The following is a 57,671-nucleotide window of genomic DNA, read 5'->3' as shown; positions in this document are numbered from 1 at the left end:
GAGCGGTAATCTACCCGCTTATTCTTTACAGGCCATTATGATTCAGCAAAGTCAGATTCCCGCCCATTGGCAGGCAGACTTCCATCGCTACCATGCAGACACAATTGGATGCAGAGTGGAGTCGGGCCGACGCCGCGCTCTACCGGGCCAAGCACGAAGGGCGCAACCGCTCGGTGCTGGCAGAAACCTCACAGTAAGTTGATCACAATGATTCCACGCCCACTTCTACGTCTTTGGTCCACATTCTGCGGTTCGGGACTCCTGCTTGGTACGCTGCTGTTCGCCGTCTCTCTCACCCCCAGTCTGGTGCCCCGCCCTTTTGCGTTGCAGGTGGTGCTATCCGGCGTCGCGCTCGCGGCCGGTTATGGCGTCGGGGTTTGCGGGCGCTGGCTGTGGGACTTTATGGAGTTACCGCACCTGCCCCGTCGGCCTCGTCGCTACCTGAAGCTGGCGTGGACGCTAATCAGCCTCGGCATTGCCGTGGTCTTTTTGGCCAGGGCGGCGACCTGGCAGAACTCAATCCGGGATTTGATGGCGATGGAGCCTGCCGGTGGCACGCGACCAATCATGCTTGGGCTGCTGGCGCTGTTGCTGTTCGTGTTCATTATTGCGGTAGCACGCTGTTTCCGATTTATTGCCCGGCGCCTGACGCGCGGCCTGAATCGCTTTGTGCCCCGGCGTATATCCATCGTCATGGGCTCCACCGGCGCATTGATACTGTTCTGGCTTGTGGTCGAAGGCATGGCGACCCGACTGATCCTGAATACCTTTGAAACCTCCTTTCAGCAACTCGATGCACTGGTGGAGTCCGAACAAGATCCTCCGCAATCACCCACGCTCGCGGGCAGCCCGGATTCATTGATCGACTGGCAGGACCTGGGCCGTCAGGGGCGGCGTTTTGTCAGCGGCGTTCCGACACCCGCAGAGCTTGAGGAATTCTTTGGTGAAGAGAGCGCCGAACCCGTGCGGGTTTATGTTGGGCTCAATGCCGCGGAAACGATTGCCGAACGGGCCGATCTGGCGCTGCAGGAACTGATCCGCGCCGGCGGCTTTGAACGGGAAGTACTGGTTGTTGCCACGCCCACTGGCACCGGCTGGATCGACCCGGGCTCGATCAACAGTGTGGAATACCTGCACCGTGGCGACGTCGCCAGCGTGGCCGTTCAATACTCTTATCTGCCCAGCTGGCTGACACTGATGACGCGACCCGAGTACGGCGCGGAAACCGCCCGGCGGCTGTTTGAGGCTGTGTACGGGCACTGGAGCGGCCTGGATGAAGCGGAGCGTCCGCGCCTGTACTTGCAGGGGCTAAGTCTGGGCGCGCTCAATTCCGAGCGTTCGGTGGATATCTGGGATATCGTCGCCGATCCGATCCACGGCGCCCTATGGAGTGGCCCGCCCTTTCGCAGTGCTACCTGGCGCTGGATCACCGACAACCGTACGCCCGACTCACCGGCGTGGTTGCCGGCGTTTCGCGATGGTTCGGTAATTCGTTTCACCAATCAGGACAGTACCTTGGCCCCCGTTCAACGGGGCTGGGGGCCCTTGCGCATTGTGTACCTGCAGTACGCCAGTGACCCGATCACTTTTTTCGAGCCCCAGTCCTTTTACCGCGAGCCCGAATGGATGGCAGAGCCCCGCGGCCCGGATGTTTCCGAGCACCTGCGCTGGTACCCGATCATCACCTTTATGCAACTGGCCGCCGATATCGCCGGAGCCGAGAGTGCCCCCATCGGCTACGGGCACACCTATGCCACCGAACACTATATTGATGGCTGGCGCGCGGTGAGTAATCCGCAGGGATGGGATGATGCTGCCATCCGTCGGCTGAAAGCGGCCATTGGTGATTTAGGCGACTAATCACGCTTGCCTTCGCCGTCCGCTAGATGACATGCTATAGACGAGAACGACGCCTCATTTCGATACAAAAAGGATTGCACCATGTCGATTGAACTCATCACCTATGACCCGGACCGTCACTACCAACTCGTCGCCAACTGGATGCGCCAGCCCGAGGTCGCACGCTGGTGGGGCAACCCCCAGGACAACCTGTTCATGTTACGCGGACAGCCCAAAGATCAGTGCGCCCTGATCTGTAATGAGGGCACACCGGTAGGCTACCTCAGTTGGCAGCAGCCGAGCGAGTCGGAGCTACGTGATGCGGGCCTGGAGGATTTGCCCCTCGACATGGTCGATGTGGACATTATGATTGGCGATACGTCCACCCTCGGCAAAGGCGTCGGCCCAAAGGCGCTCGCTCAGCTATTTCGTCACCTGGCCGAACAGGGTGTGCCGCGCGCGGGCATCGTCGGCGCGGTGGACAACCTGAGAGCCATGCGTGCCTACGCCAAAGCAGGTTTGGTGCCGTTCAGGGATTTTTATGCCGCAGGCAAGCGTTACCGGTACTTCACCAAAGTGCTGAACGCCAAAGAACGGGTCACCAGTGCATAAGACCCCGTTAACGAATGTCCAAACTGCCTATAAACCCTAGATCAGCACTTACGATTTCTGACTTACCGCCCCGGAGTACGCTAGCCATGAACAACTAAGCCTGACTTTCTATTGAGCTCGTTTCAATTAACAGGGTTAGTGGCTGTAGCGACAACCGGAGGCGTCATGACCATCAGTGCGCAATCAATCTCTTTACAATGGAGCGACGGCAGTGTCGCTTTTCCCAGCCTCAGCTATACCTTATCACCGGGGTTTCACGCATTGGTTGGCCCCAACGGCTGCGGAAAGTCCAGTCTCGCGCGGGTGCTGGCGAGTCAGGCGGCGCAACCCGAATTGCTGCCCAGCAGCGGCCACGTTCATCGAACCGGCAGCCTTGGCTATGTCGGCCAAAGCGAGCAAGCACCAACAGGCACACTGGCCACGTACTTGAGTGCTGAACCCCGACTGGCAGCTCTGCAGCGCATCGCCGAGGGTAGCGTAGCGGCTGCTGACTTTGATGAGGTAGGTGATCGATGGCATTTTGCCGATGACCTTCGCCAACAGCTCCAGGACGTAGACCTGTGGTTGCCCGCCATGGGGTTCGACATGCCCCTAGCCAACTTGAGCGGTGGTGAGTTTATGCGCCTGCAGTTGCTCAAGGTCTTTGGCAAATGCCCGGATAACCTCATCCTCGATGAGCCGAGCAACCACCTGGATGCGGAAGGCCGCGCGTGGCTGCTGAAACAGTGTGAAGCCTTTTGTGCTCTGCCTGATCGCTGCCTGCTGGTGATCAGCCATGACCGGCAACTGTTACAGCATGTGGATAGCGTCAGCGAGCTTACCGCGCTCGGGTTGGGACATTACCGTGGCAACTACAGCGACTATGCGGAGCAGGCCGACATAAAACGGACAGCCGCTGAACGGCAGCTGCACGATGCCATCAAGCAGAAGAAGCACATTCAACAGAAGCTGCAGAAAACCCGCGAGAAAGCGGAAAAGCGCGGAGCGAAAGGCAAGGCTGACCGGGCCAAAGGCGGCCAGGCCAAAGTGATGCTCGACTTTTCCAAAGAGCGCTCCCAGCAGACCTCAAAGGCGCTGAAGACACAGGTAGAGCGCCAGACGGCGCAGGCCAAAGAAGAACTCACGGAGGCTCAACAGCGCGTCGCAGCAAGACAAGACATTCATATCCGTTTTTCAGACAGCGCCGCTACCCGGAAAAAACGTTTGTTGCATACTGAACATCTGGTGTTGCCCTTTGGCAATAATGAGCCTTGCACGTTCACGCTGAGACCGGGCGACAAACTTCATGTGCGCGGGGCCAACGGCAGCGGAAAATCGACCTTACTGAAAGTACTCGCTCAGCAGATCAGCCCTGCCAGCGGCACGCTGACACTGAATACCCGCGCGCACTTTCTCGATCAACGGTTCTCGTTGGTAAATCCAGACCTGAGTGTGCTGGAAAATCTCACGGCGTACGCAGACGCACTGTCAGTCACTGAAGCTCGCACGGCACTGGTCCAATCCGGGTTGACGAGAGAGGCCGCGGAGCGCCCGGCCAGTACCCTGAGCGGCGGAGAGACAATGAAGCTGGCAATGCTGATGGTTACCCTGCAACCTGAACCCGAACTGCTACTGTTCGATGAACCGGACAACCACCTGGACATTCTGTCTAAACAGCAGTTGGCGCAAGCCATCAAGGCCTATCCTGGCGCGCTGGTTGTGGTCAGCCACGACCACTACTTTGTGGAAGATGCAGGGATTCATAAGGCGCTGATCTTGGGGTAGACTTATACCCTACTAAAGTAATGCCGCTCCAAGGAGGGATTATGCGTCAACCCGGTCAAAACCTGCTCATTGCCGCCGCTTTTTTTACCGCTCTGGCAGCCCTTGCACACATCGGCTGCATCGTCTTCGGAGCAGAGTGGTACCGTTTCTTCGGCGCCGGCGAGGAGATGGCCCGGATGGCTGAGGCAGGCCACTGGTATCCGGCTGCGGTCACCGCTGCCATTGTTGCCCTCCTGTTGATCTGGTCACTCTATGCGCTCTCGGGCGCGGGTGTCATCCGACGTTTACCGTTTCTACGCCTCGCCCTGTGCTTGATCGCCGCTATCTTTCTTGTCCGAGGGGTGGCGTTTGTCGGACTTATGCCAGCCTTCCCGGAAAACAGCCTGACCTTCTGGCTGGTGAGCTCAAGTATCTGTTTGGTGCTGGGCGCACTCTACGCTTTTGGAACCTATCACAAATGGACTGCCTTGAGTGGCAATTCTGCCCCCACCCCGAAAAACCTAAACTGAGAAACCACTATGAAAACCGTCTTTAGCTCACTCGCCCTTTTCCTGCTTCTGGCAACCCCCGCAGCCCTCGCTGTTTGCGATAAAACAGAGCCTGAGTTTTTCCAAGCAATAGCGGTATACAAAGAGAACGGTAGCCAAGCGTTTATTCAACGTATCCTGAAAGGTGGCCCACTAGAGAACGATCAACGCGCTCTTTCACAATCTCAGTCACTCAATCAAATAGAGAATTTCTTTGGAAAATTTGAATCGGGAAGTGTTTTGAGCACCAAGCTCATCGGAAACCGTACTTGCTACCTCATCGGGGTACTTGAGTATCAAAATGGGCCAGCCTTCTTTGTGGCGACCTACTATCAAGCATCCAACGGAATCGCAGCAACCTCGATGTTCTTCCAGACTGAGCCTGAGAAATTATTGCCCATGAACTTTTTGATTGACTGACACAATAGCGCACGATGAGAACAGTCGACATTCTTGCTGTTGGCCTGCGAGCGAACTCATCGCCGCGCAGTAGCTCTAAGTGACGCGAATATCAGTTCCCCAAGGATGAGCTTATGAAAATTTTTTTCAGTCGGTTGGCAGTCCTCACTATGCTGGTGGCCTTAAGCGGTTGTTCAGTGTTCGGAAACTGGCTAGCCGTTGAAGCGTTGCAAGAAGCATCCGACAGCAGAATCGCTTACGGTTCCAGTTGCTTACATATGAGCACGACCTGTAGCGCCAGCCGATACCGTGAATGGCCAACGTCAGATGGCCGTACCGGCTGTTCCTGCGACAACTGATCAGGCCACTGCGACATTCTGCCACATCCCCCCAAACGCGGATTGTGCTAGCATCGTGCGGTCATGTACCCAAACCCTGTTAAAGCCCAGTCAAGGATTCGCGGTGATGTCTTCCACAGATTGCAGCCCTGGGGGCTTCAGGCTCCTTGGCAGTATTGTCGCGAGCCTGCTACTGGCCGCTTGCACACACCCCTACCAACCCACAGAAACGGCAGGCGACACTGTCGACTGCGACCAACCGGATCAGATGCTGACCGTGCATTGCGGCCGCACCCCCAGCACCGCTTTCTCCCCCGACGGCGAGCCGTGGGCCGTCTATGTGGTGGGTGAGCATGTGACTATCAGCCGCTCAAAGAATGAGGGCGTATCCTTCGAGGCACCGGTTCAGGTCAATGCCATCCCCGAGCCCATTTACACCAACGGCGAAAACCGCCCGAAAATTGCCTTTGGGCCGGCGGGCGAAGTCTATCTGTCCTGGAGCATGGTCACCGAGGGCCGGTTTAACGGCGACGTGCGCTTTACCCGCTCCCTCGACGGCGGCGACCAGTTTGAGCCGCCTCGCACCCTCAACGATGACGGCCTGATCACCAGCCACCGTTTCGATGCGCTTCATGTCAATGACGAGGGCAAGCTGTTTCTCACCTGGCTGGACAAGCGCGACGAGGTGGCCGCACGCACGGCGGGCAAGGATTACCCCGGCGCAGCCTTGTATTACACGGTCTCCACCGACCGGGGCGACAGCTTTGCCCGCAACCGCAAGGTCGCCGATCACAGCTGCGAATGCTGCCGGATAGCCACCGCACCGGCCCCCGGCGGCGAGGTGGCGGTGTTCTGGCGCCACATTTTCGGAGAGGAACTGGAAATCCGCGACCACGGTTTTGCGATACTCGGGCGCGAAGGCGTCACGCTAGGCACACAGCGGGCCACACGGGACCATTGGGTGCTGGACGGCTGCCCGCACCACGGCCCGGCTCTGGCGTCGGCGGACGACGACGGCTATCACCTCGCCTGGTTTACCGCCGGCGACGTCGGTAGCGGCATTTTCTACGCGCACTATGACCCGGACACCGGGAACAAGCACCAACGGCGGCAGGTGGCCGGCGCGGGTGCAAGCCACCCGGCTATCGCCCGGGCAGAGGGTCGATTGCACCTGGTGTGGAAGCAATTTGACGGTGAGCGCACGCAGATCAGACGGATCATCTCCACCGACGGAGGTGCCAGCTGGCAGCCGGAACAGGTGTTGGCATCGACGGCGGGCGGCTCGGACCACCCCTTGCTGGTCACCCACGAGGATAACGTCTGGCTGAGCTGGCATACCCAGGATGAAGGACTACGGCTGGTGGCACTATGATTTCACTCAGACGCGGTTTTTGGGTACTGGCGCTCATGATCTCGGCCATGCCCGCGTGGGCGACCGAGCCCCAGCCCTTTACCGCCGATACACTGAAACAGATTGAAGAGACACATGCAGGCAAGCCCTTTCTCCTGGTGATGTGGGAAGTGTCCTGCCCACCCTGTCGGCGGGAATTGGCCGTCCTCGGCCGTTTAAAAGCCGCCTATCCGGCGCTGCGTATCGCGCTGATCGCCACCGATGAGTTCCGCCACCGCGCCGAGGTGGCCGAGATACTGGCGGATAAAGGCCTGTCCGGGGCCGACGCCTGGCTCTTTGCGGATGCCAACATCGAGCGACTTCGCTACACTGTAGATCCGGAGTGGTTCGGGGAGTTGCCCCGCAATTACTTTTACGCCGCCGATGGCAGCCGGGTTGGCGTCAGCGGCATGGTGCGGGAAAGCGCCTTGACGGCTTGGGTCGAGGAGCATGCCGATCAGTTCTAAAAGGAGGCCGCGCCATGCGCGCACATATTCTGCAGCACGTCCCGTTTGAAGGCCCGGGCAGTATTGGCCACTGGCTGAAAGCCCGCCAGGCCGAGGTCACCACCACCCGCCTGTTTGAGTCCACCGCCTTTCCCGCCGTAGCCGAGATTGATCTGCTGGTCATCATGGGCGGCCCCATGAGCATCAATGACGAAGACACCCTCCCCTGGCTGGCACCAGAAAAGCGCTTTATCGGCGAAGCCATCGCGGCCGGACTACCGGTCATCGGCATCTGCCTGGGCGCGCAGTTGATGGCGGCCAGTCAGGGCGCCCGCGTCTACCCCGGGCCGGAAAAGGAGATCGGCTGGTTTCCGGTGGAGGCGATTGAACACTGCGCCGATGCCTTTGTCTTTCCCCCGACCTTTATGGCCTTTCACTGGCACGGTGAAACCTTTGAGCTGCCCACCCATGCCGTGCACCTGGCCCGTAGCGCCGGGTGCACAAACCAGGCGTTCCAGATTGGAGAGCGCGCCATCGGCTTGCAGTTTCACCTGGAAACCACGCCCGAGAGTGCCGCCGACATTATCGACCACAGCCGCCACGAACTGGTGGCCGAGCGCTATATCCAGTCAGAAGCAGAGCTGCTGAGCGCCGACGCCGGCGACTACGCCGGGCTCAACCGGCTGATGGTGCAGGTGCTGAATTACCTGGTCCGAGACTGCTGATGCCGCAATTGCCCTACTCCCAAGCCTGTGAGAACAACAAGCACCCGATTCTCGACGTGTTGCATCGGGCCTTTAGCGATCGCCGTCGTGTGCTGGAAATCGGCGCCGGTACCGGCCAGCACGCCGCGCACTTCGCACGGGCGCTGCCACACCTGGAATGGCACACCAGCGACCTGCCCGAAAACCACAGCGGCATCAACGCCTGGATCGATGCCTATCCCGCTCCCAATCTGCACCGCCCGGTTACCCTCGACCTGCGCACCAGCGCTTGGCCCGGCCCGTTTGATGGCGTCTACTCGGCCAACACAGCGCACATTGTGAGCTGGCCTCTGGTGCAGCGACTATTGGCCCTCGCCGGCAACGGCCTGCCCGAGAACGGGATCCTCGCGCTCTATGGACCCTTCAATTATCAGGGTCGCCACACCAGCGACAGCAACCGCGAGTTTGACGCAATGCTGCGCGCGCGCGACCCGGAGAGCGGCATCCGTGACTTCGAAGCGGTATGTGCGGAGGCCCAAAGGCACAAGCTGCGATTGGACGAAGACAACGCGCTGCCCGCCAACAATCGCTTACTGATATTTCGAAAACCGGTCTATACTGGCTAAAACCACCTCGGCAAGGAGCACCCTTGTGCACAGAATAGCCATAATAGCGATAACCTGCTTGACCCTCTGCGCGTGCACCACCACGCAACAGCGACTTCCGGATATTGATTACGATGTGGCCTTGGGGGCCCCGGAAAATACCGAAGATTTCGCTCTCACGGAGAGAACCACCTTCGAAGAGCCACTGCTCGGCACGCTCTTGACCTACAAAAATCGCTATTTCCCTACGGATCAAATTTCCTTGTACGTCTACCCCATCCCTCACTTTCAGTGGGATAATCAAGAGCAGATGCTCGAAGGCGAAATGCAGGAAACGCTGGACGAAATCGACCACGCCATTGACCTGGGGCACTATCAATCGCGCACCGACGCGTCCACCGAGCCTTTTAGTGTCGTTCACGACGGTGCTCACTACGAGGGTCTGAAAGCGTCGTTCGAAATGGTCTTACAGGGCGGATTGGAGATCCATTCCAACACCTATCTCTTTATCGAAAAAGACAAGTACATCAAATTCCGCACCAGCTTTGTCACTGAGGAAACCGTGCCCACCGACGGCGACCAAGCCGTCCGGCAAATTCTTCCACGGCTCGATATTCCTGGCGAATCCGAATACATGCACGAACTGCGCGCAGCTTACAGGGAATACACAACGCAGTTGTTTATGGAAGCCCTGCTGCAGATGGTTGAAGAGATGCCTGAGGAATAGTCAGGACGCGGATCGCATTGGACAAAAAATCGAATGAGAACCGCGCCCCTTTAGGACTGAACAATTAACTGACGGCGCTTTCCTCCATCAGCGCATCATCCAGGCGATTGGCCCGTCTGGCCGCCTCGCGCCCTTCGCAGCGCTCAACGTAGGCGGTAAACGCCGGGCGCGGGTCGATGTTTTTCATCATCATTTCCCAGCCCAGGTAGCTCGACATGACCAGGTCGGCCGTGGTGAAACTGTCGCCACACAGGTAGGGCTGCGCCGTCAGTGTTTTCTCGAGCGTATTGATCGCGTCCTCGATGTGACCGCAGCCAATAGCGACAGCACACTCGTCATCAATCGGCCATTTATAGGCCTTGGCACTGGTTGCCATTTCAAACGGCCCCGCCGCAAAAAACAGCCAACGGTAATAACTTGCACGCGCCGGGCTATCGAGCGCGGGGGCCAGGCCGCTGTCCGGGAACTGTTCCGCCAGATAGGTGCAGATCGCCACGGTTTCCGTAATCACAGCGCCCTTATGGGTCAGGGTGGGTACTTTACCCATCGGGTTGAGCTTGAGGTATTCCGGTGACTTGATGCTGCCGCCAAATTCCATTACTTCCACCGAATAGGGCTGGCCCACCTCTTCCAGCATCCAGCGAACTACGCGGCCACGGGATTGCGGATTGGTGTACAGGGTCATGGTATTCATCGTCTTTGCTCCTTGATTATCATCATTCACAGATTGAATTCCGGGCGCGCGCTCCAGCCACTCCAACGCCACGCCACCGACTTTACGCCCTAAATAGGCTGGAACCCGTCCTAGTTATGGTTCATCATTGCCTGGTGTCGAATAGGGAGAAAAGAACACCCATGTCAGGTCCCACTACCCGCGTGCTGGCACTGCTGGAGCTGCTCCAGGCTCGAGGCCGACTCTCTGGCGCCGAAATCGCCGAACAACTCGACGTGGATCGACGCACCGTGCGTCGCTACATATCGGTACTCGAAGAGTTGGGCATTCCCGTGACCACCGAGCAAGGCCGTTACGGGGGCTATATGCTGGTCCCCGGGTTCAAGCTGCCCCCACTGATGTTTACTGAGGCAGAAGCGCAGGTCATTACCCTGGCGCTGCTCGCCATGCGTGAACATGACCTCCTTGAAGATGACGTCGCCCTGGCGAGCGTACAGGCCAAACTTGAGCGTGTGATGCCGACGCACCTTAAAGCGCAGGTTCAGGCCATCGGCACCACGACACAATTGATTCGCCCCAACCAGGCGTCGAACCATCGGCAATTGCTCGACCTGACACAAGCGACTCAGGCCCGTCAGAACGTCAGCATGACCTATCAATCACCTCAGGGCGATCGCATGCAACGTCAGCTCAACCCCTACGGTCTGGTGTTTCGCGCGGGCTACTGGTATGTGAGTGGCTACTGTCACCTGCGCCAGGCCTTGCGTTCCTTTCGGCTCGACCGGCTATCCGGTATCACCCTTTTGGACAGGGTGTTTGAGCGACCCGCCAATTTTAATGCTGCCCGCCATTTGCAAGACAGTTTGAGCTGCGCCCGGCGCCGTTACCCGGTCAGCGTACTCCTGCACACAGACATTGGAAAAGTGACGGCGTGTATGAGCGATATGGAGGCGATGCTCGATCGCCAGGATAACGGCACCCTGCTGACCACCAGCACCGACAGTTATTGTTGGTTCGCGTGGTGGCTGACACAGCTGCCGTTCGAGTTCACCATTCAGTCACCCGATGCCCTGAAAGACGCACTGAAGGAACATATTCAGCGGCTGCTCAGGGCCCTGTAACGGATTGCGCGCCACAATCTGTCAGAATCCTTAACACCCTCCAACAAAAGCATTTCTGCCTGGCACGCTTTCCCTTTATAAAACAACCGCTTCCGCAGTGCCGGGAATAGGTCTTGCTTTACGCATTGTCCCGCCAGCAGGTATTCGGCCGCACTCAGTCACCAAGGAGAAAGTCATGTATGGGTATCGCTCACTCGCTGCACTCACGTTTTTCTGTATCGCGTTTCTTGCCGCCTGTGGTGGCAGCTCATCGGGTGGCGGCCAGCCAACTCTCGACGAAATCTCTTATCACCTGGTAGCAACAACTCTGGATTTTGGGGCCTATGCTCCACCGGCACCGGAGAACGAGGGCGATCCTCAGGCGATGTCATTGATGGTGGTGCCTGACCAGCAGGTGGACTGCACAGGAGGGGGAACGGCATTTTTCAGCTACGAGCTCAGTGAAATTGACCCCAACGACACGGATATGTCGGCGGAGTACAACCAGTGTGTGTACGACTACGGCGCGCTAACCAATCGAACACATGGACATTACACACAAGTTCGACAAGCCCCCCGGACGGGCTATGACAGCACGTACCGCTACACCATGGATCAGTTTGAATCGCGTTTCACCCGCGGCGACAACTATTTCTCTCAAGTGATGCACGGCACCCAAGTCGGCTCATTTTCCGGCAACCTGCGCCACCACTACGAAGCCGATCTGAGCGTTGATTATGATTACCGGTGTAACGATCTTGCGGAAAACTACAGGACCCAGTTCACCACGGTAACCACCCTCGAGATGGAGGGTGGCGGCATGACTTATGAAAGCAACGGCACCATCAACTACAGCGGCCACCGGGAGATCGACGGCCAATTCACGGTTGAGACATTGGAACCGCTGTATATGGAAGTTATCAATCAGCAGCCGGTCAGCGGCCGTATGCGCCTAAGTGATCAGGCGGGCAACTCGACCACGATAGAATACGTGGAGGGTGGTGTCTATATCAACGGTAATTTCTACACCATAGCGGAGTTGGAGGCGCTGTATACCAGCAGCGTTCATACTGCCTACATGTGCGTCTATTTCGGCGTTATTCCCGGGGATGGCGGCAGCAATGGTGGTGGACTGGGTGACGATGAAGGTATCAATGTGCTGATCAATGGTGAACCGCCGCTTGCGAATGCGATGACGGTGTCAACGGCGCATTACCACGAGCAAAACAACCACCTATCTCTTCTGCGTCAGGACATGACGTCCTCAACAGAGGTACAGCTTATTTCACTATCACTATCCGGCATCACAGGACCCGGCACCTACGAACTCACTCCGTTCGGTAGTGGGTTCGGCGACGGGACATTCTCTTTCAATTATGCCTCCTACGCCAAATCCATTGACGGACAGGCGGCAATATGGAGCACCTACATCGAGGGCGGCGGCGGTTCTATCACGATCGACACCTTGACCGACAATCGCGTTAGCGGCTCGTTTCAGTTGGTCGCAATGCCCGACAACAGCGGGGGCTCGACCGCCGAGGCGACGGGTACGGTGACTATGGAGGGGAGTTTCGACCTCGCGGTGCAGCGTCTCGACTGAGTGATACGTACGTTCAGTTTTGGTGCCTCAGTGTCGGATTACGGCCTGCGGCCTAATCCGACCTACTCAAACAATGGCTCCTCTTCTCATGTAGGTCGGGTTAGCCCACAGGGCGTAACCCGACGCGATACCCTAAGGGCTAGAAATCGAACCTCATGCCCACCCCAAAGTAGCGGCCTTCATCGCGGACATCCTGCTCATAGTGCCGGGTTTCGTCAATCTGCACATAGTTGCGGAACGGCTCCGCCAGAAGGTTGCCAACGTCAGCATAGACATTGATATGTTTGTTGACCTGGTAGCCGAAGTGCAGGGCCAGCCGGTCGCGGGAGCGGGTTTTGTTCCCCGTAAATCCGCCGCCCTCCATTGTCTGCCCGTACCAGTTGATCCAGGGTGAACGGTAGTTATAGGACAGGCGCGTGGTAAAGGCACCGTCTTCATAGAAGACCGCCGCGTTGTACGTCCACTCAGACAGGCCTATCAGTTCAACGTACTCACCAAAGTTGCCCTCACCATCAGGCTCCCGGTTTTTGCCGTCCATGTAGGTGGTATTCGCCATGACCCCGATGTTGCTCCAGGCTCCCGGCAAAAAGTCCAAAAAGGTCTGTACATTGAGTTCATACCCGGTGATCGACCCCTCCCCGGCATTCTCGGGCCGACTGAGTTGGACAGTGCCATACTCAGGATCCTCGATGCGGCGGGTGTAATGATTGGTGAAGCCGAACAGATCCCGATAGAAAGCGGCCAGACTCACGTACCCGGAGTCTGAGAAATAATACTCGATACTCAGGTCGTAGTTGTCCGAGGTGAGCGGTTCGAGATCCGGGTTCCCCGCCGAGCCAAAAGCATCAATTTCCGACTCAGGTGCGTTCGGGTTTTCCGGGCCGGTACTTACGACCTGATCAATCCGCATGGCCGGATTGAGGGCCGCAAACTCGGGGCGTGTTCGGGTTTGCGTAAAACCGGCTCTGACCTGAACTTTATCGGTCAACTTGGCGCGCAAGCTGAAATTCGGCAAGACGTCAACATAACTGGCCTCTCGCTCTCTCGGCTCGTAGCGCGTCTCCCCCTCAAAGGTCACCGCCGAGACGCCGGCATAGGTGCCCTCGGTCTGAACCACCCGAACGCCGAGTAGACCATCGAAATCCACGCCTCCCAGCTCGAAGAAGTAGCGCCCCTGCAGATAAGCGGCATAGGACTGCTCTTCCGCCAAAAATGCTGTGTTCGGATCGACCGCAACGGGGTCGTTAGCCCAGCGTTCACGGTCCCGCGCCTGCCATTCATAGTCGAGTTCATCCAATGCTGCTCGTGACAGATCACGCAACGCCTGACGGTTGCGAATCACACTGGCTCTGGACGGCGCCAGGTAGGAGCGAAAAGCCTGGGCATCGCCCCGGAAGGGGTTGGTGGTCGAAACGATGTCAACCGGCAGGTCGGCCAGCGGTGTGGCCAGGTCCAGGGTCCATGCATAGCGCCCGCCGTCCTCGAGAGTCGCATCCCGGTCCGTGATTCTGAACCCCATATCCAGTCGCTGCAGGATCGGCCAGTCAGTGTGATAGCGGGTGTCGAATCGCCACTCAAAACCCTCACCCGATGTCATAAAGCTTCTTTCCCAGTAACCTCGCCACCGGTAGTTGTCCTGCTCCAGCATATCCACGCCACTAATGCCAAACGCGGCGCCACCGCCGGTATTGAAGTCTGCATTGATTTCCGGTGGCTGGTTCAAGGCGAAATCCAGGCTCCACTCATCCATGTTATAGCGGCTTTTGGTGTAGGAAAGGTCGGTATTGAGCTCCCAACGCCCTCGCTGCCAGTTGACGCCCAAAGCTGCATGGTAGGTGTTGGTATAGTCATTTCGGGTGGAGCGGAAACCTTCAGGAGGAATGCCGCCGTTCTTCACGACACTTTTGACTTGCGTATCGTCGGTGCCCTCAACCATGACGATGTCGGTAAGCACCGGGTCGCCATGCTCATGATGCCATCCGGTCAGGTTGGCATTGATATGGTCGGTAAACAATTCGCCCCTGTAGCCCTGGTAAATGCCGTCAAAGTAAACCTCCAGCTCGTCATTGGGGCGCCACTGAAGGGCGATGTTGCCGGAGGGCCGATAGCGCTTTCCGCCATCGTTATGCAGACCGACAATGTCGGGCAGGATAAAACCGCCTTCACTGTACTGTTCTTGCTCAATATCCCAGTGAGGCTGTGCTTCGACATAGTGGGTCCCGGCGAAGCGCACGCCGTTGTAGAAGCTGTACTGCGTCCGCGACACGTTACCCAGAAAGCCAAACTCGCCGGCACCGGTTGCCCACCGATTGGAATACAGGAAGTTGCCGCTTGGATTGAATTCTTCGTTCTGGTCGTTGTAGGCGCCGTGGACGCCACCGGCAACCTTCTGGCCGTCGAAGTCAAAGGGGCGACGGGTGCGAACATTGACCAATCCGGCCAGGCCCGGCTCGACAATATTGGCGGTGCCTGACTTGTAAACATCAATCCCGGCCAAGGCAGCGGCGGGAAAATCCTGGAGTTGTACGCGACGCAGTTCAGCGGTAAAGATTTCGCGCCCATTGTAGGTTGTGGTGACGTCGGGGAGCCCTCTGACCAGCACACCCGTTACTTCGTCGCCGGCACGGGTTACCTGAACCCCTGCCAGTCGGGCCACACTTTCGGCAGCGGTACGGTCGGGCAACTTACCGATGTCCTCCGCCACCACGGCATCGATAATCGCCTCGGACTCTGCTTTCAGGTCTTGGGCGCGGCTGAGACTTTGACGGATCCCGGTGACAACCACCTCCTCCACCGCCAGCTCGGGCGCATCGGGCGCTTGTCCGTAGACGTGGGGGGATACTGCAGCCAGCGCTAAAGCCAGCGGAGTCAGGGACAGATGAAAAGGTCTTTTGTCCTTCATAAAAAACTCCAACACGATCTTATGTTTTATTATTTGCCCGGGCAGCACGCAGGCCGCTAGCGACGCACTCAGCGGTCGCCGGAAGTGATGTAAGCGATAACTCCGGGTTCGAAGAAAGTTCCCTTGGGCCCTCTGCCACACGGGTTTGAGCGAAAAGACCAAGAGGGTGGCAAGATTAAATCAATCAAAACAGTATTACAATAACATTATAATACAAATATAAAGATATCTTTACAGCTTGCTTGGGGGCCGGAATATTTTTGCCGGGTTACGGCTGCATCTAACCCGGCCTGCTGGGCCCAGCAGTGGGCACTCGCGCAGGCCTCCATCGCGACAGTGCAGGGCTCCAATGTTTCCAGTTGATCAAGCAACTGCTTGCGGCGCAACTTGCGCCGCACTGGAAAAAACGCTACTGTCGCCCCTGCTGTGAATTCATATTCACGCTCATCGTTTCTTAGCCATAAGGAGGCGCTTAGTGGCGAAGACAGAGTGGGACAAAATGATCAGCGGTGAGCTTTACGATCCCTTTGACAAGGTGCTTGCGCAAGCGCGAAAGCGGGCGCGGGATCTGTGCCAGGATCTGAATGCGACCCGGGAGAGCGAAGGTAAAAGCCGCCGCAAGATTCTCAGGGAGTTGATGGGTAAAGGCGGCAACACTGTCTGGATGCAGCCGCCGTTTTATTGTGACTACGGCTGCAATATTTTTCTGGGTAAGCGGGTATTTTTCAATTTTAATTGTGTGGTCCTGGATGTGGCGCCGGTCACCATTGGCGACCATACCCTGTTTGGCCCGGCGGTGCAGATTTACACCGCGACCCACCCCTTTGACCCCGAACTGCGCCGTGAGCAAGAGTATGCAAAACCCATCACCATTGGTTCGGATGTGTGGGTGGGCGGTGGAGCGATTATTTGCCCCGGGGTCACCATCGGGTCCCGGTCAGTGATTGGCGCCGGGAGTGTGGTAACGAGGGATATTCCTGAAGGGGTGTTTGCGGCAGGCAATCCGTGCCGGGTCATTCGCGAGATCACCGACGACGATAAGGCGAATCGGTAGGTTGTAAGTTCGGCATAGATTTATTGAAGTGCGGTGCCTCAGGTGTCGGATTACGCGCTACGCGCTAATCCGACCTACTGGAAACAGAGTGCCGTTGGTCGAGTAGGTCGGATTAGCCGCAGGCGTAATCCGACAAAAATACACCCAACCCCTATCAGAGCGTCACTGTTTGAGTAGGTCGGATTAGCCCCAAAGGGGCGTAATCCGACACTGTGGCACATTGCTGTTACTCGGCGCGCAATAAGCGTACGCCATAAAACCCGCCGGCGATGGAACCGGGTTTGGCCTGAAAGCGCACGGTCAGCCTTCCTTCAGGTGCGGTTTCGACCCATTCGCTCGGAATCGGATAATCCACGGTATAGAAGCTGTCGCCGTAGCCTTCCTCTAGCGCCACTTCCGCCAACAACTCGCCGTTGATCAGAATCTCAAATTCGCGTCCGGCGTCCAGACCATAATAGGTAATACGCAGCACGCGAGCTTCGCGCTCGGGATCATTCAACTCATAGCTGAACCAGCCCTCCGCGTGGCGCCAATGGCGCCCCTGATGCACACCCGCTTCCGTGCGCTCGCCGCGGAAGTAGTGATCGGCTTCCGGCTGCTGTTCACCCGGAGCGACCTGGTCGACGGTGCGCGCATCCAGGGCCCGGCGCTGGGCTTCATCCCGTGCGCGGGCCTCGCGCAGTTCCGCCAGGCGATTGGGTGTAGAAAAGGGCCAGTACACCACGTAGCGGGAATCGTGCAGGCGAAAGAAGGGTATCAACTCCAAATTGTCGCGCCCGACATTATCAATCAGCCCCGGTGCCCGAAAGGTCAGCGATTGACCGGGGACTGGCTCCATCTGATCGAGAAAATCCGGATTTTCGGCCACAAATGCCGGCCACTGCTCAGTCGGACACATTTCACCGCTGGCAATGTGACCCATGCGCGAGTCATCCGCGACCAGATTCAAGCGCTCACCGGGAAACGGCTGGGTTTTTGCGGCCAGCACCAACGGACCGTAGAGCACGGCATAATAGTCGCTCTGATCCGGCATCTGCTCTTTGTGCAAATGCATGGGCGCCAGGAGCTCGACCGTGTCGCCCTGCTGCCACTGGCGCTCAAGGGTCACGTACTCACCCGGTGGGGTATCGACAGCCTGTGCGTCGCCATTGATGGTCACCTGTAACTGCCCGGCTTCTACCCACGCCGGGTAGCGCACCTTGAGCGCACGCTCGCTATCGGCGTCAAAGCGAATACGCACGGATTCATCATCGGGAAATACGGTGTCCATGGTCAGGGCGACACCCTGCGCCTGCGCATTCAGGCGCGACGGGATAAACAGGTTGACGTAAACCGCGTCATCGCTGTAGCCGTAAATCAGCTCGCCGTATTTCACATGATTTTCAATGCCGGAACCAACACAGCACCACATGGCCTTTTGCGAGTGTGAATAGGTACGGTAGTGACTCGGGCGCATGGAGGTGAAGTACACCAACCCTCCGTGCTCCGGATGCTGGCTGGAAAGTATATGGTTGTAAAGCGCGCGCTCGTAGTAGGTCATATAGCGATAGTCACCCGTGCTCTCAAACAGATAACGGGCGAGCTTGAGCATATTGTAGGTGTTGCACGTCTCCGGCCCTTCCGGGTCAGTGATCATAGCTGTGAAGTCATCCTTCGGATGAAAGTGTTCCCGTACACTGTTGCCACCAATAGCGACCGTGCGATGGTTGATCACGGTGTCGAAAAAGAACGCTGAGGCCCGATCCCAATCCTCATCACCCGCAACATCCGCGACCCGCTTGTAACCCACCACTTTGGGAATTTGGGTGTTGGCGTGAAGACCGGTGAGCTGGTCGCGCTCTTCCAATAACGGGTCGAGAATCAGGTGCTGAGAAAACTGTCGAGCGAGCTTGAGGTGCTCGGGATTGCCGGTGATCGCGGCCAAATCGGCAAACACTTCGTTCATGCCCCCGTGCTCCGTGCGCAGCATGGTCTGAATCTCATCGTCGCTCAGGTCTGCCACCAGGGCCTGAGTCCAATCGGTGAGCTTGAGCAACATGTCCAGTGCCCGGTCCTGACCGGCATAACGATAGGCGTCGAGCAGGCCTGCATAGACCTTGTGCAGGTTGTACCAGGGCACCCACTTGCCGTTGAGGGAGAACAGGTCCGCATCGATATTGCCCGCGGCGACCTGCTCCCAGGTCGCTTCACCGCCAGGTACACCGCCGATATAACCGTTGCCATTGGCCTTCTGTGCGGCGTCCAGTTGGTCGAGGGCATAGTTGAGCCGGCGCAGGGCCTCTTCATCACCGGTGGAGGCATATAGCAATGAGAGCGCGGTGAGGTAGTGACCGCCAATATGCCCGTCCAGACCATCCCCTTCCCAGTTGCCGTAAGTCGGTGCCTTGGTGGGCAGCCCGGCTTCGCGCAGGTAGGGGGACATGAGTTTGTCGGCATCCAGGGACATGATGTAGTCCCGCCCGCGTTGTTCAGCGTGTTTGAAGGGGCTGTCGAGCAGGCGCACGGTAGACAGGTGGAAGCTGTTGACCTGTGGCTTGGTGGCAGCCTGGGGCTCGGGTTTTGACGTCTGGGTACAGGCCGTGCCGACGCAGAGGGCGATGGCGGCGATCAGGAGTTTTTTCATGAGGTTACCGTTTTGGGTCCGGTTTATTGATTGTTTTTCGGTTCTGGCATCCGAGTGTTGGTTTTGGGGGTGGCGGTTTTTTAAGGATTTCAGGTTTTAGGGTTTTGTCGAGATTGGGTGCCTCAGGTGTCGGATTACGCGCTTCGCGCTAATCCGACCTACGCGATACACCGTACCATTGCTCAAGTAGGTCGGATTAGCGCGAAGCGCGTAATCCGACAATCCAGCACCCAACCCAAACATCGCACCACTGCTCAAGTAGGTCGGATTAGCCGCTAGGCGTAATCCGACAATCCAGCACCCAACCCGAACATCGCACCACCGCTCGAGTAGGTCGGATTAGCGCGAAGCGCGTAATCCGACACTGAGGCAGCGGACTTTACTACCGCCAAAGGCTCAGCCTTCAATTACCGATGGCTTACCGAACACCGGGAAACCCTGATCGTCCCAACGGATCGGTTTGATAAACGTGTGGCGATCCGGGTTCCACAGGGGGTCGCCCTCGATCTCGGTGTAGGTACGGGCGTGGTACACCAGCATATCGGTCTTGCCGTCTTCCGCTACGGTAAAGCTGCTGTGGCCCGGGCCGTAAATGCCGTGCTCGTAGCAGGTCTGGAACACCGGTTCTTTGGCTTTGTGCCAGCTCTTGGGATCGAGCAGGTCGGCATCTTCGTCGGCCCAGAGCAGGCCCATGCAGTAGTTCTCGTCAGTGGCACTGGCCGAGTAGGTGATAAAGATTTTGCCATTGCGGTTCAGCACCGCCGGACCTTCGTTGACCCAGAAACCGCGAATTTCCCACTCATATTCGGGGATCGTCAGGCGCACCGGCTCACCCTCAATCTCAGTGGGCGTTTTCATCGGAGCGATATACAGGTTGGAGTTGCCTTTAATACCCTCCTCCTTCTGCGCCCACACGTAATAAAGCACGCCCTTGTGGGTAAAGGTGGTGGCATCCAGGCAGAAGGTATCCATACCTGTATCAATCTGCCCGGCGAATTCCCACTTGCCCTCAACCGGGTTGGCGTCTGTGCATTTGAGCGCGTACATCCGGTGCTGGAACAGGTCGTTTTTGATTTCACGACTCGGTGCCGCCGCAAAGTATACGTACCAGGCGCCCTGATTGAAGTGGATTTCCGGCGCCCAGATCAGATCGCTGTAGGGGCCTTCATCCGGCTTGGTCCACACCATGACCGGCTCGGCATCCGCCAGCCCAGCGATGGTCTTCGCCCGACGCAGCTCGACGCCCGTGTAGGACGGCACCGACCCGGTGAAGTAGTAATAGCCATCCGTGTGCTTGTACACAAACGGATCAGCGCGTTGTTCGATCGTAGGTTTTAGCAGTTCCACAATTCTCTCCTGCAATTACAGCGGTTGTTCGTTCAGGTAGTCTTCTTCAAGACCGGACTTGGGCTTGGCCTCGCCGGGACGGCTACCGATGGTGTGCGGGTGTTTAGCCTGCATGTCCACATAGAATTTATCGGTAATCTTGTATTTGAACATGGCCAGGCCCATCAGGGTATGGAACAGCCCTGGTATCACCGTCAACATCAGCGCAATACCGGTCATGGCAAAAGCGGTCTGCTCCTGGCCAGCCTGATAGCCAAAGAAAGTCAGTAGCATGCCGACCAGGAAGCCCGCGATACCCGCTCCGGCTTTCTGGGCAAACGAGATCCCACCAAAGGCCAGCCCCGAAACCCGATCCCGATTTTTGACATGACCGTAGTCGACCGCTTCGGCAATCGCGGACCAGAATACCGGCGCGTGCAAGTCCACCACAAAGGACAAGAGGATATAGAGCACGAACGCCATCCAGATATCGCCGGGCGATACCGCAAAGAACATCAGCACACTGAGTATACCGACCATGATCTGCGACCAGCGGAAAAGTTGCACTTTGCAGTATTTCTTGGTGAACCAGGTAGAGGCCACCATCGCGACGATGGACGCAGCGATGCCGGCGCTGGTAAACGTTGCCGCCAGCTTTTCGGTACCGCCCAAGTAGTAGATCGCATAGTAAAAGGCGACACTGCCACGCAACGCATAACCGATGGTGCCCAGCACACACACCGCCACCAGAACCAGCCACTGATCATTCTTCAGCAGCAACTTGAGTTGGCTCATCAAGGGCTTGTCATCGACAATATGCTCAACCCGCTCCTTGGTCGTAAAAAAGCAGAACAGCAATAAAGCAGTCCCCACTAGAGACATTAGACCCATCGCCAACTGGTAGCCCTTAGCGGAATCGCCACCACCCCAGATGCCCGCCAACCAGGGAACCGAGGCAACAATAATGACATTGGCTATTTTGGCAAAGAACATCCGATAGCCATTGGCCGACAACCGCTCCTTCGGGTCGCCCGTCAAAACACCAATGTAGGAGATATAGGGAATCGCGATCCCGGTAAACATCAGTGTTGCGAATAAGTAGGTTACATACGCCCATACCAGCTTGCCGTTATAGCTCAGATCGGGCGTGGTAAACAGCAGGAAAACGGCAAAGCCGTAGGGTACAGCCAGATACAGAAAATACGGCCGGAAGCGGCCAAAGCGGGTTTTAACCCGGTCGGTCACCAGACCCATCAGGGGGTCACTAAAGGCATCAATAAAACGCGCCGCCAAAAACAGGATACCCACATGAGCGGGTTTCAGCCCGAAAATATCGGTGTAGAAATACTGCATGAAGTAGAACATCGCCGCGATCATGACGTTGACTGACATATCGCCCGCGCCGAAGCCGACTTTCTCTACCACCGTAAGTTTTTGCGATTGAGTGGCCATTATTATCGTTACCCTTTACTGCATGAAACAAAAGGGAGTCCGCCGTGGCGGACTCCCTGCTTAACCTTGATTACACGCCCTGCTTGAGGTGGTAATAGGCTGCATTGTGACGCAATTGTTGTTTGAAGTCCCGCAGGCGGGTGTCTTCATCAATGACCACCAGCTCGACGCCAGCCATCTCGGCGAAATCTTCCACCTGATCGATGGTCACCGCCTGGCTGTAGGCACTGTGGTGGGCACCGCCGCCCAGAATCCAGGCAGCTGCGCCCACCTCCATATTCGGCATGGGCTCCCACAGGGCTTTTGCTACGGGCAGTTTCGGGGTTTCCTTGGGCGGCTCAACGGTGTTCACCTTGTTCACCAACAGGCGCAGGCGGTTGCCCATGTCGACGCAGGTGATGTTGAGCGCGGGGCCAGGCTCGCCGGTAAAGATCAGGCGGGCAATGTCCGCGCGACAACCGATGGTGTGCAAGGCCACTTCCACACGCGGTTTGGCCGAGGCGATGGTGGGGCAAACCTCGAGCATGTGTGCACCCAGCACCAGGTTCTGGTCGCCGAAGTTGTAGGTGTAATCTTCCATAAAGGAGGTACCACCGGCACGGCCTTGGGCCATCACTTTGGTGATGCGCACCAGCGCCGCGGTTTTCCAGTCGCCTTCACCGCCGTAGCCGTAGCCTTCCTGCATCAGGCGCTGGGTGGCCAGGCCCGGCAGGTTGGTAATACCGTGCAGATCTTCAAAGGTGTTGGAGAAGGCTTTAAAGCCGCCGTCGTCCAGGAATCGACGCATGCCCAATTCCAGACGCGCCTCGTTTTTCAGGCACTCCAGTTGGTGTGCATCTTTGAGCAAGGCTTCGGAAACGGTGTATTCCTGACGGTAGAGATCCAGTTGGGCATCGATGTCGCCCGCGCTCACGGCGTTGACCACTTGTGCCAGATCGCCCAGGCCGTAGCCGTGAACTTCATAGCCAAACGCCAACTGTGCGGCAACCTTGTCACCTTCAGTCACGGCCACCTGACGCATGTTGTCGCCGAAGCGGGCCACGCGCAGGTTTTGACTTTCATGCCAGGCCACGGCAACGCGCGACCAGTTGTCGATCTGGTTCTTGACCGCTTCGCTGTCCCAGTGACCCACAACCACACGCCGCTCGAGGCGCATACGCGCACCGATGTAACCGAACTCCCGATCGCCGTGGGCGCTCTGGTGCAGGTTCATGTAGTCCATGTTGATGGAGTCCCAGGGCAGGGCCGCATTGAACTGGGTGTGCAGGTGCAGGAAGGGCTTGTTCAGCACCTGCAGGCCGGAGATCCACATTTTCGCCGGCGAGAAGGTGTGCATCCACAGGATCACACCCACGCACTGGGGCGCACTGTTGGCTTCCAGGCAAACTGCGAGAATTTCAGCCGGGGTTTTGACTGTATCTTTGGCCACGATTTTGACCGGAATTTGCGGGGCGCCGTCCAGACCGGCGGCAATTTTTGCGCTGTCCTGGGCCACTTGCTCAAGCACGGCGGGGCCATACAGGTTTTGGGAGCCGGTAATCAGCCAGACTTCTTTATCTGCATACACTTTCATGAATTTCACCTTCAACTGTTCAGTGGTAGCCCGGTGATACCGAGTAATCGCTACTGCTTATGTTTAATTGGATTGCCCGTAATAGGCGTCTTTGCCATGCTTGCGCAGGTAATGCTTGTCCACGATGGCTTGCTTGAGCGGCTGGACCCCCTGGTTGAGGGTCCGCGTCAGGTAAGCCATCTTGGCCATCTCTTCGAGAATCACCGCGTGATACACGGATTGCGCGGCGTCTTTACCCCAGGTAAACGGCGCGTGCCCCGCGATAATCGCCATCGGCGTTTCCACCGGGCTGCGATCCTTGAAGCAATCGGTGATCTGCACACCGGTTTCCTCTTCGTAATCCCTCTCGATCTGGTCGTCACTCATCACCGCTGTGCAGGGAATATCCCCGTAGGCGTAGTCCGCGTGAGTGGTGCCGTAGCAGGGAATCGACTGCTGAGCCTGAGCCCAGGCCGTGGCGTAGGTCGAGTGGGTGTGAGTCACGCCACCGATATCGGCAAAGTGCCGATACAGGTGGGTATGGGTTTTGGTATCCGAGGACGGCCGCAACTTGCCTTCAACCACGGTGTTCTCCAGGTCGACCACAACGATGTCATCCACGGTCAACGCCTCGTAGGCAACGCCGCTGGGCTTGATCGCTACCACACCTTGGGCGCGGTCAATCTGGGAGACATTGCCCCAGGTGTACACCACCAGGTTGCGGTGGTGCAGCTCCATGTTGGCTTCGAACACCTGCTCTTTCAGTTCGCGATAGCTCATGCACGGCCTCCATCAACATAAGCACCCAAGGCCTGGTACTTGGCGTAGAGGGTGTCGTAAGTGGCTTTCATGTCCGGGTTCGGGGTGTAGGTTTTGCTCACCGGTGAGGCCATGACTTTTTGCGCACTGGCCACATCCGGATGAGCACCGCCGACCACCGAGGCGAAAATTGCCGCCCCCAAGGCACAACTCTGTTCACTTTCGAGTACATCCACCGGGCAACCCCAGATGTCGGCACAGGTCTGCATGATGAAGTCGGACTTTTTCGAAATGCCTCCGATACCGATCACCGAGTTCACCGCAACGCCCTCTTCGCGAAAACGCTCAATGATGGCGCGGGCACCAAAGGCGGTAGCCTCCACCAGAGCACGAAAGACTTCCGCAGCGCCGCTGCCCATTTTCAGGCCGGCGATGGCACCGCTCACGGTCTGATCCGCATCCGGCGTGCGCCGACCATTGACCCAATCGAGGGCGGTCAGGCCGTTGGCACCGGGGGGCAACTGGCTGGCTGTGTCGCCGAGCAGCCGCAGCGTGTTGTCTTCAATCTCTTCAATCAATTTTTGCGCGGTTGCACTGTCCACCGTCGAGGTGCCCGCCAACACCTGCGCTGCAGGTCCGTTGACCAGCTTGCGGAACCAGGCGTAAAGATCGCCAAAGGCCGACTGCCCCGCTTCCAGCCCGACCATGCCCGGCAGCACCGAGCCGTCGACCTGCCCGCAGATGCCGCGAATGCATTTGTCGGCAATGTCCTCGTAGCTGGCCACGGTGATATCGCACGTCGAGGTGCCCATCACCTTGGTGAGTGCGCCCGGCTGGACGTTGGCCGCCACGGCGCCCATGTGGCAGTCGAAAGCGCTGAAGCCTACGGGCGTGCCCACCGGCAGGCCCAGTTTTTGCGCCCACTCGGTGGTCAATGGGCCCACACTCTGATCCGCCGTAAAGGTATCCGCGGGCAGGCGATCGCGCAGCCCGTCGAGCAGCGGGTCAATACCGGTAAAGAAATCGTTCGGGGGGTAACCGCCCCAACTCTCATGCCACATGACTTTATGGCCCGCGGCACAACGGCTGGCGCGGAAGCTATCCGGATGCGTGGTGCCGGTCACAATGGCGGTCATCCAGTCGCAGTGCTCGACCCAGGTATGCGCTGCCGCCACGACGTCCGCGTCGGCACGCAGCACGTGCAATGCTTTGGCCCAGAACCACTCGGATGAGTAGATGCCGCCTTCGTACTTCAGGTAATTTTCGTCGGCCTGTTCGGCGGCGGCAGTAATTTCCTGCGCCTCTTTAACCGCGGTGTGATCTTTCCAGAGCACAAACATGGCGTTGGGGTTGTCGGCAAATTCCGGCTTGAGCGCCAGCGCCTGCCCCTCGGCATCGACAGCGACAGGCGTCGAGCCGGTGGTATCAAAGCTCATGCCGATAACCTGCTGTGCGGCACCGGCAGGCGCCTTGCTCCACAGCCCGTTGACGACCTGTTCGAGACTTTCGACATAGTCGAGCGGGTGCTGACGGAACTGATCCTTGGCCGGTTCGCAATAAAGGCCCTGCTTCCAGCGAGGGTAATAGACCACGTCGGTGGCCACCTCGGTACCGGTTTCAACATCGACCAGGAGAGCCCTCACAGAGTCCGAGCCATAGTCCAGGCCCAGGGCATAAGACGCCATAAATACCACCTTATTCATGTATTGATCTGTCACGCGCAGACTTGCGTTTAAGGCCGCAAGCTTATTTGCGCTATTGTATTATAATATTATCGGGACAGGAAGCGGTTTGTCAATGCCAGAGCCCGTTAAGAAGCGTGAATACTGCTTGCCGCATCGATCGGGCGGCACGCTGAAAACCAGTGCGTACGCGGGCTTACGCCGCGCTGTGCGCTACACCCAGCCGCCATCGACGATAAAGTGCTGGGCGGTGCAAAGGCGGCTATCGTCTGACGCAAGAAACAGTGCCATGGCACTGATATCCTCCGGCATAACGGCGGCTTTCAGACACTGACTGGCGCGAATCCCCTTCACCGCGCTGGCGTCTATCAGTGTCTCCACCTGACGATCGGTCATCACCCAACCGGGCACCAGTGTGTTGACCCGAATGCCGTCGCTGCCCATATCCCGGGCGAGACCGCGAGTAAGGCCCTCAATCGCCGCTTTGGCGCTGGTGTAACCGGGCATCCCCCCTTGGGAGGCGTACCAGCTCATGGAGCCCAGATTGATAATCGCACCGCCGCCGAGCTCACACATGTGGGAGTAAACCGCCTGGGAAGCGAAGAAATGGTGGCGCAGGTTGACCGCCATGCGCTCATCCCAGTACGCCACCGTGACATCGCGAAAATCGTGACGAGCATCGTTGGCGGCGTTGTTGATCAACACCGACACGGGGCCACACACCTCCTTGACCCGGGCAATGGTGTCCCGCAAGGCGTCTATGTCGAGCAGGTCGCAATGGTAGTAGCGCGGCGACAGGTCGACCTCACCGGCCAGTGACTCCGCCAACGCCCAACCTTCGTCGTCGCGAACATCAATAAAAGCGACGTGCGCCCCCTGGCGCGCAAATGATTCCACGAGGTTGGCGCCAATCCCGGTGGCGCCTCCGGTAATCAAAACCGTTTTGCCTTTCAGGCTCGGGTAGACATTGCTCAGCGGCATGCAGCTCACTCCGGAGGGTAAAGAATCAGTGCGAATGGCCGGGGACGTCGGCGCCCCGACAACCCACTAAAAAGTCGAAATCACAGCCTTCATCGGCCTGGGTGACATGATCCAGGTAAAGGCGCATATAACCGGTCAAGGGCGGCGCGGGCGCAACCAGCTCGCCCATCCGTTCGGCCAGGGTCTGATCGGAGACCTCCAGCTCCAGCTCGCCCGTGCTCGCGTCCACGCGAATCATGTCACCATCGCGCACGGCGGCCAGCGGCCCCAGCTCCCGGGACTCTGGGGTGACGTGGAGCACCACAGTGCCGTAGGCGGTGCCACTCATGCGCGCATCCGTGACCCGGAGCATATCGGTCACTCCCTTCTTGAGTAACTTCGGCGGCAGGCCGATATTGCCGACTTCGGCCATACCCGGGTAACCCTTGGGCCCGCAGTTACGCAACACCAGGACGCTGTTCTCATCCACATCCAGGTCCGGGTCATCGATTCGGGCCTTATAGTCCTCGAACGAATCGAACACCAGCGCCCGTCCCCGGTGCCGCATCAATGCCGGCGTGGCCGATGACGGCTTGAGCACCGCACCGCGTGGCGCCAGGTTGCCTTTGAGCACGCAGATGCCACCATTGGCACATAGCGGATTATCCAGCGGGCGAATGACATCGTCGTTATAGCAGGGAGCCTCGCGGTTGTTCTCCCACAGGGTCTTGCCGTTCACCGTGAGCGCTTCCTTGTGCAACAGCCCGGCATCCCCCATGCGCTTGAGCACCGCGGGCAAGCCCCCAGCGTAGTAGAACTCTTCCATCAGGTAGCGCCCGGAGGGTTGCAGATTGACCAGCGTGGGCACGTCTTTGCCGTAGGTCTGCCAGTCATCCATGCTCAGGGGCACGCCAACCCGCTGGGCGATGGCTTTCAGGTGTATCACCGCATTGGTGGAGCCGCCGATCACCGCATTGGTGCGGATGGCATTGATAAAGGCGTCACGGGTCAGCACTTTCGAGAGGCACAGGTTTTCATGAACCATGTCCACGATGCGCATCCCCGACAGATGAGCGAGCACACTGCGGCGCGAATCCACCGCCGGAATCGCGGCATTGTGCGGCAGTGAAACGCCCATCACCTCGGCCAGGCAGGCCATGGTGGACGCTGTCCCCATGGTATTGCAGGTGCCGGCAGAGCGGGACATGCCCGCCTCGGCATCGAGGAAGTCCTGAAGGCTGATACGGCCGGCTTTGTAGTCTTCGTGCATGGTCCACACCAGGGTGCCCGAGCCCACGTCCCGGCCGTGGTGTTTGCCATTGAGCATCGGGCCACCGGTGACTACGATGGCGGGCACATCACAGCTCGCCGCTCCCATAAGCAACGCGGGGGTGGTCTTGTCGCAGCCGGCCATCAGCACGACGCCGTCGATGGGGTTGCCGCGGATCGACTCTTCCACATCCATCGCCGCCAGATTGCGGGTGAGCATCGCCGTGGGCCGCAAGTTGGACTCGCCGCTGGAGAATACCGGGAACTCGACCGGCACACCGCCGGCTTCGATAATGCCCCGGCGGACTTTGTCCGCCAGCTCGCGGAAGTGTGCGTTGCAGGGCGTCAGCTCGGACCAGGTGTTACAGATCCCGATCACCGGACGACCACAGAAGTGATGCTCGGGAATCCCCTGATTTTTCATCCAACTGCGGTACATAAAGCCGTTTTTGTCCTTGAGGCCAAACCATTGCGCAGACCGGAGCGGGTGCTTGGGCGTTTTGGGGTTATCCGCCATGAATGCCACCTTTGTTATTGTGAGTCAGTCGGCGCTTGGCTCAGCACCAAATGTAATATAATATAACCCCAGAGTTTGGTGAACTCAACGATTAAATCCGACTTTGGGCCCTCAATTGACGCTCAAACTCACTAACAGGAGCGTACTGGCGACAATTGTCGCTCTTCTTCGGTGAAAATGGGTCGGCAAGCAGCAAACGAGGAACATTATTATATTACAATTATCACCTAAAACCCGTACCCGTTTTGATCAGGTGCTGGACGCACTCGGCAAGGATATTGTCGCGGGCCTCTACCCGGAAGGCACCCGCCTGCCCCTGGAGGCGGAGCTGTGCGAGAACTTTGGCATCAGCCGCCCGGTACTGCGCGAAGCCACCAAAGCCCTGGGCGCCAAGGGTATGCTCTGCGCCAAACCCCGAGTGGGACTGCAGGTGCAGGCCCGTGCGCGCTGGAATCTGCTCGATCATCAGGTCTTGAGCTGGATGATTGAAGCCATGCCAGTCGCAGATTTCGACGGCTTGCTGCTCGGGGTGCAAGGCGTGGTGCTGCCCGAATGCGCAGCTCAGGCGGCGCACCGGGCGACCGGGCAGGATTGTGAACAATTGGAATCAGCGCTTGAGGTGATCGAGCGGGAACGGGAACAGGCACCCTTACTGGACGCCTACGAACGCTTCCATGAAACGCTATTGGCATTGTCCACTAACGAGCTGCTGGCGCACATTGGTCACACCCTGCTGACGGCTCAGGTATCGGCCTTGCGCGGACGGGAGGATTGGTTGGACGGGCTGGGATGCGATCATCATCGTCCGTTATATGCGGCCATCAGCGCGCGCGACACCGAGGCCTCGCGCCGGGCATCGAGCGCGCTGCTACGCGCCCAACACCCACCCGCCTAAGATGCCGAATTCCGCTGGCGTACCGCCTCAAACAGACAGACGCCAGTAGCCACCGAGACATTGAGGCTGCTGACGCTGCCCGCCATGGGGATGCTGATCAGGTGGTCGCAGTGCTCCCGGGTCAGGCGCCGCAGGCCCTCCCCTTCTGCACCCATCACCAGCCCGATCGGGCCGGTCAACGCCATCTGATACAGGCTCTGCTCGGCCTCACCGGCTGCACCGACCAGCCAGACGCCGGCCATCTGTAACTGCTTCATGGTGCGCGCCAGATTGGTCACTGGAATAAACGGCACCACTTCAGCGGCGCCGCAGGCTACCTTGCGCGCCACCGGACTGAGCCCTGCCGACTTGTCTTTGGGCGCGATAACGGCATCCACACCCGCCGCCTCGGCGCTGCGCAAGCAGGCGCCGAGATTGTGAGGATCGGTGACGCCATCAAGGATCAGCAGAAACGGCGGCCGGTCGAGTTTTGTCAGCAGCGCTTCCAGATAACCCTCATCGTGGATCTCCCCTGGGGTGCACTCGGCCACGACGCCCTGATGATTTTCCCCATCACACAAGGCATCAAGGCGCGCGCGCGCAAGGGGCTTGACCGGCAGATCATTGACCTTGGCGAGGTTGAGAATTTTTTGCAGGCGCTGATCCTGACGCCCCTGTTGGGTATAGAGCGCCTGAACCCGTTGTGGGGCACTTTTAAGAACGGCCTGCACTGCGTGCAGACCGTAAACCGTGGTTAACTTACTCAAGATGATGTCCGATCCGAATCGTCGGGATCACCCCTGCGATGGAGGTCACGCAGGTTGGTGATCCAGCATTTACTTTTTCTTCGTAAAGCGAGCCAGCGCCTTTTTAACGCCAGACGCTGCCTTTGCAAAGACAGACTGTTTCTCAGGCGCCGCCGGCTTTTGCGTCGGTCGAACTGACGCAGACGACGACGGGCGTTGACGTGCCTTGCCATGTTTGCCATCGCTTGCTCCTCTGTCCGCTCGGCCTCGACCGGAGCGGCCACGTTTGTTCTGAGCGGGTTTGCCCTGACCTGACTTATCCTGCCCCGACTTGCCTTGACCGCCTTTGCCCTGTCCAGACTTGCCCTGTCCAGACTTGCCCTGTCCAGATTTTGCCTGACCAGACTTGCCTTGAGAGCCTTTGCCCTTACCTTTATTCGATTTGGCGGCTGGCTTATTACCGCTGGCGCGATTGGCCTGGATCACCGACTCCAATTCAAAGTCCACTTTACGACTGTCCAGGTCGACCCGCACCACGCGTACGGTCAGCTCGTCACTCAGGCCGAAGACCTGACGGGTGCGATCACCCACCAACCGGTGCTTGACCGGATCGAAGTGGTAGTAGTCAGACGGCAGCGCCGTGATGTGAACCAGGCCCTCGACGTACAGGTCTTTGAGCTCGACAAAGAGACCGAAGTTGGTCGCGGCGGTCACCACCCCCGGGAAGACTTCGCCCACCCGATCCATAAGGTACTCGCACTTGAGCCAACTGACCACGTCGCGGGTAGCTTCGTCAGCGCGCCGTTCGGCCACGGAGCAGTGATCACCGAGGCCCACCACCGATGCCGTGTCATACGGGTAGATAACATCTTTGGGCAACGGCTTGGCGCCTTCGACCCGGCGTACTTTGTCGCTCTGCCGGTCACTGCGAATCACCGAGCGGATTGCCCGGTGAACCATCAGGTCGGGGTAGCGGCGAATGGGCGAGGTAAAGTGGGCATAGGCGTCGTAGCCAAGGCCAAAGTGTCCCTTGTTCTCCACCTGATATACGGCCTGGCGCAGACTGCGCAGCATCACCATCTGAATGGTGTGGCTGTCCGGACGGTCTGCAATTTTCTGCATCAACGTCTGGTAGTCAGCGGATGAGGGCTGATCGCCACCGGGCAGATCCAGACCCAGCTCGCTCAAAAACTCCCGCACGCCGGCGAGGCGCTCTTCTGTGGGACCTTCGTGAACCCGGTAGAGACAGGGAATCTTGTGGCTGGCGAGAAAGTCTGCCGCACACACGTTGGCGCACAGCATCGCTTCTTCAATCAGCTTGTGCGCGTCGTTGCGACGCACCGGTACGATTTCCTCGATCTTGCGGGCATCGTTAAACACAATGCGCGTTTCGACGGTATCAAAATCGATCGCGCCGCGCTCATCGCGCGCTTTGCGCAGGCACTTGTACAGCCCGTGGAGCAGATGCACCTGGGGCAAGACGTGATTAAAGGTCTTGCGCATGGGGTGCTCATCGTCGCCATCATGCGCCAGTATTTCGCCCACCTGCGTGTAGGTCATACGCGCGTGAGAGTGTATGACCCCCTCAAAAAACTGGTAGCTGGTGACCTCACCCTGATTGTTGAGATTGGCTTCGCACACCAGACACAAACGGTCCACTTCCGGGTTGAGCGAACAGAGGCCGTTGGACAGCGCCTCGGGCAACATGGGCACCACATAGTCCGGGAAATAGACCGAGGTGGCCCGGCGCTGCGCTTCACGATCGAGCGGGCTCTCGCAGTGGACGTAGTGGGAGACATCGGCAATCGCGACGTAGAGCCGCCAGCCGTCTTTGCGCTTTTCACACAACACGGCGTCGTCAAAATCACGAGCGTCTTCGCCATCAATGGTAATAAAGGGCTTATCGCGCAAATCGACCCGGTGGACCTTATCCTCTTCCTGGACTTCGGGCGGAATGCCCTTGGCCTGATCGAGCACGGCTGCGGGCCAACTATTGGGGATGCCATGAACTTCGATCGCCAGGTCAATTTCCATGCCCGGCGCCATATGATCGCCCATCACACGGATGACTTTGCCCGCGACCCGGTGTTGTTTTTCCGGCTGCTGGGTAATGGCCACCACCACAATCTGGCCTTCCTGGGCGTCGCCTTCCGCGCCGGCAGGAATCAGAATGTCCTGGGTGACGCGGCTGTTTTCCGGCTGTACCAGTTGGATGCCCTGCTCGCGCACAAAGCGCCCGGCAATCTGCTCGGTATTGCGCTTGAGGACCTCAACGATCGCACCTTCTTCTTTACCTCGGTGGTTTTGGCCGCGCAGGCGTACCAAAACCTCGTCACCGTGAAAAACCCGGCGCATTTGGCGATTGTGTAAATAGATGTCAGCACCGCCGTCGGCGCGCTCAACAAACCCGAAGCCGTCCCGGTGGCCCAGCACCCGGCCGCGGATCAAATCAGTTTTATCCAGAGGCGCAAAATCGCCTTTGCGGTTACTCAGCAATTGGCCATCGCGGGCCATCGCGATCAGGCGGCGACGCACGGCTTCGACGCCGTCTTCGTCAGAAATCTTGAGCGCCTCGCACACAGCCGGGTGGCTCATGGGCCCCGGCGCTTTATCAAGCACCTCCAGCAGGTACTCCCGGCTGGGGATGGGATTTTCGTATTTTTCTGCCTCGCGCTCGAAATGCGGGTCCTGGAGGCGGGGGTCGTTCTTGGAATCAGTCAAAATGGTTATCCTGTTGCACTGCGATGATCGGTCAGGGGGATCCTGTTACCGGGAGTGTAGTCTCTGTCGCTCAAGGCTGCAGCCTGCCACGCGAGCTTATGGTTTCAGGCATGATTATAGGTGAATGCGGCCAATAAACCTACCCGCGCAAAAAAAATGGCCGAAGTTTATTGACAGTCTCCCGCCAGATCATTATAGTTCCGCCCCGTTGGCCGATGAGGCCAATGGCGACAACTCAGCAGACGCTGACCGCATGCCCAGGTGGTGAAATTGGTAGACACGCTAGCTTCAGGTGCTAGTGGCCGCAAGGCCGTGGAGGTTCAAGTCCTCTCCTGGGCACCATATTTAAGAAGGCAGAACCGAAAGGTTCTGCCTTTTTTATTGCCTGCTCGTTGAGAATCAGAGTCTTCTAACGCCACAGGAAAGTTGGGTGGCGTTTTGTCGGATTACGCCCTGCGGGCTAATCCGACCTACTGGGTACAGCGTGGCCCGGTTGGAGTAGGTCGGATTAGGCGAAGCCGTAATCCGACACTGAGGCACCGCGCCTCTCACGAGAGAGGAATCAGGCGCTGAAAGGGTCGCGCAGGACGATGGTCTCGACCCGGTCGGGACCGGTGGAGATGATGTCGATGGGCGTGACCAGGAGCTCTTCCAGACGCTGAATATAGGCACGAGCGTTGGCCGGCAGCTGATCGAGGCTGCGCGCACCCACGGTGGATTCGCTCCAGCCCGGCAGAGTTTCATACACCGGCTGAACATCCTCCCAACCTTCTGCGTCACAGGGAATACCCACGGTATTGCCCTGCCCATCCCGGTAGCCGACACAGATGTTGACCTCTTCCAGGCCGTCGAGTACGTCCAGCTTGGTCAGACAGATGCCGGAGATGCTGTTGATGCGCACCGCATGACGCACGGCCACCACATCAAACCAACCACAGCGACGCTTGCGCCCGGTGGTGGCCCCAAACTCGTGACCTTTCTCGCCCAGATACTGGCCCACACCGCAATCCAGCTCCGTCGGGAAGGGGCCCGAGCCCACGCGGGTAGTGTAGGCCTTGGTGATACCCAGCACGTAATCCAGGTACAGCGGACCAAAGCCCGAGCCGGTAGCGGTGCCGCCAGCGGTGGTATTGGAAGAGGTCACAAACGGGTAGGTACCGTGGTCGATATCCAGGAGCGAGCCCTGGGCACCCTCGAACAGAATGTCGTCGCCGCGCTCCCGCCCGGTGTGCAGCATATCGGTGACATCGGCAATCAGCGGACGCAGCTCCTCCGCCCAAACCTTGGCCTCTTCAAGCACCTGACTATAGTCCAGCGCCTCGGTTTTGAAATACTGGGTCAGAATGAAGTTGTGATACTCCAGCACTTCCTTGAGCTTGGTGGCGAAACGATCCATGTTGTGGATATCGCCCAGGCGCAGGCCGCGACGCGCCACTTTATCTTCATAGGCGGGACCGATGCCGCGCCCGGTGGTACCAATTTTGGCATCGCCCTTGGAGACTTCGCGCGCCTGATCCAGCGCCACGTGGGATGGCAGAATCAGCGGGCAGGCGGGCGACAGGCGCAAGCGCTTGCGCACCGGAATGTCGTTGGCTTCCAGCTCTGCCATCTCTTTCAGCAGTGCCTCGGGCGAGAGCACCACACCGTTGCCAATCAGGCAAGTCACACCGTCGCGCAAAATCCCGGAGGGGATCAGGTGCAGAACGGTTTTTTTGCCGTCGATCACGAGCGTGTGGCCCGCGTTATGGCCGCCCTGGAAGCGAGCCACCAGCGACACGCGCTCGGTCAGCAGGTCGACGATTTTACCCTTGCCTTCGTCACCCCACTGGGTGCCCAAAATCACAACATTCTTGCCCATGCTTCGCTCGTCTCGCTGTCAGTCAATTGCTATCAAAGTGTAAAAGTCTGCCCCGGCACTTAAGCCAGAGGCTCGACGTCGTAACCGCCATTGTGCGCCACCAGGCGCCGGTCGCAGTGCAAACTTTTGGCCGACCCCGGATCGGCACAGACCACGCGCTCACCCTCGGCCCGCAGCGCCTGTATTGCCTGCCAAAGCGCTTTGTCCCGGCTGTCGCTCGGGGCCAAAATCGCCGCACGCTCACCGTTACTGAGCAGGCCGAGCTTGCTGATGGCAGAGAGGTCGACGGCAAAGCCGGTGGCCGGGCGCGCCCGACCAAAGACTTCACCAATGTGGTCATAGCGCCCGCCGCTGGCAATCGGGTTGCCATAGCCCGGCGCGAAGGCCGCAAACACCAGCCCTGTAAGATAGTGGTAGCCACGCAGTTCACCCAGATCGAAGTACAACTCGGCCTCGGGGTAGCGCTCAGCAATGACACCCGCGACTTCATCGAGCTGGTCGATGGCGGCAACCGCCTCGGCGCCGACAGGGGCCAGTAGCGCTCGCGCCCGAGCCAGAGCCTCGCGATCGCCCGCCAGATTGGGCAGTGCCAGGAATAGCTCGGCCATAGCGCTATCGGTGATCTGCTCGCTGACCCAGATGCGTATTTCGGTAGCCGCTTTGCGTTGCAGCAGTTCAAAGAAGAAGTCTTCCTGTTCGCGACTGAGGCCGGCCGCCTTGGCCAGCGCGCGGTAGATACCCACATGCCCCAGGTCGATATGCAACCTGGGCAGGTTCGCCACCTTCAAGGATTCCAGCAGCAGGGAAATCACTTCGATATCGGCGCTGCTGCCCGGCTCACCGTAACACTCGACGCCGGCCTGGATGGGCGTGCGGGTGGCGAGCGGATTTTTGGGGCGGGCGTGCACGACGTGGCCGGCGTAACACAGGCGATTGACGCCTTCACGCTGGAAGGTGTGGGCATCCATACGGGCGGTTTGCGGGGTGATGTCGGCGCGGATACCCAGGGTACGGCCGGAGATCTGATCGGTCATTTTGAAGGTCAGCAGATCGACATCGCTACCCAGGCCAATCAGCAGGGAATCGGTAAATTCGAGCAGGGGCGGGATAACAAGATCGTATCCCCAGGTGCCGTAAAGGTCGACTAAACGGCGGCGCAGGTCTTCAATGGGCCGGGCCTCGTTGGGGAGGATTTCCTCCACTCCATCGGGCAGCAGCCAGCGGTCGGCATAAGTCATAGCAGACTCTTCGGGTTCCGTAGCTTTAGATGAGTTTCACGTCACGATTACTTGAGCAAGTACAACAGTCCGATCCCGAGCAGCATGCTCGCCAGGCCAGCGATACGCAACTGGCGGTCGGTCACGGTCGCCATACTGGCTATTAAATGCCGCCAGCGCGCCGGGTACAAAAAAGGAAGTATGCCTTCAATGACAAGTACCAGGCACAGAGCCCGGGCCAGATCTTCCCACATAGTTCAGGCACTCACAGCAGGCCACCTCGGAGAGGCTCCCGGACCGAGAAAACACAAAAAAGCCGGGCCATTCAGACCCGGCTGCGGGATTTTACCACCTTTTAGCTCAAGCGGCTATCGTTCCCCCTGCGAGCCTTTGAAGAAGCGCAGGAAGTCGCTGCTCGGGTCGATCACCATCATGTCGTTCTTGCTGCTGAAGGTGTTTCGGTAGGCCGAGAGACTGCGCACGAATGCATAGAACTCCGGATCCCCCTGGAACACATCCGCAAAGATGGCGGCCGCGCGAGCGTCGCCGTCACCACGGATACGCTCGGCATCCCGGTAGGCGTTGGCCTCGAGCACGGCGCGCTGGCGGTCAGCGTCAGCGCGAATCACTTCAGCCTGCTCGCGACCGATGGCGCGGTGTTCACTGGCTTCTTTTTCGCGATCAGCAGCCATCCGCTCGAACACCGACTCACTCACATCAGTGGGCAGATCGATCCGCTTGACCCGGATGTCGATCACTTCCACGCCGAGCAGGTCACGTGCAAGCACGTCCAGGCTCTCAGTGAGGTCATCCATAAGCGCGTCACGCTCACCGGAGACCACCTCGTGCAGCGTGCGACGACCAAACTCGTTACGCAGACCATCGGCAATACGGGTTGCCAGACGGGAGTCGGCGACACTTTCGTCACCCCCGGTGGCCTCGTAGTAGGTGCGCACATCGACGATGCGCCACTTGGCGTAGGAGTCCACAATCAAGCGCTTGTTCTCGATGGTGAAGAAGCTCTCCGGGCGGGCGTCGGCCGTGAGCACCCGGGCATCGAACTTGCGCACCTGATCGGCAAACGGAATCTTGAAGTGCAACCCCGGCTCGACGTCGACATTGTACAAAGCACCGAAGCGCAGCACGACAGCGCGCTCGAACTGGTTAATGATAAAGACGCTACTAGAACCAACAATCAACGCCAGACCGAGTACGATCAGGCCCAAAGTACCTTTACTGGACATTAGCGAACCTCCCGACGCAGTGTGGGTTGCGGGCTGCGTGTCGGCGCATCGCGCCCGGCCGCGCCTTCGGTGAGCTGACGCATCAGCTCAGGCGTGAAAGCCTGACCACCACTACCCGAGCTGCCGCCCTGAGTCTGGGATTGCTGCATCAGACGATCGAGCGGCAGATACATCATATTGTTGCCACCTTCGACATCGATAAAGATCTTACTGGTGTTACTCAGCACCGCCTCTACAGTTTCGATATACAGACGCTCACGGGTAACTTGAGGCGCGTTGTTGTACTCGGCCAACAGGAGCCCAAAGCGCTCGGACTCACCCTCGGCACGGGCGACGATTTCGGCCCGGTAGGCCTCGGCTTCGTCGAGCATCCGCTGGGCGCGACCACGGGCCTCAGGGATCACGCGGTTGGCGTAGGCCTGGGCTTCGTTTTTGAAGCGCTCTTCGTCCTCTCGGGCGCGAATCACGTCATCGAACGCGCTGCGCACTTCCTGGGGCGGGCGACCTTCCTGAATGTTGACATCGCGCACGGCAATACCGGATTCGTACTTATCCAGATAAGTCTGTACACGTCGACGCACGTCCTCGGAAATCAGCTGACGACCACCGGACAGCACCTGATTAAGCTCAGTGGAGCCCACCACGTGACGCAGCGCGGAGTCTGTGGCCTGCTGCAGGCTGGCATCGGGATTGCGGATATTGAGGACAAAGCTTTTCACATCATCAACGTTGTACTGCACGGTAAGCGGCAATTCAACGATGGATTCATCCACAGTCAGCATCAGCCCTTGGGTCGCATACTGGCGCTCCTGGGTGACGTTTTCCTTGAACACTTTACTGATCAAGGGTGGATTCCAGCGCAGGCCCGGATCCTTGATCTCTTTAAAGGCACCGAACTGAAGAACCACGGCGCGCTCTTGGGCGCCCACCTGATAGAAGCCCGCCAGCAGGTAAATGACCAGCGCGATGACCACCACCACGCCGGCGATACCGCCAAAATTGCCGCGACCGCCGCCGGATTTGTTACCGCCACCGGAGCCACCGCCAAACAGGCCGTTGAGTTTGTCCTGAAATTTCTTCAGGGCTTCGTCCAGGTCCGGCGGGCCATCGTTGTTGCTGCCGCCGCCCTTGCCGCCCCAGGGGTCTTTACCGCCTCCCGGTTCATTCCAGGCCATAATCACTTTCTCCGCATAAACATTTCGTCGCGCCGGGTACCGGCACGACGGTTACTGGGTGCTCTAGAATTCAGTCAAGCAAGGGATTCTACCAAAGCCGGGGGGTAGTCTAACAGGCAATTCGACCAGATTCGTCCCGATCCTGCCAGCGCAGCTCCCTATAGTCTATATTCTCCGCACTGAGGATCCGCAACAGATCACTTTTGGGTAGGCGAATACGCAGAATACTGGTGCCGTCCTCGCGGTGATCCTCTTCAGCCACCGCATTTTGCTGGTACAGCCGGGCGCGCAGTCGACCACGCTCGGCGGGCACCAGCAGATCTCCCGCAACCATCTCCCGGCCTACCCGCTCGGTAATCGCATCGAGCAACAGCTCGACCCCGGCGCCAGTCTGTGCTGACAGCCACACAGCCACTGGCAGCCCTTCGTCATCCCGGTCGATGCGCGGCTCGCCGTTTTCAAGCAGGTCAATCTTGTTGTAGATCCGCAGTTGCGGCAGATCGCCCGCGCCGATCTCCTCCAGCACCAGATCCACCTGCTCGATATTGTGTACCCGGTCGTCCGCGGCGGCATCCACCACGTGCAGCAGCAGGCTGGCATTGCTGGCTTCTTCCAGCGTGGCACGAAACGCCTCGACCAGCTTGTGGGGCAAGTGGCTGATAAAGCCCACGGTGTCGGCCATGATCACCGCACCCACATCGTTCATCTCGATCCGACGCATGGTCGGATCCAGTGTGGCAAACAACTGATCCTCGGCGTAGACGCTCTCGCCGGTAATGTGATTGAACAGGGTCGACTTGCCGGCGTTGGTGTAGCCCACCAGAGAGACCGTGGGAATATCCGCACGCTGGCGCGAGCGCCGTCCCTGATCGCGCTGGGAGCGCACTTTTTCCAGTCGCTTTTCAATGTGGGTAATGCGCCCACGCAGCAGGCGACGGTCGGTCTCGAGCTGGGTTTCACCCGGGCCGCGCAGGCCGATACCGCCCTTCTGACGCTCCAAATGCGTCCAGCCGCGCACCAGGCGCGTGGCCATGTGGCGCAGCTGCGCCAATTCCACCTGCAACTTACCCTCAAAGGTACGGGCACGCTGGGCAAAGATATCCAGGATCAGACCGGTGCGGTCGAGTACACGACACTTGAGTGCGTGTTCGACATTGCGCTCCTGGCTGGGCGACAGGGTATGGTTGAAGATCACCAGTTCCGCTTTGTGCTCAAGCACCAGCGCTTCCAGCTCTTCGAGCTTGCCGGTGCCAACAAAATATTTGGGGTGCGGGGCCGCACGCTGGCCACCGACCAGAGCAACCGGGTCGCCGCCAGCGGACAGAACCAATTCTTCAAATTCGCGGGGGTCTTCCGGCTCCTGGCCGGAGGAGAAGCTCAGGTGAACCAGAATCGCCAGTTCACCCGACTCGGGACGATCAAAGAACAAAGAAGTACCTCAGAGGCTGATTACTCGCCAAGACCTTCCTCGCCTTCACCTTCGGCCGGATTAACCAGCGGGACACGCACAGGGCGCGAAGGTACAACGGTAGAAATGGCGTGCTTGTAGACCATCTGGCTGACAGTATTTTTCAGCAGTACGACGAATTGGTCGAAAGACTCAATTTGGCCCTGCAGTTTGATACCGTTTACCAGGTATATGGAAACCGGAACACGCTCCTTGCGCAGCACGTTCAGGTAAGGGTCTTGTAAACTATGCCCTTTTGACATGTTTTATTCTCCTTAAGCTAAAAAAGTAAGATCGCCGAAGACTTTTGTGCAGGTTTTGCACCAAAAGGGGGCGGACACAAGCATGAAAAACTGACTAGATTTCTCACTGCCTATTATATGGTCTCTTTACCTATCAAATTCAAGGTTTGGCGCAAAATTTCTTCATTTTGCCGCGTTTTCCCGTCTTCTGACTGGGTATAGAGCCATTGCAGGCCGTCCCACCCCCGCAGCCAGGTCAGCTGCCGCTTGGCCAGTTGGCGGGTGGCGATGATCCCCCGCTCACGCATTTGCTCATGACTGCACTCACCATCGAGGTATTGCCACACCTGGCGATACCCCACAGCCCTGATGGCGGGTAAACCGGGGTGTAAATCACCCCGGTTGTACAGGGCTCTGACCTCATCCTCGAGCCCCTGTTCCAGCATTTGCGAAAACCGTAGAGCGATACGCTCGTGCAGCAGGTTTCGATCACGGGGGGCCATCGCCAGCTGGGTCAACGCAAAGCGCTCAGAGAAGGGGTTGCCGCGCTCGGCCTGCTGCTCCTGGCGCAACTCGGTCATGGTCTTACCGCTCACCAGGTACACCTCCAGGGCGCGACTGAGGCGCTGGGAATGGTTGGGGTGAATCTCCGCCGCCATAGCCGGATCCACCGCCTGCAGGCGGGCGTGAATATGCGCCCAGCCCAGACGCGCCGCCTCGTCTTCGATCTGGGCGCGCACCGCCGGGTCGGCCGCGGGCATGGCGGCCAGACCATCCAACAGTGCCTTGAAGTAGAGCATGGTGCCGCCCACCAGCAGGGGTATCCGGCCCCGGGCATGGCTGGCGGCAATTTCCCGCTCCGCGTCGGCGACAAAGTCTGCCGCTGAATAGCTGTCGGCCGGGTCGCGGATATCGATCAGGGCATGGGGATAACGGGCCTGCTCGTCGGGCGAGGGTTTGGCGGAGCCGATATCCATACCCCGGTACACCAAAGCCGAGTCGACGCTGATCAGGTCGACCGGTAAACAGTCATAGAGCGCCATAGCCAACGCCGTTTTACCGGAGGCCGTGGGGCCCATCAGGAAGAGGACCGGCGGTTTCATACTATTGACCGCGCATAAACAACTTGTCGAGCTCGTCCAGCGACTGCAAGAACCAGGTGGGACGGCCATGATTGCACTGACCGCTACGCTCGGTGGCCTCCATGTCCCGCAGCAGGGCGTTCATCTCCTCAAGGGTGAGCCGGCGATTGGCGCGCACCGAGCCGTGGCAGGCCATGGTGGACAGGATTTCATTGATATGCTGCTGAATGCGGTCGCTGGTGCCGTACTCAATCAGGTCGGCCAGGACATCGCGCACCAACTGGGCGACGGGGGCGCGGTTGAGCACTACCGGCAGCTGACGGATCAACAGGGTTTCCGGGCCGGCGCGCTGGAGCTCGAAGCCGAGTGCGGTAAAGGTGTCCAGGTGCTCCTCGGCGCAGTCGGCCTCTTTCTGGCTGACGGCGATACTCTCGGGCACCAGCAGGGGCTGGGATTGCACCCGTCCACCGGCAAAGGCGGTTTTCATGCGCTCGTAGGTAATGCGTTCGTGAGCCGCGTGCATATCCACCACCACCAGGCCCTGGGCATTTTCCGCAAGGATATAGATGCCTTTGAGCTGGGCAATGGCATAGCCGAGCGGCGGAATACCTTGGGCATCATCCTCCGGCATAGGCGCTGAAGAGGGACGTTCTGCCAGTGCCGCGCCCGGCCCCGGGCGATGCAGCTCGGCGTAGTGACCCATCTGATCGCGGATCGCACCCCGGTCAGGGCCCGCGCCAGAGGCGGGCGCGCCACCCCACCCTGAGCTGCCAGAAACAGTCGGGCGTGACGGCTGGAAGCGCATCGCCTCCTGGCCCTGAAACTCACCGGCACCGGCGCCGCTCGCCGGTGCGCTCTGCGCCAGGGTCGGATCGCCCGGCTCAAGTCGGTCTTCCGGGCGCACATCCGCCAGGGCCCGGTGCAGGCTGCTGTAAATAAAGCCGTGCACGGTACGGTTGTCGCGAAAGCGCACTTCGTGCTTGGTGGGATGCACATTGACATCCACGGTCGAGGGCTCCACCTCCAGATAGAGCACAAAGGCCGGGTGGCGACCGTGGTAGAGCACGTCCTGATAAGCCTGGCGCACTGCGTGGCTCACCAGCTTGTCGCGAATCGAGCGGCCGTTGACATAAAAGTGTTGCAGATCCGCCTGACTGCGGGAAAAGGTCGGCAGGGCCACCCAGCCCCACAGGCGCAGACCGCTGCGCTCGATATCGATATGGACCGCATTCTCCATAAACGCCGGGCCGCACACCTGAGCCACGCGCCGCTCCTGTTCCAGCTGAGTGGCTCCGGCGCGCCAGTTATGGATGGCGCGGCCGTTGTGGCGCAAACTGAAGGTGACATCAAAGCGCGACAGGGCCAGGCGCTTGACCACATCTTCCAGGTGGTTGTATTCGGTTTTTTCGGTGCGCAGAAACTTGCGCCGGGCGGGGGTGTTAAAAAACAGGTCGCGCACTTCCACGGTGGTGCCGCGCGGGTGCGGCGCTGGCGACAGCTCAGTCTCCATATCCCGCCCCTCGGCTACCACCTGCCAGCCGGCGCTGGTGTCACCGTCGTTGCTGGTCAGGGCCAGGCGTGCCACCGAGCTGATACTGGCGAGAGCCTCGCCCCGAAAACCCAATGTAGCCACCGCTTCCAGATCGTCGAGCACGTGGATTTTACTGGTGGCATGGCGGCTGAGCGCCAGAGGCAGGTCGTCCTTGCCAATGCCCGAGCCGTTATCGCGCACTCGCATCAGCTTGATGCCGCCATCCTCTACGTCCAACTCCACGCGGTCGGCGCCGGCATCCAGGCTGTTTTCGAGCAGTTCTTTGATTACGGAGGAAGGCCGCTCCACCACTTCACCGGCGGCGATCTGGTTGGCAAGGCGGGGGCTGAGCAGTTGAATGCGTTTCATGCGGTATCGTCAGGGCTTGTCAGTGGGAAAAGCCTGTCAGGATGACGGAATCCGCAGCGTCTGTCCAACGCGAATGGTGTGACCGTTGAGGTTGTTGGCCTGCTGTAAACGCGTGACCGATACATTATAGCGGCGGGCAATACCCGAGAGAGTGTCACCCCGGGAGATGACGTACTCTTGCTCACTGCCACCGCCACCACCGCGGCGCTCGGCCAAGAGAGTGCCTACGGGGGGATTCTGCCCGAAGTACTGCTCAACGCCGCGCGCGATGGATTCCGCCATCTGCCGCCGATAGGCCGACGTGGAGAGCTTGCGCGCCTCTTCGGGGTTGGAAATAAAACCGGTTTCCACCAGGATCGACGGCACATCCGGCGAACGCAAAACCGCAAAGTTGGCCTGCTCGACCCGGGGCTTGTGCAACCGTGCCACAGAATCCATGGACTTGAGCACCGAATCGCCAACACGCAGGCTGTCGTTCAGAGTGGAGGTCATGGACAGGTCCACCAGTACCCCCGCAAGCATTTCGTCTTTGTCGTCCAGACTGATGCCGCCAACACCGTGAATGCGATCGGCCTCGTTCTCCCGCTGGGCGAGAAAACGCGCGGTCTCACTGGTGGCCCCGCGCCGGGACAGCGCAAAAACGGAAGCACCGCGGGCCGAGGGATGGGTGAAGGCATCGGCGTGCACCGACACCATCAGGTCAGCCTGCATCTGCCGGGCCAGATCCCGGCGGCGGCTCAGGGGCACATAGTAATCGCCGGTACGAATCAGCTTGGCGGAGAAGCCCGGCTTGCTGTTGATCAGCTCCACCAGGCGCTCACCAATGTCCAATACCACATCTTTTTCGCGCAGCCCACCCGGACCAATGGCACCGGGGTCGGAGCCCCCGTGGCCGGCATCAATGGCTATGATGACATCCCGGGAGCGATTGCCCGCGGGCTCGCTGGCGGGCTCAACCCGGCGCTCACGCACCTCGTTATCGTGCAGATCAATCACCAGGCGATCGCCCTGGCCGCCCTCGGCGGGCAACAGGAAGCTGCGCGGACGGACGCCCTGCTTCAGGTCAAACACCACGCGTAAATCGCGGTTGTCGCGCACGGCACTGCGCACGCCACGCAAGGGCGTATCATCGAGGGACAAATCGGAAAGGGAAGCGTTAAGGTCCGCACCGCTGATATCGACCACGACCCGGTCCGGCCCGGACAGGGAAAACAGGCGGTGTTCGGCAGGTCGGCTCAGATCAAAGACCACCCGGGTGTGATCCGGGGCACGCCACAGACGCACACCCTCGACATCCGCCGCCTGGGCAACAGGCACCCACAAACCCGCCATGAGTGCAGCGAGGCACCCAATCAATCCGAGCGTGCGGAGTCTTAAGCGGAGCTTGTGGAACACGTCAGGCATCCTCTAAAACGGCTTTTCTATCGCTTATCAAGAAGTTAGCCACTTATCCTTATGCACTACTTTAATATGATTCTAGCACTTGTGCCAGTATCTCTTGACCCTTTTTTGTCGCCGCGCTCAGCCGGGCCTCCCGACCCTTGCCCGCCACCCGCAATTGCAGGCTGATATCCGGGGTCGGCAGGTACCCTTGCCCGCGCTCCGGCCACTCCAGGATGCAGACACTGTCATCGGCAAAATAATCCCGAATGCCCATATATTCGAGCTCTTCGGGATCACCCAAACGGTAAAGATCGAAGTGATACACGGCCCGCTCGGGCCACTCATAGGCTTCCACCAGGGTGTAGGTGGGGCTCTTGACCGCCCCCTGGTGGCCAAAGGCCTGGAGCAACCCCCGGGTGGTGGTGGTTTTACCGGCCCCCAGGTCGCCCTCGAGGAATACCGTGACCTGCTCAGGTAAAGCCTTCAGCCGTTGCCCCAGGGCGCGCCCAAGGGCAAGGGTGGCCGCTTCATTCTCCAGCATCCAGATCCGGTCCATGTCAGTCGACACTCAGCAACTGGCAGACATAGGGCAGCAGATCGGTCGCCAACAGACTGCGTTGGCCGGTTTCGGCGGCGGCCAGATCGGCCGCACTGGCGTGCAGCACGGCGCCCAGACGCGCGGCGTCGGTGACCGACAGGCCCTGCGCCATCAGCCCGCCGAGCAGGCCGCTGAGCAGATCACCCATGCCGCCCGAGGCCATGCCCGGGTTGCCGTCGGTCACCAGTCCGGTCGTACCGCCGGCCGCCACCAGACTGCCCACCCCCTTGAGGATAACGGCACCGCCGAAGCGGGCTTGCAGCGCCGAAACGGCCTTGATCCGATCCGCCTGCACGTCCGCCGTGCCCTGGCCGAGCAGGCGCGCGGCCTCTCCGGGATGCGGCGTCAGGACCCAGTTGTCACGCTTGGGCACACCGGGCACCACCCGCCCCTCGGCGAGCAGATTCAGGGCGTCGGCATCGACCACCATGGGCAGACCGCTGTTGGCGGCCTGCTGAAGCATCTGTTCAGACCAGGGAGAGCGCCCCAGACCCGGACCGATCACCAGCACAGTCGGCCGGGCCAACCAGGGCTCCAACTCCTGTCCGGAGGTCACACCGCAGGCCATGACTTCCGGGCAGCGCACCAGCATCGCCGGGACATGCTCGGGCCGGGTGGCGATACTGACCAGTCCCGCGCCGCTGCGGGCAGCGGCTTCCGCCGCAATCAACGCGGCTCCGCCATAGCCGGTGTCACCACCGATAATCATCACATGACCGAAGTCACCTTTGTGAGCATCCGCCGCGCGCTCCGGCAACGCGGCCAGAAGCTCGCCCAACGCCAGGCCCTCGAGGCTGGCAGGCACCTGCGCGTAAATGCTGTCCGGTACCGACAGGTCGCGCAACACCAACTCACCACACAGCGCCGGGCCGCGTCCGGTAAGCAGACCCTGCTTGAGACCAATAAAGGTGACGGTGACACCCGCCTTGACTGCGACGCCCTCGACACAGCCGGTATCGGCGTTGAGCCCCGAGGGGATGTCGACCGCGAGCACCGGCAGGCCACTGGCATTGATCTGCTCAATCGCCGGGACATAATCGTCCCGAACCGGGCCTTTCAGCCCTGTGCCCAGCAGCGCATCGACAATCGCGCCCTGAGTGGGCGCTGCCCCCAGGGGAGCCATGGGCACCTGCTCCTGGCAGGCGAATTCGTAGGCCTGGCGCGCCTCAGCGGACAGCCTGGCCGGGTCACCCACTTGCACGATCCGCACCGACAGGCGTCGCTGGGCGGCGAGCGCGGCGATCACATAGCCATCGCCGGCGTTATTGCCTGCGCCACAATAAACGGTCAGCTCGCTGGGCGACCCAAAACGCTTGAGCAACTGCTCGAAAGCGGCGCGGCCGGCGCGTTTCATCAGATGGATGGCGGGAATGCCGGCGGCGATGGCGGCCTGATCCAGGGCGCGCACCTGATCGGCGGTATACAGGGCAGTAGTCATAAGCGCAACGGCGTCCTTTGGCGTGAAGCGGCTGAAACACAGGGCCAGCAGCCCCGGGCAATTTCTGGCAGAATTATACGCGTGATCACCCCTACGCTGACAGGCCCTATGACTGATACCTTCGATTTTCACCAGCTCGCCGCCGATATCAAACGCTGGGGCCGCGAGCTGGGCTTTCAGCAGGTGGGTATCACCGACATTGCCCTCGACGACGCCGAGCGCCAGTTCCACGCCTGGCTCGACAAAGGCTATCAGGGCTCCATGGACTGGCTTGCGGCGCCCGGCAACAAACGCACGCGCCCGGCGGAGCTGGTGCCGGGGACAGTGCGCGTAATTTCGGTGCGCATGGACTACCTACCCGGCGATACCCGACAGATTCAGGTACTCAAGGACCCCACCAAAGCCTACATCTCCCGCTATACCCTCGGGCGCGACTACCACAAGCTTATCCGCAAGCGCCTGGCCAAACTCGGCCAACAGATCGAAGCGGCGTTACCCGAGGACTTTCCGCGCACCGGCGAACACCGACCCTTTGTGGACAGTGCCCCGGTACTGGAGCGTCCTCTGGCGGACAAGGCCGGCCTGGGCTGGACCGGAAAGCACACGCTGATTCTCAACAGCGAAGCGGGCAGTTGGTTTTTCCTGGGCGAGTTGTTTACCTATCTGCCCCTGCCGGTGGACACCTCCGAACAACCCAACCGCTGCGGCGACTGCACCGCCTGCCTGAAAGTGTGCCCCACCGACGCCTTTCCCCAGCCCTATGAACTGGATGCCCGGCGCTGCATTTCCTATCTCACCATCGAGAACAAAGGGCCGATCCCGGAAGAGTTTCGCGAACCCATGGGCAACCGGGTGTTCGGCTGCGACGACTGCCAGGCCATCTGCCCCTGGAACAAGTACGCACAATTTACCGGCGAGACGGATTTTTTACCGCGCCATCAACTGGACTCGAGTCATCTGGTGGATCTGTTTCAGTGGAGTGAAGCGGAGTTTTTACAGCGCACCGAAGGCTCGGCCATTCGCCGCACCGGCTACGAAGGTTGGCTGCGCAACCTGGCGGTGGGGCTGGGCAATGCCCCGAGTGATCCGGCCATCATCGCGGCCCTGGAAGCCAGACGCGCGGATGCTTCGGCGCTGGTGGCTGAGCATATCGACTGGGCGCTGGCGCGGCAGAACGATACCAATCATCGACGTAAGCGCAAGATTCGGCGCAGTTGACGGTAAGGCTCTCAACCGCAACTTACTGCGAAATCACGGCATTAACCTTCCCTCTGAGGCATCGATGATACGTTACTCGCTAAATACTCCCGCGCTAAGCTCACCATTCAATGCCTGTAGTTTTTCCAAATTATGCGCACATCGTGGATATCAATATCAGTCTTTAGGGTCAGTCGGTCATATTCCACACCGACAGGAACGCCACTTCTCGCCGTAAGCATGAGATAAACAACCTCCTTCCCCCAAGAAGACGAACCCCGATACGAAAGCTCAAGATCCTCCTTGCCAGAAGCACTGAACAAATTCACTGAAACAAACCCGCTACTGAAAGTCTCATCAACCCAGCTTCTGGTCTCTAAAATATCATTCACTTCCGGCGGACGCATTGAAGACACGTCAAGATACAAGGCGGCGCCTGACGTAATGGCTGAAATAGGCTTATCAAGGTCAATCTCGATGCCTCCATCAACAATATCCATCGGCTCCGGCGTCAACAAAACGGTAGTTCCAAACAACATGATCCTCAAAAACTCTAACATTGCGATTGCGCTTTTTCGGTCATATCGATCACACCTGGCTCGGCACAACGAAATGTGCTTCAGAAAACAAAAAACGCCCGCCGGGAGACCCGGCGGGCGTAACTCAGTTGCAGTTGAGGGGTGAGTTAATCGTTGGCTTCACCAGCCAGAGTAGCTACTTCCTCTGCGGTAAGCGCGCGGTCGTAGATGCGCAGCTCGTCCATCAGCCCCTGGTAAGGAGTGTCCCAAGGATTGACACCGATGGACGTTTCCATCAAATGATCTTCAGCGATGTTAGCAAAGTTGTTGGTCACATCTACGTTCTCTCCAGCGAGCGCTCCGTCTCTGTAAAGACGTGCTACGGTACCACTCACTGTCAGGGTCACGTGCACCCACTCATTAACGATCGTCGTGCCACCGGCAACCCCTGGACGCTCGCCATCAAAATCGTAAGCGTAAAACAGGAGGTCGTCTACGTGAATGGCGGGCGCGAGCGTGGCCCAACCGTGGCCATAAGCATCCAGAAAAACTGCCGAGGTCCAATGCGTGAGGGCGTCGGGCTTCATCCAGAAGGAGATGGAAAAGTCAGAGGATGTAATCAGGCGATCCTCCAAACGAAGGCCACTGGTGCCGTCAAACACGGCTGCAGATCCGCGCACCGCATCGCCAACAAAGGTAATTGCACCCTCGTCGAAAGCTTGCGGAGTGGCGCCAACTACTCGTGCGTCGTCACCGGTCACGCTGTCAGTCAGATTGTCGTCAAAGGCATAGTGCACCATCAATCCTTCGATGCCGTCGATGGCACTCTCGCTGGTATCCTCGTCATCGCCATTAGCGCCATCGTCGTCACCACCGCTAGCATCGTCGTCATCGCCGTTAGCGCCGTCATCGTCACCACCGCTGGCATCGTCATCATCACCGTTAGCGTCGTCGTCACCACCGTTGGCATCGTCATCATCGCCATTGGCGTCATCGTCGTCACCACCGCTGGCATCGTCATCATCGCCGTTGGCGTCGTCGTCATCTTCCGGCAGTTCTTCGACCGGATCACCGCCGACTTCGATTTCTTCGCCGGCAAACAGGGCCGCGACTTCGTCGGCGTTCAGCGCTACATCATAGATGCGCAGGTCGTCAATCAGACCAGTGTAAGGAACGTCCCAATAGTTCACACCCAGGGCGAAGAGCGCGTCCTCGGTGGAGAACACATTCGGCACATTGGCGCCGGTAAACTTCTCCTCGCCGTCGATATAAACGACGATATCGCGATCATTGGTTACCGAGGCCACGACATGGCTCCAGGCACCGGCAGGGATCTGCTCGCCGGCAGTCGCATCAAACCAGCCTGTACCCATATCTGAGCCATACCAGAACATGGTGTTCTGGTTGTCACCCGGGCCTGCTGGTGTCAGGCTGATCCAGCTGGTTTCTGTGCGCGCACCAAAAAAGCTGGGTGTGAACTGGCTGAGTTGATCGGGGTGCAACCAGATGGAAATGGTGTAGGCTCCAGGGCCAATCAGACCATCGGCCAGGCGCACACCACTACTGCCATCGAGAGCGACCGCCGTAGAGCCGTCAAAGGCACCGGAGGCGTAGGTAATGGAGCCCCCCTCGGTGTTGTTGATGCGGTTGCCGGTGACGGTACCGTCGGAGAAGTGACCGGTAGAATCACTCAGGTCATCCTGGAACTGGTAGTGTGCCACCAGGCCAACGGTGGTCGGCACTTCGGGTTCACTGCTCTCGGAGCTCTCGGAGCTCTCGCTGGATTCGGAGCTCTCGGAACTTTCACTGGATTCCGATGAGGATTGATCGCCGTTGCCTACGGGCGGTTGATCGTCCGAGGAGCTGCTGCCACAGGCCGTCAGGACACCGGACATGAGGAGTGCGAGAAGTAAATGCTTGTTGTTCATTGCTTTACCTGCTTGTCGAGTTGTTAATGTTATTGTGCGCGCGCCCGTTGTGGGCCACTGACCGCTCAACGGGAGGGGTCTTGGAATATAATAATATAATAGCAATGATTTGTGTGACAAATGATTTTTTGCGTGGCTTAGACCAATGACGACTAATATGCCTCAAGTCTTAATAACAAAAGAGAATAACAGGCCAGCCAGGACAGGCTGGCCCGGAAAGGAGGGTCTACGGCTATCAACCGTTGATAAAGTGCTCGCGGTAGTGGCGCAGTTCCTCAATCGAATCCCGGATATCATCCAGAGCCAGGTGAGAACCGCTCTTTTTGACGCCCTCAACCACCTCCGGGCGCCAGCGCCGCGCCAGCTCTTTCAGGGTGCTGACGTCGATATGGCGATAGTGAAAGTAGCGCTCCAGCTCAGGCATGCCGCGCACAAGGAAGCGCCGATCCTGACAGATGGAGTTGCCACACATGGGCGATTTGCCTTTGGGTACCCACTGCTCGAGAAACGCCAGGGTCTCCGCTTCGGCATCCGCCAGGGAGGTTTGACTCTCACGAACCCGCTGGGTCAGGCCCGAGCCGCCATGCTGGCGGGTGTTCCATTCATCCATGGCCTCAAGGGCCGATTCCGGCTGGTGGATGGCCCGCACTGGGCCTTCCGCCAGGATATTGAGCTGGGCATCGGTGATGACGGTGGCGATTTCAATGATGACATCCGCATCCGGGTCCAGACCGGTCATCTCGAGGTCGATCCAGATCAAATTATTTTCGTCGGGCATAGCAGTTTTTCCCCAGCTTTTCAGGCACAATTGCTCGCAAGAGTAACCCGTGGAGCCAGGCCGTACAACACTGATGAGCAAACGCCGACTGACCCGCCGCCAGGCATGGCGGATTCAAAAAATCCAGGATGAACGCCGCAGCCGGGCTGACAAGCGCAGTGCCCAAGCCGATCAACAGCTGGACGACAACGCGCTCGGCCCCGAACGCTCGGGGTTGGTGATCACTCACTACGGAACCCAGGTGCTGATTGAAGCCGAGGGCGAAAGCAAGCGCTGCCACTTTCGTAGCAACCTGGGCTCTCTGGTCACCGGGGATCGGGTCATCTGGCGCGACGCGGAGCCCTATGGCGTGGTCGTGGCCATCGAGCCGCGCCTGTCGGCACTGAGCCGGCCCGATCCCTACGGCGACCTGAAGACGGTCGCGGCCAATATTGACCGCATCCTGGTGGTCTTTGCCCCCTACCCCGAACCTCACGCCAACCTGATCGACCGCTATCTGGTGGCGGCGGAAGCCATGGAGATCAAACCGGTTCTGTTGATGAACAAGTCCGACCGTATCGAAGACAGCAACCGCGAAATGATCGCTCGACTGTGCGACCTGTACCGCTCTCTGGACTACACTGTGCTTGAGGTGTCGAGTCATACCGGTGCGGGCATGGACAACCTGACCCGCTACCTGGCGGATTTCACCAGTGTCTTTGTCGGTCAGTCCGGGGTAGGCAAGTCTTCACTGATCAACCACCTGCTGCCCGACAGCAACTTGCGCATCGGTGACCTGTCGGAGAAGCAGCAGGGCACGCACACCACCACCAACGCCAAGCTGTTCCATGTCATCGGTGGCGGCCACCTGATCGACTCGCCCGGCATTCGCGAGTTTGGCCTCTGGCACATGGAACCGGAACAGGTGATTGAGGGTTTTGTGGAGCTGCGCCCCCTGCTCGGCTACTGCAAGTTTCGGGACTGCTCACACACTCAGGAGCCTGGCTGCGCGATTCTCCAGGCGGTGGAAAAGGGCGAGGTTCGCCCGGAACGCCTGGCCAGTTACCGCCATATTCTGGCGACGCTGGACCAGCAGTAGAGCCCTATCGCTTTTGAATCCTGATAAACGGAAGAGGATTGTATGTCTGACTTACCCCTGCTTATTGAGCCCGAAGTTCTCGCCGAACTCAAACCGCTGCCGGCAAACGTCGTGATCGTCGACCTGTGCAGCGAAAGCAGTTACCGCGCCGGACACATCCCCGGCTCAGTGCATGTGCCGCCGCAGATGCTGCTGTGCAACATTCCCCCAGCTCCCGGGCGGATTGCCCCCGCGGAGCAGCTCGACCGCCTGTTTACCTATTTGGGCCTGACCCCGGATACGCACTTTATTGTCTACGACGATGAAGGTGGCGGCTGGGCTGGGCGCTTTATCTGGACACTGGATACCATTGGCCACCCTCACTACAGCTACCTCAACGGCGGCCTGCACGCCTGGAAAGCGGAGGGACTACCGCTGTCTACCAAAGAAGAGCAGGTGGAGATGCGCGAGGCCAGCGTCACCATCAACCCGGATGTGCTAGTGGAAATCCCGGAGATTTTGGCAAACCTGGATAAAGAGGACTTTCTCGTGTGGGATGCGCGCAGCCCCGCCGAGTATCGGGGCGAGAAAGTCCTTGCACAAAAAGGCGGCCACATTCCCGGCGCGATCAACGCCGAGTGGACCAGCCTGATGGACCACCAAGACAGTTTACGCATTCGCCCGGACGCCGAAGCTTACCTGGCCAAGCTTGGCATTACCAAAGACAAACGCATTGTCACCCACTGCCAGACGCACCATCGCTCGGGCTTCACCTACCTGGTCGGTAAGGTACTGGGCTTTGACATCAAAGGCTACCACGGCTCCTGGGCCGAGTGGGGCAACCACCCGGAAACTCCGGTTGAAACAGCTTAACGAGGACTGACACTTGTCGCGCCTGATAATTGTTGTGGAAAGCGCCCAGGACTGGGCGCCCTATTTCCCCAGTGAACGGGTCATCACCTTCGATGACTACTTACAACTACCAGCCCAACCGGGCACCCGCACCCGGGTCATCAACCTGTGCCGAAAATTCGGCTACCTGAGCAAGGGTTACTACTGCTCGTTGCTGGCCGAGGCCCGGGGACACTCGGTCATCCCGTCTGTAAAGACCCTTAACGACCTGCGCAACCGACGCAGCTTTGCGGTGATTCAGGAACAGCTCCACAGCCAGTCAGAAAAGCTGCTGAAAAAGCTCGCCAGCCATACGGACCAGCGACTGGACTTCTGGATTTTCCTGGGTGAAAGCAGCGTGCCCGAGTTGCAGAAACTCGCGCGCGAACTGTTCGATCAGCACCCCTGCCCACTCCTGCGGGTTCAGCTGGAGTGGGAAGACGGCTGGCGCATCAGTGCCCTCAAAATCAGCCCACTGCATGCACTTGACGACAACGCCCAAGAGCATTTTGCCAATGCCCTGGACCGCTTTAGCGCCCAGCTGTGGCGCAATCCTAAAAAGCGCAAACCCAGTCGTTACGATATGGCGATACTGGTAGACAAGGATGAGAAGCTGCCCCCGAGCGACCCGAAGGCGCTGAAAAAGTTTGTGCGCGCAGGCGAAAAACTCGGCATCGACGTGGACTTTATCGGGCGCAAGGACATTCGGCGACTGCCCGAATACGATATGCTGTTTATCCGTGAGACCACCAATATCGACCATCACACGTTCGAATTTGCCTGTCGGGCAGAAACGGAAGGCTTGGTGGTCATGGATGATCCCCAGTCGATTATCCGCTGCACCAACAAGGTTTACCTTGCCGACCTTTTCGGCAACCGCAAGGTGCCAACACCAAAAACCCGGCTGCTGTCCAACAGCACCCCGGCGCTGCTCGACAGCATTGCCGAAGAACTGGGGCTGCCATTAATCCTGAAGATTCCGGACGGCTCTTTTTCCCGGGGGATGGTCAAGGTCGAAGATCGCGCGGAGCTGGACAGCGCCGTCAACAGTCTACTCAAGCACTCTGCCCTGCTCCTGGCGCAAGAGTTTTTATACACGGAGTACGACTGGCGCATTGGCGTGCTCAACGGCAAGCCCCTGTACGCCTGCAAATACTTTATGGCCCGCAACCACTGGCAAATCTATGATCACAGCCAGAGCGGCGATCCTTCCGGCAGCTATCAGACCATGCCCACATACGAAGCGCCGAAGGCTGTGGTCAACACCGCCATCAAAGCCGCCTCTCTGATTGGTAACGGCCTCTATGGCGTCGATCTCAAGCAGGCTGGAAAACGCGTCGTGGTCATCGAAGTCAATGACAACCCGAGTATCGACGCCGGAGTTGAAGACGAGTTTATCGGTGACGAGCTGTATCAGATGATCATGCAGGAGTTTATTAACCGGGTTGAGCAGAAACGGCGGGTGCGGGAAGACCGCTAACCGAGACACAAAAAACCCGGCAGCTGCCGGGTTTTTTGTGTCCATCCTTGGACAGGAGTCAGCATCAACCAGCGTCAGTCCGCGATAAAGCGATCTTCGGCTTCTGTGGTCGACAAGTCTTCACTACGGGTGTAGGTACGCACCAGGGTATAGCTGGCGTTGGTGTTGCCGGCAATATCCTCTACGCTATCCGCCACGACCCGCAGCACTTCAACACTGCGCACATGCTCGTTCAGGCTGTACGGCAGCGCCCGCTCACCGCGCGCATCAACGTCGTCTTCCAGGCCTTCGAAGTCACTGGCACTGTTATCACGGAACTCGTAAACCACGACGTTGGTGTTCGGGTTGGTACGGGTACCGCGCCAGGCAAAGTTGGCCTCTTCAGCATCGTCATCAAAGTACAGCACACCCGGACGGCTATCGATGGGGGCCTCACCCGGCAATACGAATTGCCATTGAGCACCCAGCGGCGCGGCCGAACCGGGACGAGAGACGTCATTGTTCTGGGTCAGCTGGCTAAGGGTGGGCAGAGACAGGTCATCCGGATCGGTCCAGAACTCATCGACACCGGCACGCGCCAGCTGGGTCAGAGACTCGGCACGATTGGCCAAGCGGAAATGACGCCAGTCGATCTCGACCGACACACTACCCAGGAGCGCGCCTTCAAGCTCAGCCACAGCCCACTGGGCGACGCCGCTGAAATCGTTGTCTACAACTGCACCGTCCTCATTCTCCGCCACGCCGATCCACGGCGAGTCGTTCGAACCATCGTTGAGCTCATCGTGATAGAAGTTCAGCAGTGCCGAGATGCTGTTACAAACACCATTGGCGCCGGTGTAAACGTAGAAGACATCATTGTCGTCGTCATGAACGATTTCATCCAACCCTGTATCCAGAACTGACAGGGTCATCGACAGCACTTCGCCGTCCTGGTAGTCATCAGAGTTGCGGCTGAAGAGATTGCCTTCCGCATTGTCGACCACCAGGCACAGACCCGTGCTCAGCGCAGGCTGACGGTTGACGCGTTCATAGTCGAAAACGTTGTTGTTTTCCAGCACTGTGTTCAAGCCCGCGCGCCAGACGCCGTTCCAACCGGTGCGGATCTGCCCCAGGGTTTCGTCGGCCAGGTCATCAAAGCTCGGGATATCCATCGCTTCGTTGATTTCTACCGCCAGGTGAGGAGAGAAACCAAAGGCTTCAACTTCGACAACATCAATCACGTTTTCGTCCGCGTCGCTCAGCAAAATCTCAACGCGGGCGCTGTCCTCTTCAACAAACTCGCGCACCGGTTCGCTAATCGGCAACTCAAGATACGTGCCGGTCAGGTTGAGTACGTCGTTGGGCACCACGAATGAGGGAGCCACAGTATCGGTAATCGGGCCGATCACATTGCTGTAGCCACTCTCGGTATCGTCAGCACTCACGGCGGTGACCTTGAAGTACACGGCCACTGGGTGGTTATCCGAAGAAATCAGATCGGCACCCACGCTGTAGTGCGCGGTGGTGACTTCGTCCAGCTCCCAGTAACCCGGCAGGTAGTCGTCAACATCACCGTTAAGCGCGACACGCTGGGTGTATACGCGGTACAGACGTGCGTTATCGACGGCAGACCATTGCAGCATCAGGGTATCGAAGATATCGACATTGCTGGCGGTCAGGCTGATCTCCGGCGCGTCCGGGCTACCATCACCACGGGTGGTGAACTCTACGCGCGGCTGGGCGATGGCGGCATGGCTCCCAAAACCACTCAAGCGAGCGGGGCGATTGAGCAGGTCAACCAGTTTGCTGGCACCTTCGGCCGCGCTGATATCAACAGTGTAGAGCGCGGATTCGGCCAGGTTTTCCAGGCTGACCACGAGCACCTGATAGTTGTCTTCCCAGCTCAGGGTGTAGTTGGGACGCGGCTCGTCGTCGTTCGGACGCAAAGCGCCGTGATCGATCTTGGTGCCGTCGTAGGTGACTTCCACATCGCGGTACAGACCCTCAATCGCGGATGCAGACGGCTCGAGCGCACGCGCGTAAACGTTGTCGCGCAGCGGGCGGTTGAAGTAGAAACGCACTTCAGTGCTGCCGTCGCTGAGGCTCAGGTCGCTGTAATTCTCCGGGGTAACCTGGCGAATAACCGGGCCCTGTTGCTCAAGCAGACTGACTTGCAGTGCGGGGCCACGCAGACCCACAACGCCAGCGCTGTCGAGCAGATTGAAGCGGACTTCTTCACCGTCGCGCTCGGGCGCCACGAAGCTCACTTCGCCGTAATACTCTTCACCATAGTCGTCTTCAAACAGCGCCACCAAGCGCAAGCCGGCCTGGGCCTCAACTTCACTGAACGAGAAGTTGCCATCGGCATCGGTGGTTGTCTGGGCGACGACGCGGTTACTCTGGTCAACACTGGAGGTTTGATACAGGCTGACCGTGGCACCGGTAAGCGGCGCATGCGGGTCGAGGCGCAGTTCATTCAAACCGGCTACAACACGGCCCGATACGCTGGTAGAAAGCTTGCCTACCTGCAGATCCAGAGCGGTAACAAGGCCGGAGATGACCTGATGGAAGGTGCCCTGCTGGAAGTTTTCACCGTCCATCGCTTCGGCTTCGATCGGGGTGAAGCGACCAAAAGTCACTCGCGCGGTGTCATAGAAAAAGTCCGGGTAGGGGTAATCCGCCTCGCCTTCAATGTCACGAAGATCGATGGTGACCTGATAGACCTCATCACCGCCGTCGTCGTAGGTCGGCGTGGTCACCGGAACATTTTCAATAACGTACTGTCCGAGCTCGTTACTGGTGGCCTGCTGAACACCGACACTGATCACGGCACCAACAATCGGATTGCCGCTGACACGATCGCGCAGAATACCCTGGATGGTACCGGTAATCTGGCGTTCGGATTCAATATCGTGGACGGGGTTTGTGACGGTATCGGCGTTGGAGGTAGATGTCGAGGTCGACTCATCACCTTCAACCAGACAGCCGGTCAGAGCCATACTTGCGGTAAAAATTGAAGCGCCGAGGAGCGCGCGACGGGCAAAGAAAGGAAAAGCTGAACGCGTCTTAGACATGCGTAAACTCCATTTCATTCCTGA

46 protein-coding genes, 1 tRNA gene and 1 pseudogene are annotated in these 57,671 nt (G+C 59.0%); 19 read left to right on the top strand and 29 right to left on the bottom strand.

From position 1 onward, the window contains the following. Positions 1 to 207 precede the first annotated feature (207 nt). From DKW72_RS13055 to DKW72_RS13010, 10 genes are all read left to right on the top strand, one after another. Positions 208 to 1,860 carry an alpha/beta hydrolase gene (locus DKW72_RS13055; RefSeq protein WP_111642825.1) on the top strand — a complete coding sequence of 551 codons (1,653 nt, stop codon included), beginning with the start codon at positions 208 to 210 and terminating at the stop codon, positions 1,858 to 1,860. 81 nt (positions 1,861 to 1,941) lie between these two features. After that, complete coding sequence (locus DKW72_RS13050; protein WP_111642824.1) at positions 1,942 to 2,451, top strand: GNAT family N-acetyltransferase; 510 nt, start codon at positions 1,942 to 1,944, stop codon at positions 2,449 to 2,451. Positions 2,452 to 2,616: 165 nt separating this feature from the next. Beyond that, positions 2,617 to 4,215, top strand: coding sequence for an ABC-F family ATP-binding cassette domain-containing protein (locus DKW72_RS13045; RefSeq protein WP_111642823.1), 1,599 nt, complete (start codon positions 2,617 to 2,619; stop codon positions 4,213 to 4,215). Between the two features lie 41 nt (positions 4,216 to 4,256). Then, positions 4,257 to 4,724 (top strand): hypothetical protein, encoded by a 468-nt coding sequence (locus DKW72_RS13040; RefSeq protein WP_111642822.1) that lies wholly within the window; start codon positions 4,257 to 4,259, stop codon positions 4,722 to 4,724. Between the two features lie 9 nt (positions 4,725 to 4,733). Next, positions 4,734 to 5,162, top strand: coding sequence for a hypothetical protein (locus DKW72_RS13035; RefSeq protein ID WP_111642821.1), 429 nt, complete (start codon positions 4,734 to 4,736; stop codon positions 5,160 to 5,162). Positions 5,163 to 5,606: 444 nt separating this feature from the next. Beyond that, positions 5,607 to 6,851 carry an exo-alpha-sialidase gene (locus DKW72_RS13030; protein ID WP_157960487.1) on the top strand — a complete coding sequence of 415 codons (1,245 nt, stop codon included), beginning with the start codon at positions 5,607 to 5,609 and terminating at the stop codon, positions 6,849 to 6,851. Further along, positions 6,848 to 7,336, top strand: a complete 489-nt coding sequence (locus DKW72_RS13025; protein ID WP_111642819.1) for a TlpA family protein disulfide reductase — start codon at positions 6,848 to 6,850, stop codon at positions 7,334 to 7,336. The genes DKW72_RS13030 and DKW72_RS13025 overlap by 4 nt, the downstream gene beginning before the upstream one ends. A 14-nt stretch (positions 7,337 to 7,350) precedes the next feature. Next, a complete protein-coding gene (locus tag DKW72_RS13020) occupies positions 7,351 to 8,040 on the top strand; it encodes a type 1 glutamine amidotransferase (protein ID WP_111642818.1) in 690 nt (229 codons plus the stop codon). Continuing rightward, complete coding sequence (locus tag DKW72_RS13015) at positions 8,040 to 8,645, top strand: DUF938 domain-containing protein (RefSeq protein ID WP_111642817.1); 606 nt, start codon at positions 8,040 to 8,042, stop codon at positions 8,643 to 8,645. Before DKW72_RS13020 ends, DKW72_RS13015 begins: the two co-directional genes overlap by 1 nt. Positions 8,646 to 8,670: 25 nt before the next feature. Beyond that, on the top strand, positions 8,671 to 9,351 hold the full coding sequence (locus tag DKW72_RS13010) for a hypothetical protein (protein ID WP_157960486.1): 681 nt from the start codon (positions 8,671 to 8,673) through the stop codon (positions 9,349 to 9,351). A 64-nt stretch (positions 9,352 to 9,415) separates the two neighbouring features. Here the strand turns inward: DKW72_RS13010 and DKW72_RS13005 are convergent, their stop codons facing one another. Beyond that, the gene (locus tag DKW72_RS13005) at positions 9,416 to 10,045 is read right to left on the bottom strand and encodes a glutathione S-transferase family protein (RefSeq protein WP_111642815.1); all 630 of its coding nucleotides are present in this window, start codon (positions 10,043 to 10,045) and stop codon (positions 9,416 to 9,418) included. Between the two features lie 161 nt (positions 10,046 to 10,206). Here DKW72_RS13005 and DKW72_RS13000 point away from each other — a divergent pair, with 161 nt between their 5' ends. Both DKW72_RS13000 and DKW72_RS12995 read left to right on the top strand, forming a co-directional pair. Next, entirely contained in the window at positions 10,207 to 11,145 is a 939-nt protein-coding gene (locus DKW72_RS13000; RefSeq protein WP_111642814.1) for a helix-turn-helix transcriptional regulator, read from the top strand. A gap of 175 nt (positions 11,146 to 11,320) precedes the next feature. Then, positions 11,321 to 12,724, top strand: a complete 1,404-nt coding sequence (locus DKW72_RS12995; protein ID WP_111642813.1) for a DUF6252 family protein — start codon at positions 11,321 to 11,323, stop codon at positions 12,722 to 12,724. Between the two features lie 139 nt (positions 12,725 to 12,863). On the opposite strand, the gene DKW72_RS12990 is transcribed toward DKW72_RS12995, so the two are convergent. Both DKW72_RS12990 and DKW72_RS16600 read right to left on the bottom strand, forming a co-directional pair. Beyond that, complete coding sequence (locus DKW72_RS12990; RefSeq protein ID WP_111642812.1) at positions 12,864 to 15,626, bottom strand: TonB-dependent receptor; 2,763 nt, start codon at positions 15,624 to 15,626, stop codon at positions 12,864 to 12,866. Positions 15,627 to 15,916: 290 nt separating this feature from the next. Then, positions 15,917 to 16,021: pseudogene (locus tag DKW72_RS16600) on the bottom strand (IS110 family transposase); the annotation flags it as partial. A gap of 80 nt (positions 16,022 to 16,101) precedes the next feature. Here DKW72_RS16600 and DKW72_RS12980 point away from each other — a divergent pair. Continuing rightward, positions 16,102 to 16,680, top strand: coding sequence for a sugar O-acetyltransferase (locus DKW72_RS12980; protein ID WP_232522403.1), 579 nt, complete (start codon positions 16,102 to 16,104; stop codon positions 16,678 to 16,680). A gap of 226 nt (positions 16,681 to 16,906) precedes the next feature. Here DKW72_RS12980 and DKW72_RS12975 read toward each other — a convergent pair whose 3' ends face one another. The 8 genes from DKW72_RS12975 to DKW72_RS12940 all read right to left on the bottom strand — a co-directional run bounded on the left by DKW72_RS12975 (position 16,907) and on the right by DKW72_RS12940 (position 28,820). Continuing rightward, positions 16,907 to 19,303 carry a glycoside hydrolase family 127 protein gene (locus DKW72_RS12975; protein ID WP_111642811.1) on the bottom strand — a complete coding sequence of 799 codons (2,397 nt, stop codon included), beginning with the start codon at positions 19,301 to 19,303 and terminating at the stop codon, positions 16,907 to 16,909. Between the two features lie 396 nt (positions 19,304 to 19,699). Further along, positions 19,700 to 20,650 (bottom strand): glycoside hydrolase family 43 protein, encoded by a 951-nt coding sequence (locus DKW72_RS12970; RefSeq protein ID WP_111642810.1) that lies wholly within the window; start codon positions 20,648 to 20,650, stop codon positions 19,700 to 19,702. Positions 20,651 to 20,665: 15 nt separating this feature from the next. After that, positions 20,666 to 22,081 carry an MFS transporter gene (locus tag DKW72_RS12965; protein WP_111642809.1) on the bottom strand — a complete coding sequence of 472 codons (1,416 nt, stop codon included), beginning with the start codon at positions 22,079 to 22,081 and terminating at the stop codon, positions 20,666 to 20,668. A gap of 70 nt (positions 22,082 to 22,151) precedes the next feature. Further along, entirely contained in the window at positions 22,152 to 23,654 is a 1,503-nt protein-coding gene (gene araA, locus DKW72_RS12960; RefSeq protein ID WP_111642808.1) for an L-arabinose isomerase, read from the bottom strand. Between the two features lie 63 nt (positions 23,655 to 23,717). Next, positions 23,718 to 24,413 (bottom strand): L-ribulose-5-phosphate 4-epimerase, encoded by a 696-nt coding sequence (locus DKW72_RS12955; RefSeq protein ID WP_111642807.1) that lies wholly within the window; start codon positions 24,411 to 24,413, stop codon positions 23,718 to 23,720. Continuing rightward, a complete protein-coding gene (locus tag DKW72_RS12950; protein ID WP_111642806.1) occupies positions 24,410 to 26,095 on the bottom strand; it encodes a ribulokinase in 1,686 nt (561 codons plus the stop codon). The genes DKW72_RS12955 and DKW72_RS12950 overlap by 4 nt, the downstream gene beginning before the upstream one ends. 192 nt (positions 26,096 to 26,287) lie before the next feature. Next, the gene (locus tag DKW72_RS12945) at positions 26,288 to 27,055 is read right to left on the bottom strand and encodes an SDR family NAD(P)-dependent oxidoreductase (protein WP_111642805.1); all 768 of its coding nucleotides are present in this window, start codon (positions 27,053 to 27,055) and stop codon (positions 26,288 to 26,290) included. A 25-nt stretch (positions 27,056 to 27,080) separates the two neighbouring features. After that, entirely contained in the window at positions 27,081 to 28,820 is a 1,740-nt protein-coding gene (locus DKW72_RS12940) for an IlvD/Edd family dehydratase (RefSeq protein WP_111642804.1), read from the bottom strand. A gap of 253 nt (positions 28,821 to 29,073) precedes the next feature. Here DKW72_RS12940 and DKW72_RS12935 point away from each other — a divergent pair, with 253 nt between their 5' ends. Then, positions 29,074 to 29,715 carry a FadR/GntR family transcriptional regulator gene (locus tag DKW72_RS12935; protein WP_111642803.1) on the top strand — a complete coding sequence of 214 codons (642 nt, stop codon included), beginning with the start codon at positions 29,074 to 29,076 and terminating at the stop codon, positions 29,713 to 29,715. Here DKW72_RS12935 and rlmB read toward each other — a convergent pair. Both rlmB and rnr read right to left on the bottom strand, forming a co-directional pair. Next, on the bottom strand, positions 29,712 to 30,461 hold the full coding sequence (rlmB, locus tag DKW72_RS12930; RefSeq protein ID WP_111642802.1) for a 23S rRNA (guanosine(2251)-2'-O)-methyltransferase RlmB: 750 nt from the start codon (positions 30,459 to 30,461) through the stop codon (positions 29,712 to 29,714). The two genes, DKW72_RS12935 and rlmB, sit on opposite strands and share 4 nt — an antisense overlap. Positions 30,462 to 30,530: 69 nt before the next feature. Further along, positions 30,531 to 33,161 (bottom strand): ribonuclease R, encoded by a 2,631-nt coding sequence (gene rnr, locus DKW72_RS12925; protein WP_111642801.1) that lies wholly within the window; start codon positions 33,159 to 33,161, stop codon positions 30,531 to 30,533. 255 nt (positions 33,162 to 33,416) lie between these two features. Here rnr and DKW72_RS12920 point away from each other — a divergent pair. Continuing rightward, a tRNA-Leu gene (locus DKW72_RS12920) sits at positions 33,417 to 33,503 on the top strand. A gap of 220 nt (positions 33,504 to 33,723) precedes the next feature. Here the strand turns inward: DKW72_RS12920 and DKW72_RS12915 are convergent. The 12 genes from DKW72_RS12915 to DKW72_RS12860 form a co-directional block, all read right to left on the bottom strand. Then, a complete protein-coding gene (locus DKW72_RS12915) occupies positions 33,724 to 35,019 on the bottom strand; it encodes an adenylosuccinate synthase (protein ID WP_111642800.1) in 1,296 nt (431 codons plus the stop codon). A gap of 59 nt (positions 35,020 to 35,078) precedes the next feature. Then, positions 35,079 to 36,257, bottom strand: coding sequence for an ATP phosphoribosyltransferase regulatory subunit (locus tag DKW72_RS12910; protein WP_111642799.1), 1,179 nt, complete (start codon positions 36,255 to 36,257; stop codon positions 35,079 to 35,081). A 47-nt stretch (positions 36,258 to 36,304) separates the two neighbouring features. Then, complete coding sequence (locus tag DKW72_RS12905) at positions 36,305 to 36,490, bottom strand: DUF2065 domain-containing protein (protein ID WP_111642798.1); 186 nt, start codon at positions 36,488 to 36,490, stop codon at positions 36,305 to 36,307. Between the two features lie 114 nt (positions 36,491 to 36,604). Further along, positions 36,605 to 37,480 (bottom strand): protease modulator HflC, encoded by an 876-nt coding sequence (gene hflC, locus DKW72_RS12900; RefSeq protein WP_111642797.1) that lies wholly within the window; start codon positions 37,478 to 37,480, stop codon positions 36,605 to 36,607. After that, complete coding sequence (gene hflK / locus DKW72_RS12895) at positions 37,480 to 38,655, bottom strand: FtsH protease activity modulator HflK (protein ID WP_111642796.1); 1,176 nt, start codon at positions 38,653 to 38,655, stop codon at positions 37,480 to 37,482. The genes hflC and hflK overlap by 1 nt, the downstream gene beginning before the upstream one ends. 109 nt (positions 38,656 to 38,764) lie before the next feature. Continuing rightward, on the bottom strand, positions 38,765 to 40,084 hold the full coding sequence (gene hflX / locus DKW72_RS12890; protein WP_111642795.1) for a ribosome rescue GTPase HflX: 1,320 nt from the start codon (positions 40,082 to 40,084) through the stop codon (positions 38,765 to 38,767). A 20-nt stretch (positions 40,085 to 40,104) separates the two neighbouring features. Continuing rightward, positions 40,105 to 40,365, bottom strand: coding sequence for an RNA chaperone Hfq (hfq, locus tag DKW72_RS12885; protein ID WP_111642794.1), 261 nt, complete (start codon positions 40,363 to 40,365; stop codon positions 40,105 to 40,107). A 113-nt stretch (positions 40,366 to 40,478) separates the two neighbouring features. After that, complete coding sequence (miaA, locus tag DKW72_RS12880; RefSeq protein WP_111642793.1) at positions 40,479 to 41,447, bottom strand: tRNA (adenosine(37)-N6)-dimethylallyltransferase MiaA; 969 nt, start codon at positions 41,445 to 41,447, stop codon at positions 40,479 to 40,481. 1 nt (position 41,448) lies between these two features. Continuing rightward, positions 41,449 to 43,326 carry a DNA mismatch repair endonuclease MutL gene (gene mutL, locus DKW72_RS12875; RefSeq protein ID WP_111642792.1) on the bottom strand — a complete coding sequence of 626 codons (1,878 nt, stop codon included), beginning with the start codon at positions 43,324 to 43,326 and terminating at the stop codon, positions 41,449 to 41,451. Positions 43,327 to 43,362: 36 nt separating this feature from the next. Further along, the gene (locus DKW72_RS12870) at positions 43,363 to 44,730 is read right to left on the bottom strand and encodes an N-acetylmuramoyl-L-alanine amidase (RefSeq protein WP_198411340.1); all 1,368 of its coding nucleotides are present in this window, start codon (positions 44,728 to 44,730) and stop codon (positions 43,363 to 43,365) included. A 61-nt stretch (positions 44,731 to 44,791) separates the two neighbouring features. Then, positions 44,792 to 45,265, bottom strand: coding sequence for a tRNA (adenosine(37)-N6)-threonylcarbamoyltransferase complex ATPase subunit type 1 TsaE (gene tsaE, locus DKW72_RS12865; RefSeq protein ID WP_111642790.1), 474 nt, complete (start codon positions 45,263 to 45,265; stop codon positions 44,792 to 44,794). Position 45,266: 1 nt separating this feature from the next. Continuing rightward, entirely contained in the window at positions 45,267 to 46,745 is a 1,479-nt protein-coding gene (locus DKW72_RS12860; protein ID WP_111642789.1) for an NAD(P)H-hydrate dehydratase, read from the bottom strand. Positions 46,746 to 46,853: 108 nt separating this feature from the next. Here DKW72_RS12860 and queG point away from each other — a divergent pair, with 108 nt between their 5' ends. Beyond that, positions 46,854 to 47,963, top strand: a complete 1,110-nt coding sequence (gene queG, locus DKW72_RS12855; RefSeq protein WP_111642788.1) for a tRNA epoxyqueuosine(34) reductase QueG — start codon at positions 46,854 to 46,856, stop codon at positions 47,961 to 47,963. 107 nt (positions 47,964 to 48,070) lie between these two features. On the opposite strand, the gene DKW72_RS12850 is transcribed toward queG, so the two are convergent. From DKW72_RS12850 to orn, 3 genes are all read right to left on the bottom strand, one after another. Further along, the gene (locus DKW72_RS12850; RefSeq protein ID WP_198411339.1) at positions 48,071 to 48,481 is read right to left on the bottom strand and encodes a hypothetical protein; all 411 of its coding nucleotides are present in this window, start codon (positions 48,479 to 48,481) and stop codon (positions 48,071 to 48,073) included. Between the two features lie 146 nt (positions 48,482 to 48,627). Continuing rightward, complete coding sequence (locus DKW72_RS12845) at positions 48,628 to 50,388, bottom strand: LamG domain-containing protein (RefSeq protein WP_111642786.1); 1,761 nt, start codon at positions 50,386 to 50,388, stop codon at positions 48,628 to 48,630. A 235-nt stretch (positions 50,389 to 50,623) separates the two neighbouring features. Beyond that, positions 50,624 to 51,166 (bottom strand): oligoribonuclease, encoded by a 543-nt coding sequence (gene orn, locus DKW72_RS12840; protein WP_111642785.1) that lies wholly within the window; start codon positions 51,164 to 51,166, stop codon positions 50,624 to 50,626. Between the two features lie 73 nt (positions 51,167 to 51,239). On the opposite strand from orn, the gene rsgA reads away from it, so the two are divergent. Genes rsgA through DKW72_RS12825 form a run of 3 tightly spaced genes read left to right on the top strand, consistent with a single transcriptional unit; the run spans position 51,240 to position 54,594 of the window. After that, complete coding sequence (gene rsgA, locus DKW72_RS12835) at positions 51,240 to 52,244, top strand: small ribosomal subunit biogenesis GTPase RsgA (RefSeq protein WP_111642784.1); 1,005 nt, start codon at positions 51,240 to 51,242, stop codon at positions 52,242 to 52,244. 42 nt (positions 52,245 to 52,286) lie between these two features. Beyond that, on the top strand, positions 52,287 to 53,096 hold the full coding sequence (locus DKW72_RS12830; protein WP_111642783.1) for a sulfurtransferase: 810 nt from the start codon (positions 52,287 to 52,289) through the stop codon (positions 53,094 to 53,096). Between the two features lie 13 nt (positions 53,097 to 53,109). Further along, positions 53,110 to 54,594: a RimK family protein gene (locus DKW72_RS12825; protein ID WP_111642782.1), complete on the top strand. Its 1,485-nt coding sequence runs from the start codon at positions 53,110 to 53,112 to the stop codon at positions 54,592 to 54,594. A 74-nt stretch (positions 54,595 to 54,668) separates the two neighbouring features. Here the strand turns inward: DKW72_RS12825 and DKW72_RS12820 are convergent, their stop codons facing one another. After that, positions 54,669 to 57,647, bottom strand: coding sequence for a carboxypeptidase-like regulatory domain-containing protein (locus DKW72_RS12820; RefSeq protein WP_111642781.1), 2,979 nt, complete (start codon positions 57,645 to 57,647; stop codon positions 54,669 to 54,671). Positions 57,648 to 57,671 lie beyond the last annotated feature (24 nt).

The organism is Marinimicrobium alkaliphilum (assembly GCF_003259155.1).
GTDB lineage: Bacteria > Pseudomonadota > Gammaproteobacteria > Pseudomonadales > Cellvibrionaceae > Marinimicrobium_A > Marinimicrobium_A alkaliphilum.
Note: the sequence above shows the minus strand (reverse complement) of the source record. Positions and strands in the feature narration are given on the sequence as shown.

Excerpts from the sequence above, each read along its gene's own strand:
- DKW72_RS13055 (WP_111642825.1), top strand. The coding sequence starts at position 208 with ATGATTCCACGCCCACTTCTACGTCTTTGGTCCACATTCTGCGGTTCG.
- DKW72_RS13050 (WP_111642824.1), top strand. The coding sequence starts at position 1,942 with ATGTCGATTGAACTCATCACCTATGACCCGGACCGTCACTACCAACTC.
- DKW72_RS13045 (WP_111642823.1), top strand. The coding sequence starts at position 2,617 with ATGACCATCAGTGCGCAATCAATCTCTTTACAATGGAGCGACGGCAGT.
- DKW72_RS13040 (WP_111642822.1), top strand. The coding sequence starts at position 4,257 with ATGCGTCAACCCGGTCAAAACCTGCTCATTGCCGCCGCTTTTTTTACC.
- DKW72_RS13035 (WP_111642821.1), top strand. The coding sequence starts at position 4,734 with ATGAAAACCGTCTTTAGCTCACTCGCCCTTTTCCTGCTTCTGGCAACC.
- DKW72_RS13030 (WP_157960487.1), top strand. The coding sequence starts at position 5,607 with ATGTCTTCCACAGATTGCAGCCCTGGGGGCTTCAGGCTCCTTGGCAGT.
- DKW72_RS13025 (WP_111642819.1), top strand. The coding sequence starts at position 6,848 with ATGATTTCACTCAGACGCGGTTTTTGGGTACTGGCGCTCATGATCTCG.
- DKW72_RS13020 (WP_111642818.1), top strand. The coding sequence starts at position 7,351 with ATGCGCGCACATATTCTGCAGCACGTCCCGTTTGAAGGCCCGGGCAGT.
- DKW72_RS13015 (WP_111642817.1), top strand. The coding sequence starts at position 8,040 with ATGCCGCAATTGCCCTACTCCCAAGCCTGTGAGAACAACAAGCACCCG.
- DKW72_RS13005 (WP_111642815.1), bottom strand. The coding sequence starts at position 10,045 with ATGAATACCATGACCCTGTACACCAATCCGCAATCCCGTGGCCGCGTA.
- DKW72_RS13000 (WP_111642814.1), top strand. The coding sequence starts at position 10,207 with ATGTCAGGTCCCACTACCCGCGTGCTGGCACTGCTGGAGCTGCTCCAG.
- DKW72_RS12995 (WP_111642813.1), top strand. The coding sequence starts at position 11,321 with ATGTATGGGTATCGCTCACTCGCTGCACTCACGTTTTTCTGTATCGCG.
- DKW72_RS12990 (WP_111642812.1), bottom strand. The coding sequence starts at position 15,626 with ATGAAGGACAAAAGACCTTTTCATCTGTCCCTGACTCCGCTGGCTTTA.
- DKW72_RS12975 (WP_111642811.1), bottom strand. The coding sequence starts at position 19,303 with ATGAAAAAACTCCTGATCGCCGCCATCGCCCTCTGCGTCGGCACGGCC.
- DKW72_RS12965 (WP_111642809.1), bottom strand. The coding sequence starts at position 22,081 with ATGGCCACTCAATCGCAAAAACTTACGGTGGTAGAGAAAGTCGGCTTC.
- araA (WP_111642808.1), bottom strand. The coding sequence starts at position 23,654 with ATGAAAGTGTATGCAGATAAAGAAGTCTGGCTGATTACCGGCTCCCAA.
- DKW72_RS12955 (WP_111642807.1), bottom strand. The coding sequence starts at position 24,413 with ATGAGCTATCGCGAACTGAAAGAGCAGGTGTTCGAAGCCAACATGGAG.
- DKW72_RS12950 (WP_111642806.1), bottom strand. The coding sequence starts at position 26,095 with ATGAATAAGGTGGTATTTATGGCGTCTTATGCCCTGGGCCTGGACTAT.
- DKW72_RS12945 (WP_111642805.1), bottom strand. The coding sequence starts at position 27,055 with ATGCCGCTGAGCAATGTCTACCCGAGCCTGAAAGGCAAAACGGTTTTG.
- DKW72_RS12940 (WP_111642804.1), bottom strand. The coding sequence starts at position 28,820 with ATGGCGGATAACCCCAAAACGCCCAAGCACCCGCTCCGGTCTGCGCAA.
- DKW72_RS12915 (WP_111642800.1), bottom strand. The coding sequence starts at position 35,019 with ATGGGCAAGAATGTTGTGATTTTGGGCACCCAGTGGGGTGACGAAGGC.
- DKW72_RS12910 (WP_111642799.1), bottom strand. The coding sequence starts at position 36,257 with ATGACTTATGCCGACCGCTGGCTGCTGCCCGATGGAGTGGAGGAAATC.
- DKW72_RS12905 (WP_111642798.1), bottom strand. The coding sequence starts at position 36,490 with ATGTGGGAAGATCTGGCCCGGGCTCTGTGCCTGGTACTTGTCATTGAA.
- hflC (WP_111642797.1), bottom strand. The coding sequence starts at position 37,480 with ATGTCCAGTAAAGGTACTTTGGGCCTGATCGTACTCGGTCTGGCGTTG.
- hflK (WP_111642796.1), bottom strand. The coding sequence starts at position 38,655 with ATGGCCTGGAATGAACCGGGAGGCGGTAAAGACCCCTGGGGCGGCAAG.
- hfq (WP_111642794.1), bottom strand. The coding sequence starts at position 40,365 with ATGTCAAAAGGGCATAGTTTACAAGACCCTTACCTGAACGTGCTGCGC.
- miaA (WP_111642793.1), bottom strand. The coding sequence starts at position 41,447 with ATGAAACCGCCGGTCCTCTTCCTGATGGGCCCCACGGCCTCCGGTAAA.
- mutL (WP_111642792.1), bottom strand. The coding sequence starts at position 43,326 with ATGAAACGCATTCAACTGCTCAGCCCCCGCCTTGCCAACCAGATCGCC.
- DKW72_RS12870 (WP_198411340.1), bottom strand. The coding sequence starts at position 44,730 with ATGCCTGACGTGTTCCACAAGCTCCGCTTAAGACTCCGCACGCTCGGA.
- tsaE (WP_111642790.1), bottom strand. The coding sequence starts at position 45,265 with ATGGACCGGATCTGGATGCTGGAGAATGAAGCGGCCACCCTTGCCCTT.
- DKW72_RS12860 (WP_111642789.1), bottom strand. The coding sequence starts at position 46,745 with ATGACTACTGCCCTGTATACCGCCGATCAGGTGCGCGCCCTGGATCAG.
- queG (WP_111642788.1), top strand. The coding sequence starts at position 46,854 with ATGACTGATACCTTCGATTTTCACCAGCTCGCCGCCGATATCAAACGC.
- DKW72_RS12850 (WP_198411339.1), bottom strand. The coding sequence starts at position 48,481 with ATGTTGTTTGGAACTACCGTTTTGTTGACGCCGGAGCCGATGGATATT.
- DKW72_RS12845 (WP_111642786.1), bottom strand. The coding sequence starts at position 50,388 with ATGAACAACAAGCATTTACTTCTCGCACTCCTCATGTCCGGTGTCCTG.
- orn (WP_111642785.1), bottom strand. The coding sequence starts at position 51,166 with ATGCCCGACGAAAATAATTTGATCTGGATCGACCTCGAGATGACCGGT.
- rsgA (WP_111642784.1), top strand. The coding sequence starts at position 51,240 with ATGAGCAAACGCCGACTGACCCGCCGCCAGGCATGGCGGATTCAAAAA.
- DKW72_RS12830 (WP_111642783.1), top strand. The coding sequence starts at position 52,287 with ATGTCTGACTTACCCCTGCTTATTGAGCCCGAAGTTCTCGCCGAACTC.
- DKW72_RS12820 (WP_111642781.1), bottom strand. The coding sequence starts at position 57,647 with ATGTCTAAGACGCGTTCAGCTTTTCCTTTCTTTGCCCGTCGCGCGCTC.